This window comes from Paraburkholderia sp. CI2 (assembly GCF_014201055.1).
Lineage (GTDB): Bacteria > Pseudomonadota > Gammaproteobacteria > Burkholderiales > Burkholderiaceae > Paraburkholderia > Paraburkholderia tuberum.
Map to the genome: position 1 here is coordinate 1 of NZ_JACHDL010000008.1, position 57,671 is coordinate 57,671.

Genomic DNA, 57,671 nt, shown 5'->3' on the forward strand with positions numbered 1-57,671 from the left:
GGAACCTGTTCCCACAACGACCCCGGATAGATTTGCGCAAGCCCAATTTACGTCAACACCACCTCGCTTGCAAAAGTCAGGCTGACCATAGATTTGCTTTTGGCCCATCACCAAGCCATCAGCTCGGGCCGGTCGAGCGTGGGCTTTCGTCGCTGTCCCGGTTGTTGAACTCCCGCCCATGAAACAGGCGCTATTCGGTAGGAACGGGAACCCGGATGCACGCAACCCGCCGTGCATCACCTTGCCGGGAAACCGCTTGCGGTTGCGCATCGCCGCATGCGTCGATCGCGGCGGGGCAGCGCGTGCGGAACGCGCATCCCGACGGCGGTTGCAAGGGCGACGGAATCTCGCCTTGAAGCAGCAGATGCCGTCGCGCGCGCTCGACGGTCGGGTCGGGAACCGGTACGGCCGACAGCAATGCACGGGTATAGGGATGCGCAGGTGCCGCGTACAGCGCGCGTTTTTCGCCGAACTCTATCACGCGCCCCATATACATCACCATCACGCGATGGCTGATTGCTTTCACCACGGCCAGATCGTGCGCGACGAACAGCAGCGACAACGACAGTTCGCGTTGCAAGTCGCGCAATAGATTAACGATTTGCGCTTGAATCGACACGTCGAGCGCGGACACCGGTTCATCGCAGATCACGAGTTGCGGCTCGCTGATCAATGCCCGTGCAATTCCGACGCGCTGACATTGCCCGCCCGAAAACTCATGCGGATAGCGCCGCAGATGCTGCGCATTCAGGCCGACGCGTTCGAGGATGGTCAGCACCCGAGCGCGCACATCGGCGCGCGCGACATCGGGCCGATGCGTGATCAACGGCTCCGCGACGATCTGCTCGATCGTCATGCGCGGATCGAGCGACGCCAGCGGGTCCTGAAAGATCATCTGCACGTCGCGCCGCAAGATGCCGAGATCGCGCTTCGCGCCTTGCACGGTTTCGACGCCATGAAGCTTGACGCTGCCGCCCGACGCAGGCGCAAGACCGACGATCGCGCGCGCGAGCGTGGACTTGCCGCAACCGGATTCACCCACCAGCCCGACGGTTTCGCCGCGCCGTACATCGAACGACACGCCGTCGACAGCGCGCAGCGTGGCCTTGCCAGACCACGGTAATTTGCCGCGCGGCACGCTGAAATGCACCTTCAGTTCGTTCACCGACAGCAGCGGTTCGGTACTGTTGCAAGCGGAATGCTGGTTCATCGAACGGCCCCCAGAATGGCTGGAACCGGACGGTGGCACGCGCGCAATGCACCCGCCAGATCACTACGCGCGTCGAGCGACGGCACTGTGGTGCGGCAAGTATCGTCTGCAAACGAACAACGCGGTGCGAACGCGCAACCCGCGCCAATTTGCCCCGGCAAAGGCGGATTGCCCGGAATGGTTTGCAACGGGCGGTCGTCGTCGTCGGTGATGCGCGGCAGCGCGTTCAACAGGCCGATCGTGTACGGATGGGTCGGCGCGGCGAACAGCGCACGCGCGTCTGCCTGCTCGACCGTGCGCCCTGCGTACATCACCATCACGGTATCGCACAAACCGGCGACCACGCCCATGTCGTGCGTGATGAGGACGATTGCCGTGCCGCGCTCGCGATTCAGTTCGCGCAGCAATTCGATGATTTGTGCCTGAACGGTGACGTCGAGCGCGGTAGTCGGTTCGTCGGCAATCAAAATTTCCGGTTCGGACAGCAACGCCATCGCAATCATCACGCGCTGCCGCATACCACCGGAAAACTCATGCGGATACATGCCGATGCGGCGTGCGGCATCGGGAATCCGCACCGTGTCGAGCACCTCGATGGCACGCCGACGCGCTTCGCGACGCGACAGCTTCTTGTGCAATTGCAGCGATTCCGTCATCTGCCGTTCAATGGTCAAAAACGGATTGAGCGCCGTCATCGGGTCCTGAAACACCATGCCGATCCGGTTGCCGCGAATCCTGTTCAGCGCTGCGTTGTTCATCGTCAGCAGATCGCCGCCGTCTTCGCCACGATACAGTGCGGTGCCCGACACGCTGCCGTTCGACGACAGCAAACCGAGCAGCGCCATCACGGTCTGACTCTTGCCCGACCCGGATTCGCCGACGATGCCCAGCGTGCTGCCCGCGTCGAGCGAAAACGACACGCGTTGGACCGCATCGACCAGCGGTCCTTCGCGGCGCGTGAAGCGCACACTCAGGTCCTTCACTTCGAGTAGCGCCATGTCAATGATCCTTGGGGTCGAGAGCGTCGCGCAGACCGTCGCCGACGAAGTTCACGCAATAAAGCGTCACGCACAGCATGACGGCTGGGCAGAGCAGCAGCCACGGCATCGATTCGAGTTTTTGGGCACCGTCTTCGATCAGCACGCCCCAACTCGTCATCGGCTCCTGGACGCCGAGTCCGAGAAACGACAGCACCGATTCCGTCAGCACGATCGACGGCACTGTGACCGTGGCATACACGACCACCACGCCGATCAGGTTCGGCACGATATGCCGCGCGATGATGGCGCGGGTGCTGACGCCAGTCGCACGCGCCGCGTCGACGAATTCGCGCGAACGCAGCGACAGCGTCTGACCGCGCACCACGCGCGCCATATCGAGCCACGAAAACGCGCTGATGGTCAGCACGACCAGATAGAATGCGCGGCCGAACAGCGTCATCATCATGATCGCGATCAGCATGTACGGAATCGCGTACATCACGTCGACGACGCGCATCATAACGGCATCGACGCGTCCGCCCATGAAGCCGGCTGTCGCGCCCCACGCGACGCCGATCAGTCCGGACACCAGCGTGCCGAGCAACCCGACTTCGAGCGATACGCGCCCGCCCACCAGCGTGCGCGCGAGCAGGTCGCGACCGAGTTCGTCGGTACCGAACAGATGCATGCCGAGCCACGACGGCGGCAGACTGATCGATCCCCAGTCGCTGTCGACCGGATTGTTGGGCAGAAACAGCGGCCCCGCAAAGCATGCGACGACGATCAGCAGCAGGATCACGAGACTTGCAAATGCCGCGCGATTACGCAAAAAGCGCATGCCGGCAATCGCGAACGGTCCGCGCGAAGCCTTCGTGACGATGCCGCCGGACAGACAGCCGCCTGCGGACGCCGCATCGGCCGGCGGCGCGACGAACGCACGCGCGGCCAGGTTGAATCGACGAATCTTCATGTCAGTACCGGATGCGCGGATCGAGCCATGCGTAAGCAAGATCGACCAGCAGATTGAACAGGACCGCGAATGCCGTGATCAATGCGACCAGACCGAGCACCAGCGTGTAGTCGCGATTGATCGCGCCGTTCACGACCAGTTGCCCGAGACCGGGCAGCGCGAATACGGATTCGGTGACGACCGCGGCGGTGATCGACGAAATGCACAGCGAGCCGAGTAGCGATACGACCGGCATCAGCGCCGGTTTCAGCGCATGACGCAAGACGATGGTGCGGCCGGCCAGACCTTTCGCGCGCGCGGTCCGGATGAAATTGCCGGACAGCACTTCGATCATGCTGCCGCGCATCACGCGCGCAATCGTCGATACGTTGATGATCACGAGCAGTACGATCGGCAATACGCGGTAGTGCCAGTCGCCGTCACCCCAACCGCCAGCGGGCAGCAGACCATGCTCGCCGCGCTTGATCAGGATCGCGAAGACCCACACCAGCACGGGGCCGAGGATGAATGGCGGCACCACACTGCCGAGATTGCCGAGCAACATCACGCCGTAGTCGATCACGCCATTGCGGCGCACCGCCGCAACCGTGCCGAGCGCCACACCGATCACCAGCGCGATCGGCACCGAAATGCCGCCGACGCCGAGGCTGACCGGTAGGGCTTTCCACACCAGTTCGCTGACCGACCAGTCCGTGTAACGGAACGACGCGCCGAGATCGCCGTGCAGCAGCGAGTCGATGTAGAGCAAATACTGCTTCCACAGCGGCTGATCGATGTGGTATTTCGCGTCGAGATTGGCAAGCACGGCCGCCGACAGATGCTTCTCCGAATCGAACGGGCCGCCGGGCGTCAGGTGCAGCAGCAGATAGCACGCGGTGATCACGGCGAGAATCGTCGGGATCGCCCATAACGCGCGGCGCAATGTATAAGCCAGCATGGCAAGGCTCCTTGCGCTCAGTGCTTGATGATGTACATGTCCTGCGACTGCCGCTGATCGACGTAGTTGGTCGGCGAATAGCCGCCCACATACGATTTCACGAGCCGCACCGCCGAGTACTGGAACATCGGAATCAGCGGATAGTCGTTCATCGCGATGTCGTGCGCCTGCGTTAGCATCGCGGTGCGCTTCGCTTCGTCCATCTGCTGGTTCGCCTGATCGATCAACGCATCGACCTTCGGATTGCAGTAGTGCTGGTCGTTCTGCACGCTGTTGCAGCGGATCAGGTCGAAGAACGACATCGCGTCGTTGTAGTCGACGAACCAGCCGTCGCGCGACGCCTGCACCTTGCCGTCGTGGCGCATTTTCAGCAGCACGCGGTTCTCGACGTTTTCGAGCTTCACGTTGACGCCGAGCTTGGTGCGCCATTCCGACGTCGTGAATAGCGCGACCTTCTTGTGCAGGTCGTTGGTGTTGTATGTCAGCGTGAACGTCAACGGCTTTGCAGCGGAATAGCCCGCCTGTTTCAGCAGGTCTCGCGCGGTTTCGATGCGCTTCGCCATCGGCCACGCGGCCCAGTCGGGCTGGAATTGCGCCGCGCCTTGCGTGCCTTTTGCAATCAGGCCGTACAGCGGCAACTCGCCGCTTGCGGTCAGTTTGGACGTCAGCAGGTTGCGGTCGATCACCATGGACAGCGCCTCGCGCACGCGCTTGTCCCTGAAGGCCGGGTCGGCGTTGTTCAGCGAGTAGTAGTAGGTGGCGATAAACATCCCGGTCTTCAGTTCGGAGCCGAACTGCTTGCTGACCTGGTTATAGATGCCGGACGGAATCGAATACGTGTAATCAAACTGGCCGGCCTGATACATCCGCATTGCCGTTTCGTCGCTTTCGATCGGTAGATAGGTGACTTTCGTGATCGCGACCTTGCTCGCATCCCAGTACTTGTCGTTCTTCACCATCACGAGACGGTTGCCCGGTTGCCAGTCGCTCAACGCATACGCACCGTCGCTGACCATGTGGCCGGGACGGGTCCATTCGTCGCCGTACTTCGCGACCGTCGCGCGGTTCACCGGCGCCATCGTCGACATTGCGGTCAGTTGCGGAAAGAACGCAGTCGGGTCTTCGGTCTTGACCTCCACCGTGTACGGATCGACCGCGCGCACGCCGAGACTCGCGAGCGGCGCCTTGCCCGCCAGAATCGCCTTCGCGTTCTTCACGAACTCGACCAGGATCGTGTATTTCGAGCCGGTCTTCGGATCGACCACGCGTTGCCATGAATAGACGAAATCGGCGGCCGTGACCGGCTCGCCGTTACTCCAGCGCGCGTTGTGGCGCAGCTTGAAGATCCATGTATCGGGCGCGCTGCGGCTCCACGATTGCGCGACGCCCGGCACGACCGCACCGTCGGCGGCGATTCGCGTCAAACCTTCGAACAGGTCGAGGCCGATGGTATTAGCGGCCCAGGATTCGATATGCGCGGGGTCGATCGATTCTGCCTCGACGGGTGTTTGCCGCGTGAGTTCCTGGGTGGCTGCGAGCGTGACGCCGGGCGGGATCGTCACGGCGTGGGCGGGAGAGAGAAGGGCGAGCGCCAACGCGGCCAACGCCGCCCGAGTGGCGTGAATCGGTTTCATTGCGTATTTCAAGTGGCATCCGAATAGCAAAAAAGCTGGCGGTGCGCGAGGCACCGCCGCCAATCCTCTTCAACAACGAAGAAGAGGCAAGAGGAGACCTACGGTCCTGCGATAAAGCCCGCTGCGACGATCAGAAGCGGTAGGTCGCACCGATCTGGAAGAAGCGGCCCAGATTCGTGTACAGCGACTGGTCGTAGCCGGTGATGTCCGGCGTTGATTGCCACTCCACGTCGAACGGCGGCGTCCTGTCGAAGATGTTCTGGATGCCACCATAGATCGTCCAGTTCTTGAAGCCGCGATACGTCATCATCAGGTTGAACTGGCTATACGACGCCACCGAACCCGTGCCACCGTCGCCGAACTCGGCTGCCACTGCGTTGGTGTACGGACCCGTGTACTGCCAGCTCAGCGTCGTGGTCATCTTGCGGTAATCCCAAGTCAGGCTCGTGTTGCCCTTCCAGCGGGGATTCGACGCACCGAACGGTTGCAGCAGCGCGAGGTTGTTACCCGCGAAGTCCTGCGTTGCAGCGCCCGGGCTGTTCAGCTTGAAGTGCCACACGTACGCCCAGTCGCCCGACAGCGTGAACGTGCCGTACTTCGTGCCGACCGACTTGCGGAAGTTCATGTCGAAGCCGTCGGTATCCAGCGAGCCGAGGTTGATGAACTGTTGCGAGATGTAGCGGATCGTGCCGTCGGGATTGCGCACGACCCTCGACGGGTCGTTGGCATCCAGCACGGCATTCGGATCGTCGGTACCGATCACGCCGTCGATATGAATCTTGTAGAACGCTGCACCGATATCGGTCGACGCATCCGGCGACAGTTGGAAGCCGATGTTGTAGTTCTTCGTGTGCTCCGGTTGGAGGTTCGGATTGCCATTGATCTGTTCCGTCGTGAAGTGCTTGGTCGGCACGCCGCTCGGGTCGTTCGGATCGACGAGGTTCTGGTGAGCCAGGTAGGTTGCCTGCGAGTTTTCGACCAGCGTCGGCGCGCGGAAACCACGGCTGTACGACGCGTACGTCGTCAGCATCTGGACCGGTTGGAAGCGCAGTGCGAAGTTCGGCGAGAACGCGCCGCCGAAGTCGCTATAGTGGTCATAGCGGCCCGCTTGCGTGAACGTCAGGTTGTGGATGATCGGAATATCGATCTGGTAATACACAGCCGCGATGTTGCGTTCGCCGTCGACGGACTGAACGTTCGCCGGCACGACGATCCCTTGCGACGAGTATGTGCGCGGGTTGATCAGCGAGCTTTCGTGACGGAATTCCGTACCGAAACCGATGCCGACCGGACCAGCCGGCAGGTTGAACAGATTGCCGGTCGAGGTCTTCGCCGTCAAGCTGTCGAGCTTCGAGATCGCCTGCTGGTAGTCGTTCTGGAACAGGCCGTTCAGACCGTTCGGTGTCGATGCCGGGTTCGCGAAGTTGTAGCCGCCGTTCGGGCCGAGGATGTTTTCAAGCGCGGCCGTGTTGATCATGTTCGAGTACGTCGTGTCGACCGTGCTCTGCGAATGACCGTAGTCCACCGACCAGTCCCAGTCGCCGACCTTCGGCGTGGTGAACGAACCCTTCACGCCCGTCGAGGCCTTCCAGAACGTCGATGCCGTGTCTGCGCGCTGCGCAATGCCCGGGAAGGTCAGGTTGATCGGCGTATCGACACCGTACGGGTTGTACGGATTCAGCGCCGACACCGTGCGGTCGAGCTGCGACACCGAGCCGGTCAGCGGATTGAACACGTTCGACGTGCTGCTGATCGACGGGCTGCCGAAGTACTGGACCGTCTCGTTGCGGCTCGCCCACAAGTCGGCGTAAGCCTGTATGTCGTCGTTGATCTTGAAGGTGCCACGCACCTTCGCGTTCAGACGCGTCGTCTGCGGAATCAGCGAGTACGTGTTCGCGTTCTTGTACACGCACGTTGCGCCCGCCGCGTTAGTGCTGCCCGGGGGGCATGGGCTCAACGCGGCGGTCGAGCCGTCCGGCAGTTGCCAGAATGACTGCTGGTTCGGACCAAGAGGACCCGCCGACCCACCTGGGTACTGGCTGAAGTCTTGGTTTTTGGTCATGTCGCGCTGGTCGAGCGTCGAACCGGAATCGCGATAGTAGCTGGCGGCTGCCGTCACGTTGAAACGATCCGAGTTCAGGTCGCCGAAGCCGCCGAGCACGCTGAAGTTGCCCTGAGCGTTACCCGGATGCTGTGCCTTGCCGAGCTGCCCGTCGACCTGAAGACCCTGGAAGTTCTTTTTCGTGATGATGTTGACCACGCCGGCAATCGCGTCGGAACCGTATGCGGACACGGCGCCCGTCTTCACGATTTCGATGTGATCGACGATGTTCAGCGGGATCGTGTTGACGTCGAAGAACGTGTCGGTGAAGTTCACCGCCTGTGCGTAGTTCGCGACGCGTTGGCCGTCGACCAGCACCAGCGTGTACTTCTCGGACAGACCGCGCAATGCGATCCCCGAGCCGCCCGGCGCCGTGCCGTTCATCGTGGTGGAACCCCAACTGGACGCGGAGTTGGCAGACATGCCGCGCAGGAAGTCGGCCACGGTCGTGTAGCCGCTTTGCTGGATTTCCCTTGCTGTAACGGTCTGGACTTCGACGTTGCCGGTCTTGTCCGATGTGCGGATCAGCGAACCGGTGACTTCTACTTTTTCGAGCTTGCTGACGGCGGGGGGAGTCGCCGCTGGCGTGCTTGCGGCCGTCGGAACGGCCGCTGTATCAGGTTGGCTTTGTGCGTGTGCCAGCGGGACGAACGCCGCTGTCAACACCAGCTCGGCACCAATGATTCTTTTGATGGCTGAGGCCAATCGCTTTTGTTTCACTTGCGCTCCTTCTTGTTGTTAAGGCCACTTCCGTTGAACGATCACGCAAACGCAGGCGCGAGTTGCGCGTGCGATGCAGTGCGTTGACGTCAGCGAGTTCTTCGCTGTCCGGCGCATCCCCGCGCCGTCCCGCACATCCCGTCCAGGGTGCGTCGCCGATCGTGTCGGACGCGCGCGCCTTGGTCTTGAAGCGAGCGCAGCAAGAGCACGAGATATGCCATGTGTGAGGTCGCGGACCGTCGGAAAGGCCTTGAGCGGCCTCCGCAAATGCATCGAAGCGATTGATTTGCTTAGGAATTCAGAGTTACGAAAAATTGTGTCGCGCGGGTAGTGCCTGGAAATAAAGCATTCCTCGCGCGTAACAGAACGCAGGAAAGTTTCCATTAGAAAAAAATAAAGTTAGACGGCTTATTTTAATTGCCATTTGGTGCAGCTTACGCACCGTAAGAATGCTTAATTACAGAATTGGTGCATTAAATAAAAAATGATCCATGGCAATTAAATTCCCTAATTCGGGGCGATTAATGTGCCGTTGAAATTAACGGTAATAAGTGTAAGAAAGCGATTCTGTAAGGTTGCTTCGCGTTACGCGTAGGCATTTGTGGCTGGTAGCTGGTCTTCAATTGGTGCCTATTGCCATACTAAATCGAAAGTAATATGAAAGGTATATGTAATGAAATTGTCTATAGGTATTCTGAGATTGCACCAAAACGCTTCAAGTGCGACTTTTCGCACCATTTCTGCAATAGAGAATTAAAGGCTTTTGGAGAAACAGTCTTGGAAAACGGACTTACTCTAATTACAAAAATCAATTTGTTTTGCTATATGCGTGCGCGAGCGCCACGCAAGCCGCGGGCATGCGAGATCTTTGTCGCGCTCGGCAAGTCCATGAAATAAAAGGCAAAGCGTCCCGTGTAAAGGACTGGCGACGTTCGTTACGGAGAAACCAGTCGCCTGACCTGGTACGGGCTTTGCATAAGTGGCGGGCCTTTAGCCGGCGACTCACAAGGCAGCCGGCATCTCGAAACCTACCGTTATTCAACGGCCGCTTGAGCCTGTACTAACCGGAGTCCGCAGTGCTGAATACCCTCATTAACTACTCGATCCAGTCGATGGGTCTGATCCCTCTCCTCGCGTTCATCTTCCTGCTCGGCATCGCGATCATCATCGAACGATTCATGTTCTTCTCGCGTGCCGTGCGTGCCGGCAGGACCCTCGAACATGACCTGAAACTCGTCGATGCAGCCAATCTCGACGATGCCGCCAAAGTGGCCGAGCACTACAAGCAGACCGTGCAAGGCGAACTCGTGAAGTCGGCGATGAAAGTGAAGGGCAAGAGCGAAGCCGTGGTCGAACGCGAGATCGAGGAAACGATCATGTTCCAGTTGCCGCGTCTCGACCGTAACCTGTGGATTCTCGATACGGCCGTGACGCTCGGCCCGTTGCTGGGTCTACTTGGCACGATCATCGGCATGGTCGAATCGTTCAACGTGCTCGGCACCAGCGGCACCGCGAACCCGAACGGTGTGACGGGCGGCATCGGTCACGCGCTGACGGCCACTGCGTGCGGCCTGACCATCGCGATCATCTGCGTGATCTTCCTGAACTACTTCAACAAGCGTATCCGGATGACGGTCAACCAGTTCGACCTCATCAAGTCGCTGCTCGTATCGCGCTTCGCAGTCTGACGCCGGCACTCAAGGAGACGGACCATGCGAAACCATCGCAGCCATTACCTCGGCGGTGAAGAGAAAGCGCGCATCGAGATCATCCCGATGATCGACATCATGATGTTCCTGCTGGTGTTCTTCATGCTCGCGACGCTGAAGATGATCCAGGGCGCAGGCATCAAGCTCGACCTGCCGCAATCGAGCACCGCCGAGCAGTTGCAGCAGACCATCAAGGTATCGATCGGCGTGACGAAGACGGATGAAATCTATCTGGATTCGAAGCCCGTGACGCCCGACGAACTGACCGCGCGTCTGCAAGGTCTGGTTCACGACTCGAAGAAAGTAGATGTCGCGATTGCCGGCGACGAAGGCACGAGCTACAAGAATATCGTCAAGGTGATGGACCTGGTGCGCGCGGCGGGCATCAGTTCGGTTGCATTGGCCACGAACCCGACGACATGAGTTCACCGGCCATCGACATGAAAGATCCGCAAAACCGCCTGGACGGCGCTCTCTGGGCATCGACGACGCCGGCGCATCACGGTCGCATGCCCATGAAGCTGGCGCTCGGCGTTGCGGTGCTGGTCGAGGCGCTGGTGATTCTGGGCGTGTCGCACATGAAGTTCCAGCCGCCGCCGCCTCCGCCGCCGAAGGAGATGCGCGTGCAGATTGCGCCGCCGCCTCCGCCACCGCCGCCGCCCGAGGTGAAGAAGCTGGAGCCGCCGCCGGCGCCGCCCAAAGCGCAGCCGAAGCACGAAATACCGAAGCCGACCCCGACGCCGCCGCCGCCGCGACCGACGCCGCAGCCGGTGATCCAGCCCACGGCGAATCCGGCTCCGAACGCTCCGGCGATCGCCTCGCCGACGCCTGCGCCGGCACCCGCTCCGGCACCGGCCGCGCCGCCGGCGCCGCCCGCGCTGCACGGCGTGGTGGACGGCCGCGGTCATTGCCAGTCGGTGCAGCCGGTGATTCCGCGCAAGGCATTGACGGACGGTATTTCGGCGGACGTGATCGCGCATCTGACGATCGGTACGGACGGCAAGGTCAGCGACGTGAAGATCATGCGCGTCACGCCGCCGACGTCGGTGTTCAACGAAGCCGTGATTGCCGCAGGCAAGGCGTACAAGTGCGAGAAGAATGCCGAGCCGTATGTCGGCGAAGTTCAGTTCTCGTTCAAGACCACACCGTCCGACGACGAGTAACCACGACGAGTAACGACGACGAATAAGCTCAGCTTCGACGCGAACTTCCGGCCTTCGCAATTTACCCATCCGGCCTTCAACCCGGACCCGCGCGAGCGGTGGCTACCCGCCGCCGCCCGCGCGGTTTCGAAGCATCGCGCATCGGCTACGAGCCGATTGCGTCCAGACACGCATGATGACAACCGACAGGTTTCGAGGCCCGCGCGCGCGCGTCGTTAAGATGCTCGCGGCGCGGGTTGCGGTGACGCTCGTCGCGGGGCTGCTGGTCGTGCCGTTGACGACGGCGCCCGCGTTCGCGAGGGCGTCGATCGCGCAATACGACGCGCCGAAGTATCCGTCCGGGTTCACGCATTTCGATTACGCGGACCCGAATGCGCCGACCGACGGCACGCTGGTTTTCCAGAACTACGACGAAGCGCAAAGCTACGATTCGCTGAATCCGTTCCTGACGCGTGGTGCGCCGGCGCCGGACATCCTGCATCTGATGTTCGATACGCTGATGCAGCGCAGCTGGGACGAACTCGCGTCGGAATACGCATTGATCGCCGACGACGTCGAGGTGGCGCCGGATGGCAAATCAGCGGTGTTTCATATCGACCCGCGAGCGCGCTTTTCGAACGGCGATCCGATCACCGCCGACGACGTCAAGTATTCGTTCGATACGCTGACCAGCCCGCAGGCATCGCCGCTGTTCAACTCGCAGTTCGCGGTGATCAGCCGCGCCACGGTGCTCGACCCGTCGCGGGTGCGCTTCGACTTCAGGCACGTGGAACGCGACGCGCCGTTGATCGCAGGCGACCTGCCGGTTTTCTCGCGCAAGTGGGCAATGCAAGCCAACGGCACGCGCATCGCGTTCGATCAGTTGACCAACGTGCCGCCGGTGTCGAGCGGCCCGTATCTGATCGAGCAGCGCAAGAACGACACGCAGATCGTCTACCGTCGCAATCCGGCTTACTGGGCCGCCGATTTGCCGTCGCGGCGCGGCATGTACCGTTTCGCGCGCGTCGCGTTCAAGCTCTATCACGATCATTACACGCAGCTCGAATCGCTGAAAGCGCTCGATACCGACGTGATGGTCGAATACAGTTCGATGCAATGGGCGCGCCGTTATATCGGCAAGAACTTCGAGAACGGCGTGTTGCAGCGCAGACTCTTTCCGGATCACGGCGCGCAGATGCAGGGGCTGATGTTCAACACGCGCAGGCCGATGTTTTCGGATGTGCGGGTGCGGCATGCCCTTGCACTCGCGTTCGACTACGACTGGCTGAACCGGATGACCTTCTACGGCCAGTACCGGCGCACCAACAGCTACTTCGACGATAGCCCGTTCGCCGCGCAAGGCGTGCCGACCGCTGCCGAACTCACGCTGCTCGACCCGTATCGCGCGAGTTTGCCGGCGGCCGTGTTCGGTCCAATGGTCAGGCAGGCCGACACGATTGCGCCGCACACGTTGCGCGAGAACCTGCGCGAAGCGCGCGGCCTGCTCGCCGAAGCGGGTTGGACAGTGCGCGACGGCCAGTTGCGCGACGCGCACGGCAACCCGATGTCGATCGAAATCATCGACGATCAGCCGGGCATGGATCGCGTACTGCTGGCGTATATGCGCAACCTGCAACTGCTCGGCATCGATGCGCATATGCGCGAGATAGATAGTGCGTTGTATCAGAAGCGGATCGACAACTTCGAGTTCGATATGACGACGTTCGTCTATCTGCGCGTGACGATTCCCGGTTCCGAACTGGAGCGTCGTTTCAGCAGCGCATCGGCATCGCAGGTCGGCTCGGAGAACTATCCGGGCGTGAGGTCGCCGGCGGTCGATGCGCTGGTGCACGCGGTGATGCGCGCGAGCACGCTGAACGAACTCGAAACCGCGACCCATGCGCTCGACCGCGTGCTGATCAACGGCTATTACCTGGTGCCCGAATATTTCGCGCCGGATACGCGGATCGCGTACAAAAGCGCGCTCGGCTACCCGTCGGTGACGCCGGTCAGTTTTCAGGGCGAGGACTGGATCATCAGCTACTGGTATCGCAAGACGCCGTCCGCTGCGGCCAACACCGCCGCTGCGAAGTGAGGGGCTTATGTTTATCTACATCGTCAAACGTCTGCTGCTGATGATCCCGACGCTGATCGGCGTCGTTACGCTGACTTTCTTCGTGACGCAGTTCGTGCCGGGCGGCCCGGTCGAACAGATGATGACGCAGTTGCGTCACGGCCAGCAGCGCGGCGGCGAAGGCGGAGGCGGCGGCAGCGCGTATCACGGCAGCCAGGGCGTCGATCCGCAGCAGATCGAGCAGATCAAGAAGCAGTTCGGCTTCGACAAACCGCCGCTGACGCGCTATCTGAAGATGCTGAGGGACTACGCGCGTTTCGATCTCGGCCAGTCCTACTATCACCATCAGAGCGTGTGGGCGGTGATCCGCTCGAAACTGCCCGTGTCGATCACGCTCGGGTTATGGACGGTCGTGCTGACCTACATCGTGTCGGTGCCGCTCGGGATTGCGAAAGCGGTGCGCAATGGCTCGCGCTTCGATACCGCTACCAGCGTGATGGTGCTGACCGGCTACGCGATTCCGGGCTTCGTGTTCGGCGTGCTGCTGCTGATGCTGTTTGGCGGCGGCACGTTCTGGCAGGTCTTCCCGATGCGCGGCCTCACGTCCGATAACTTCGACGAACTCAGCGCGTTCGGCAAGGTGCTCGATTATCTATGGCACATCGTGTTGCCGGTGACGGCGTCGGTGGTTGGCAACTTCGCGATCGTCACGATCCTGACCAAGAATACGTTTCTCGAAGAGATTGGTCGTCAATACGTGCTGACCGCGCGGGCGAAAGGCGCGCCCAAGCGTGACGTGCTGTGGAAGCACGTATTGCGCAACGCCGCGATTCCGCTGCTGACCGGGCTGCCCGCCGCGTTTATCGGCGCCTTCCTGAACGGCAACCTGCTGATCGAAACGCTGTTTTCGCTCGACGGCATGGGCCAACTGTCTTATGACTCGGTGATCCGCCGCGACTATCCGGTCGTGCTGGGTTCGCTGTTCCTGTTCACGCTGATTGGTCTCGTGACCAAACTCATTGCTGACGTCTGCTATGTCCTCGTCGACCCCCGCATCCAGTTCAACAGCCTGGACCGATAAGCTGCCGCCCGGCGCGTTGCCGGTGTCCGTGTCGCCTGGGCGACGCGTCTGGCAGCGTTTCCGCCGGCAGAAGCTCGGTTACTGGAGCCTGATCGTGTTCGCGACGCTGTTCGTGCTGAGCCTGCTCGGCGAAGTGCTCGCGAATGACCGGCCGCTGATGGTCCGTTACGACGGCCATGACTATTTTCCGATCGTGAAGGACTATCCGGAAACGATGTTCGGCGGCGATTTTCCGACCCGCGCGAACTATCTCGATCCGTTTATCCGCAAGCAGTTGACGGAGAAAGGCAACTTCGCGATCTACCCGCCGAATCACTACCACTACGACACGATCGATTACTTCGCGACGCGGCCGTTTCCGGCGTCGCCGTCCGCGACCAACTGGCTCGGCACCGATCAATACGGCCGCGACGTGCTGTCGCGATTGCTGTACGGCTTCAGGCTGTCGGTGTTGATGGCGCTTGCGCTGACGGTGTCGGGTATCGTGCTGGGCGTGCTGGCGGGTGCGTTGCAAGGCTTTTACGGCGGCCGCACCGACCTGATCGGGCAGCGCCTGATCGAAGTATGGAGTTCGATGCCGGACCTGTATCTGCTGATCATCTTCGCGTCGATCTTCGAGCCGAGTTTGTGGCTGCTGTTTATCCTGCTGTCGATGTTCGGCTGGCTGGTGTTGTCCGACTATGTGCGCGCCGAATTCCTGCGCAACCGTTCGCTCGATTACGTTCGCGCCGCGCGCACGATGGGTTTGAGCAACTGGCAGATCATCTGGCGTCATCTGCTGCCGAACAGCATGACGCCGGTGATCACCTTCCTGCCGTTCCGGATGAGCGCCGCGATTCTGTCGCTGACGAGTCTGGACTTTCTGGGGCTGGGTGTCGCACCGCCCACGCCGAGCCTGGGCGAACTGCTTCAGGAAGGCAAGAACAACCTCGACGCATGGTGGATTTCGGTATCTGCGTTTGCCGCGCTGGTGATCACGTTGTTGCTGCTGACGTTCATGGGCGACGCGTTGCGCAATGCGCTCGACACGCGTTCGCGCGGGTCGGCGTTCGGCGGGAGGAAGTGATGGGCGACGCAACGTTGCACAAGCCTTTGCTGGAAATCGACACGTTCTCGATCCGTTTCGGCGACAAGGTCGCGGTTCGCGAACTGAATCTGACGATCGGGCGCGGCGAGCGGGTTGCGCTGGTCGGCGAATCCGGTTCGGGCAAGAGCGTCACGGCGCTGTCGATCCTGCGCCTCGTCGAACATGCGCAGACCAGCGGCCAGATCCGTCTCGACGGCGTCGATCTATTACAGAAAACCGAGCAGCAGATGCGCGGGATTCGCGGCGCCGACGTCGCGATGGTGTTTCAGGAGCCGATGACCGCGCTCAATCCGCTGTTCACGATCGGTCAGCAGATCGCCGAAAGCCTGCGTTTGCACGAGGGTTTGTGGTCGAACGCGGCGCGCGCCCGCGGCATCGAACTGCTGCGCCGTACCGGCCTTCCCGAGCCGGAACGGCGGATCGACAGCTACCCGCATCAACTATCCGGCGGACAACGCCAGCGCGCGATGATCGCGATGGCGCTCGCGTGCCGTCCGCGCCTGCTGCTCGCCGACGAACCCACTACCGCGCTCGACGTCACCGTGCGTCAGCAGATCGTCGATCTGCTGATCGAGTTGCAGGAACAGGAAGCCGCCGATCGCGGCATGGCGGTGCTGCTGATCACGCACGACCTGAATCTCGTGCGCCGCTTCGCCCAACGCGTGGCGGTAATGGAAAAGGGTGTGCTGGTCGAAACCAATACGACCCAAGCGCTGTTCGCAGCGCCGCAGCATCCTTACACGCAGCGATTGCTCGACAGCGAACCGCATCGCGAGATCGAGCCGATCGAACCGCACGCGCGTCGGGTGCTCGAGGTGCAAGGCCTCGCGGTCGATTACCGGACGGCCGCGAAAGGCTGGCGCTCGTTGTTCAGCGGTTCGACGTTTCGCGCAGTGCACGAGGTCGATCTGACGCTGCGTCGCGGTGAGACGCTCGGCGTGGTCGGCGAATCGGGCTCCGGAAAATCGACGCTGGCGGCGACGCTGCTCGGTCTGCAACGGCCCGCCGCCGGTCATATCCATATCGACGGCGCGCCGTTGTCGGCTTTGCGTGGCGCGAACTCGCGCCGCGCGTTGTACTCGCGGATGCAGGTGGTGTTTCAGGACCCGTTCGGGTCGCTATCGCCGCGTATGACGGTCGAGCAGATCGTCGGGGAATGGATCGAGGTGCACCGGCCGGAAATCGACGCGCGCACGCGCCGCGCGCGGGTGGGGACGATGCTCGAAGAAGTGGGCATGCCGCAAGAATCGATGCTGCGCTATCCGCACGAGTTTTCCGGCGGGCAGCGGCAGCGCATAGCGATCGCGCGTGCGTTGGCGGTCGAACCGGAAGTGCTGATTCTCGACGAACCGACCAGCGCGCTCGATGTGTCGATCCAGCAACAGGTGCTTAAGTTGTTGGCGGGCTTGCAGAAGAAGTACCGGTTAAGCTATCTATTGATCACCCATGATCTGGCGGTGATGCGTGCGATGGCGCATCGCGTGATCGTGATGAAGAACGGCCGCGTGGTCGAGGCGGGAGACACGCTCGATGTGCTGCATGCGCCGTCACATCCTTATACGCAGTCGTTGCTCGCCGCGTCGATGATTGCGCCGGAGCACGACGAACCCGAGGTATTGCAATGAGCGAATCGCGCTGGGCGCAGGCCACCCGTGCGTTGAAGAGCAATGCGGCGTTCTGGTCCTTACGGATTGTCGATGAGCAGATCGACGACCACGAAGTGCGCAACGACGTCGCGCAGCCGCTGCGCACGCAGCGCGAACGCGGCGCCATGCTGACCGCGTGGGCCGGCGCGGGCGCAGGCTATGCGGCGAGCACGGATCTGTCCATCGGGGGCTTGCAGGCTGCGCTCGATATCGCGACGCAACGTGCGCTGGCGAGCGCCGGCGCATCGCTGATCGACCATCGCGCGGTGTCGCGCGAAGCGCGCAGCGGCGCGTATGTCTCGCCCAATGCCGACCAGCCGCTGCCGACGCGCGGCGAATGGCTCGCGCGTCTCGCGCACGAATGCGCCGCCGCGAAAATCGACGACCGGATCGTCGAGCGCACGGCATCCGTGCAGATCACGCGCACCGAACAGGTTTATCTGACCAGCGACGGCGCGCGAATCGACCAGCGCTTTTGCCTCGTGATGCCGGAAATGAGCGTCGCGGCGCACGCGAACGGCGACACGCAGGTGCGCACGCTCGGCGGCAATTACGGCACGCTCGCGCAAGGCGGCGTCGAAGTGCTGGACCGCTACGCGTTCGACGGCGCAGGCGTGCGGCTCGCCACCGACGCGCTGACCTTGCTGGCCGCGCCGAACTGTCCGGCTGGTCCGCGCGACCTGCTGCTGATGCCCGATCAGATGATGTTGCAGATTCACGAATCGATCGGGCATCCGCTCGAACTCGACCGGATTCTCGGCGACGAACGCAACTTCGCCGGATGGAGTTTCGTGAAGCCGGAGATGTTCGGCACTTACCGTTACGGCTCGGAACTGCTCAACGTGACATTCGATCCGTCGTTGCGCGAAGAAGCCGCGTCGTACGCATTCGACGACGACGGCACTGAAGCGCGCAAACAGTATCTGATTCGCGATGGCGTGCTCGAACGTCCGCTCGGTGGCGCGCTGTCGCAACAGCGCGCAAAGATGGCGGGCGTCGCGAATTCGCGTGCGTCGAGCTGGAATCGCGCGCCGATCGACCGGATGGCGAACCTGAATATCGAACCGGGAGCCAGCACGTTGGGCGAAATGATTTCCGGCATCGAACACGGCATCCTGATGCGCACCAATACGTCGTGGTCGATCGACGATCACCGCAACAAGTTTCAATTCGGCTGCGAGTTCGGCCAGTTGATCGAAAACGGCAAGCTCACGCAAATCGTCAAGCAACCGAATTATCGCGGCATATCCGCGAATTTCTGGCGCAGCCTGAGCGCGGTCGGCAATGCCGGCACGCGCGAAGTGTTCGGCACGTCGATGTGCGGCAAAGGCGAACCGGTGCAACTGGTGCGCGTCGGCCATGCGTCGCCGCCGTGCGTGTTCACGCATGTCGATGTATTCGGAGGCGCGCGATGACTACAACCCATGCAGTCAATGCATCGAGCGGCTTCGATTTCGCCTCGAACGCGCAGTCGCCGGATTGGCACGCGCATTTCGCGCTGCTCGCCGATGCGATCGACACGTTGCTCAGCGGCGACGAAGTGGCGTTGACGCGGCTGTCGGCGGAGCAATCCGACTTTATCCGCTTCAACGGTGGCAAGGTTCGGCAGATCGGCCAGGTGTCGCAAGGCAAACTGACCGTCCGCCTGATCGACGGCGCCAGGCAGGCGTATTCGAGCTTCACGGTATGCGGCGATCCGGCGACGGACCTGCGCGATATCGCCGATGCGCTGAATACGTTGCGCGACGGCTTGCGCGATGCGCCCGACGACCCGCATCTGTTGTACGACGCCACCCAATGGACCCAATCGACGCGCCGCAGCGGCAAGCTGCCCGCGCCCGACGCACTGTTGCGGATCGCCACCGAAAGCGCGCGCGGACTCGATTTCGTCGGCTTCCATGCAGGTGGCTTGATGGTGCGCGGCTTCGCGTCGTCGCGCGGCAGTCGCGGCTGGTACGAAGTCAGCAACTTCAGCTTTAGCTGGTCGTTGTACGACCCGAGCGGCCGTGCGATCAAAAGCACGTACACCGGCGACCACTGGGACGACAGCGTGTTCGCCGCGAAGGTAGAACAGGCCGCCGCACGTTTGCCGGTGCTTGGACACACGCCGCGCGCGTTGTCGCCGGGGCGGTATCGCACGTATCTGGCGCCGGCGGCGATGCTGGAACTGGTCGGCACGGCGTCGTGGGGCGGGTTTTCCGCGCGCGCGAACGCCACCGCGCGCAGCCCGTTTTACCGGCTGCACAGCGGCGAAGTCGCGCTCGATCCGCGCGTGTCGATGACCGAAGACCTGAGCCTGAATATCACGCCGCGCTTCAACGAAGACGGTTATCAGCGCGACAGCGTGCCGTTGATTCACGACGGCCGCAACGCCGGGCAACTGACCAACGCCCGTAGCGCGCGCGAATACGGATTGACGCCGAACGGCGCGCTCGCCAGCGAAACGCCCGAGTCGCTGGCGATGGCTGGCGGCGATCTCGACGCCGCCGATATCCTTGCCGCACTCGATACCGGGCTGTATGTCGGCAATCTCTGGTACGTGAATTTTTCTGACCGGATGAATTGCCGGTTGACCGGCATGACGCGTTTCGCGACGTTCTGGGTCGAACGCGGCCGGATCGTCGCGCCGGTCGACGCGATGCGTTTCGACGACAGCCTGTACCGTTTGCTGTCGAGCGAACTCGAACGTCTCGACGCCCAGCCGGAACTGCTGCTGAACGATGGAACGGAGGGCGAGCGGCAGACCGGCGGCTGGAAACTACCCGGCTTGCTGGCACGCTCGTTCGAACTGACGCTGTGAGTGAGTTTCCGATGACAGACCGAACGCCATAACAATGACAGAACCAACGACAATATTTGAGAGCACGACACGGTTCGGGGCCGAACCGGTCGAGATGAGCATCAGGCCGCTGCATCCGGACGACGCCGCGCAACTCCACGCGCTGCGTTCATGCCCCGGTGTGATGCGCCAGAACCCGATGCGTCCGTATCCGACCTTGCAGCAGACTCAAGGCTGGCTCGCGAAGCTCGCGGCGCCGTCGATGGCGATTGCAGCGCTGGTGGGCGATACGCTGGTCGGCGCGGCCGATCTGCATCCGGGCGCGCTGCGTCGCGCGCATAGCGGCTGGCTGGGTATCAGCGTGCACGACGACTGGCAGGGCAAGGGCGTCGGCACGCGGCTGATGGCCGAACTGATCGATGCCGCCGACAACTGGTACGGGCTGCGCCGTCTCGAGCTGAACGTGTTCGCCGACAACCATCGCGCGATTGCGCTGTATCACAAGTTCGGTTTTTCGCACGAAGCGACCCTTCGCGGCGCCGTGCTGCGCGACGGCATGCTGATCGACTCGGTGTTCATGGGTCGCTTACGCGCGCCGATGGGTCATCTGCAAGCGGAAATCGAGGCGGCCGTATGAACGTCTCGTTGAAACCCGACACGGCGCATGTGATTATCCGCGCCCGCGAATTGTCCGACCTCGACGCGATCACTTCGTTGATGAACTGCCCCGGCGCGCGGCATGGCACGTTGCAGACGCCGTATCGCTCGAACGCGACGGTCGGGAGCTGGCTCGAAAAAATGCCCGCGAACACGCTCGGACTGTGCGCGGAGGCGGGCGGTCGCGTGGTCGGGATGATCGACGTGTTGCCGCGCATGCACCGGATGGCGCATTGCGCGGGAATCGGTCTCTGCGTGCATGACGATTACGTCGGGCGCGGCATCGGCACGGCGCTGCTCGCGGCGGCCGTCGAGTGCGCGGATACGCTGCTCGGCCTGCGTCGGCTGGAGTTGACCGTGTTCGTCGACAACCACCGCGCGATCGCCCTGTACCAGCGCTTCGGTTTCGTCGAGGAAGGACGCTCGCCGGCGTTCGCGATGCGCGACGGCAAGCTGGTCGATGCATTCCATATGGCCCGTTTCGCCGATGCGCCGGTGTTCGCTTCGCCGGTCGCGCTCGCACCGAACCCACACGCGTGAGCATGCCTTGGCCGCCTTTTTTATCGACCGACCGGTCTTTGCGTGGATTCTGGCGCTTGCGGTAATCATCGCGGGCGCGCTCGCGTTGACGCAACTGCCGGTCGCGCAATATCCACGACTCGCGCCGCCGCGTATCGTGATCGACGCTGTCTATCCGGGCGCATCGACAGAAGCCGTGGATGCGAACGTTGGCAGCATCATCGAAGAAAGTCTCGACGGTGCCGACGGGATGCTTTACTACGAAACCGCCAGCGACGGCCTCGGCAACCTTGAAATCGCGGCGACCTTCGCGCCCGGCACCAACCCCGATATCGCGATGATGGACGTGCAGAACCGGCTCAAGCAGGTCGAGCCGCGTTTGCCGCAACAGGTGGTGCAGCAGGGTATCAGCGTTTTCAAGGCCGCCAACACGTTCCTGATGCTGGTCGCGCTGACATCCACCGATGGCACGCGCGATTCCGCGCAACTGAGCGACATCCTCAGCCGCGACATCATGCGCGAACTGAAGCGCGCGCCGGGCGTCGGTTCCGCGCAACTGTGGGACGCCGACGAAGCGTTGCGCGTCTGGCTCGATCCGATGAAGCTGCGCGAATTCGGCCTCGCCGCGTCCGACGTCAACGCCGCGATTGCCGCGCAAAACGCGAGCGTCGCGGCAGGCACACTCGGCGACGCGCCGCTGGTGGACGGCCAGCAGCTGAGCGCGTCGGTGAACGTCAAAGGGCAGTTGCTGTCGCCGGAGGAATTCGGCCAGATCGTGCTGAAAGCGCACCCCGACGGCTCGGCCGTGCGGCTTGCCGACGTCGCGCGGGTCGAGATCGGCCGCGACAACTATACGTTCTGGTCGCGCCTGAACGGCAAGCCGTCGGCGACGGTCGGGATTCAACTCGGGCCGCGCGGCAACGCGCTCGAAACATCGGACGCGATTCGGGCGCGGCTCGCGGAACTGGCGAGCCGTTTGCCGCCGGGCGTCGCGGTTCAGGTGCCGTTCGATAGCGCGCGCTTCGTCAACGTTGCGATTCGCGAAGTGCTGATCACGCTGGCCGAGGCGATCTTGCTGGTGTTTCTCGTGATGTGGCTGTTCCTGCGCGATCTGCGCTACGCGCTGGTGCCGACAGTGGTGATTCCGGTCACGCTGATGGGTGCCTTTGTCACGATGTACGCATTCGGCTTGTCGATCAACGTGTTCACGATGTTCGGCCTCGTGCTGGCGATCGGCATTCTGGTCGACGACGCGATCGTGGTGGTCGAGAGCGTGCATCGCGTGATGGACGAGGAGGGCATGGCGCCGCGCGACGCGACATTGAAAGCGATGAAACAGATCGGCGGTGCGATCGTCGGCGTGACGGCGGTGCTGACCGCCGTGTTCGTGCCGATGGCGTTCTTTCCTGGCGGCGTCGGTGGGATTTACCGGCAATTCGCGGTCGCGATGATTGCGTCGATGCTGGTGTCGTCTTCCATGGCGCTTTCGTTGACGCCCGCGTTGTGCGCGAACCTGCTGAGCGCGCCTGCGCAATCGGTCCGTCAGCGTGACGCGCGACGCGGTTTGCGTGGCGTTGCCGCCCGCCTCTCGACGCGTTTCGAACAGGGCTTTGATCGCGCGTCGCGCGCCTACCGGGCCATGACGGCCGCCGCGATGCGCAGGGTCGGGCCGCTGCTCGCGGTGTATGCCGTCTTGCTGCTGCTGTGCGGCGCGTTGTACTGGCGGATGCCGGGCGGCTTCCTGCCCGTCGAAGACCAGGGCCAGCTGCAGGTGATGATCCAGTTGCCGGCCGGCGCGACGCAGGCGCGCACGCTCGCCGTCGTCGAAAAGACCGAGTCGATTTTGCGCATGCAAACGGCGGTGGCGAACGTGACAAGCGTGATCGGCTGGAGTTTCGAGGGCAACGGACAGAACGTAGCGATGTCATTCGTCACGCTGAAAGACTGGGGCCAGCGCGGCGTTGATGCGATGACGCTGCGCGACACGTTGAACCGGTCGTTCAGCCGGATTCTCGACGGCAACGTGCAGGCGCAATTGCCGCCGTCGGTGCCGGGCGTCGGGCATTCGGACGGCTTCACGTTCCGGCTCGAAGATCGCGGCGGTTTGGGCCGCGACGCGTTGAAGGCCGCCCGCGACCAGCTTGCCGAGCGCGCGAAGGCCGATCCGTCGCTGGCGTCGATTCATTTCGAGGATCTGCCCGACGCGCCGCGTATCGAACTCGACGTGGACCGCGCGAAGGCGTACGCGCTCGGCCTATCGTTCGACCGGATTGCGGACGTGCTCGGCAGCACCTTTGGCTCGTACTACGTCGACGATTTTCCGGCGGGTGGCCGGATGCGCCGCGTCCTGGTGGCGGGCGATGCGTCGACGCGGATGACGGAAACCGATCTGCTGGCGTTGTCGGTGCCGAACCAGTCGGGCGCGATGGTGCCGCTGTCGTCGGTTGCGACGCGCCGCTGGACCATCGGGCCAGTCGCATTGACGCGCTACAACGGCTATCCGTCGCTCGATCTGAACGGCCGTGCGGCGAGCGGTGTCAGTTCGGGGGCGGCGATGGAGGCGATGGAGCGGCTCGCGGCGAGCTTGCCTGCGGGCATCGCGTTCGACTGGGTCGATGCGGCGCGCGAAGAACGCGCGGCGGCGCGGCTGACGCCGTTGCTGCTCGGACTGTCGCTGCTGGCGGTGTTCATGGCGCTGGCCGCGCTATACGAAAGCTGGACGATTCCGCTCGCGGTGTTGATGGTCGTACCGCTTGGCGTAGTCGGCGCCATTGCGGCGATGCTGATGCGCGGCATGCCGAACGACGTCTACTTCAAGGTTGGGATGATCACAGTGATCGGCTTGTCCGCGAAAAACGCGATTCTGATCGTGCAATTCGCGCGCGACCTGAGCCTACGCGGCGTGCCGCTGACGCGCGCGGTGATACGCGCGGCGGGCGCGCGATTTCGCCCGATCGTGATGACGTCGTCGGCGTTCCTGCTGGGCGTCGTGCCGCTGGTGCTGGCGAGCGGCGGCGGTGCGGAAAGCCGCCGGTCGATCGGTACGGGCGTGTTCGGCGGCGTCGTGACGGCGACCTTGCTCGGGCTGGTGTTTGCGCCGGTCGCGTTTCAGGCGGTGGCGGTGGTCGCGCAGCAAGGGCCGCGCGGCGCGCTGCGGCGCTTGCATGGCTATCGGCGTCAGTCGCGCGAGTTGATTCGCGATGTCAGCACATGATCGGCTCACGCGCCGTCGATCTTCAGATACGCACGCGCGAGGCCTTCGTTTTCAAAGCCGAGCCGCTCGAGGAGTCGCGCGCTGCGCAGATTGTCGGGCCGGTAATTCGCCATTACGTGACGCAGTTGCAGCGTGCTAAAGACGTGGTCGATTGCGTTGCTCAACCCTTCGCGCGCGAAGCCGCGACCTTCGAAGCGCCGCGATACCGGGAACCTGAGATGACACGCCTGGAAGGATGCAAGACCAAAGATAGAAGTGTCATGGCGGTCTCACTGATGTGGCCACTATCGGCAGGGCGGTTATAGCCGATGTTACTTCAGGCCCATAGCTTCCTCCGGGCATAGCCGGTTGCAAAGCTCGCCAATCGTTTTTATGTCTTTAAATTTGCCGTCCGCAAATCCGGTGAGCGGCGTTGACCGTGGTCGCGCAAATAAAGCAACAGCCGCCGCAGGAAGATGCGTTCGTCCGAGCAGGAAAGCCGCACACCGCGCGCAGCAAGATGAACCGTCTTGATTGAAAGAAATGGTGTATCGCGTGAACGGGTATCCCCGCTTACGCAAATAAATGATCGATTGGAAGCACGAAGGGACGACTCATGGCGCAATACGCATGAGCATGAGCGACCGTGCTCTCGGCAGAAAAATTTAAATGCCGTGTTGATTCTTCATGCATGGGTGCCGATGCCTGCGCAACTTGAGCAAAGAGGTTTTCACGGGCAGCGCAGCAAGAATTGCATCGGGTGGATACGTCATATCAAGTTCCGCTCAACGATGAAGATAGCTTCTTGCGTTGTTGCGTTCGCGCGGGCGAGGCACGATGAATGAAGTCCCGGCCAGTTGCTCCGATTCGCGGTAGTCCCGCATCTTATCGCGTGCGCGAGCGGGGAGTGTGCAACTTGCCGTTGCGATGTTTCGTAGCGCGTGCGACGCATCGCGCCGCGTGAATGTGCCGCTTGCTCGATCGCACTCGATATGTATTTCGCGCCAACATTTGACGTTGTGTCAGCGATCCGATATACTCTTTTTTCTCTGACGCGGGGTGGAGCAGTCTGGCAGCTCGTCGGGCTCATAACCCGAAGGTCGTAGGTTCAAATCCTACCCCCGCAACCAATGAAATCAAAGGGTTACAGCGCGCTGGCGTGTAACCCTTTTTTGCATTTCTGGCGTCGTGTAACCTAGGTGTAACCGGTTCAAGGCCGGTGTATTCCGGCCACTCACCAGGTACCCCAAACATTCTCACCGTCGAACAAGCCGAATTGACCGTCGGCGTGCCGTTTTTCAAAGCGCTTCTTACGTCCCTGTGGCGTCTCGCGAATCTCACCACTTCCTTCAATTTTGTCGAGCACCGTGGTGACGCGGTGGCCCGTTACCTTAGCGTTGCCAAACTCGTCGAGTTTGCGCTCGCTTTCAAGCACACACCGGATCGAATCCCCGTGCTGAAAACTGACACGGTTATGCAAGACCTCTTCCTTGTACGCCTTGTCGTCCATGGTGAATGAAATGGCTTGGTCATTCCAACGCCCTTTCCACTGGATATCGCCGTGAGTTATGACCGGTGCCACAATCTCTATGATCGCCTCGTTGACCTCAGGCGCCAGCTTGTCGCTTTGCAGCACAAAGTTCGAAAAATCCGCCCGCTGAACAACCTGCTCTTCTGGCGCCGGTTCGTCCTGAGGTAACCACCGGAAGCCAACAGCAGTAACGGAGTTGTAGGAAAGGAGTTGCCTATAGAAATTGGAACGTCGGCGGTTGAGCTTCGCGTCCATTTGCAGGCTCAGACGGCTGAGCTTGTCCGCTCCGAATGTACTCGGCGACAGCAACTGTTCGGGCTGAGCCAGTTTAATGTAGATTGACGACGATTTGGATTTCTTGGCTGTTGCGTCGGGCGGCAACGGACGACTGGTTGTTGGAGTGCCCGTATTCAACTCACGCTGGAGCTTCTGAACCTCCAGTTCGGATCGCCGGTTTTCCGTTTTCAAGTGCTCGATGTTCAGGCGATTGATCTCCAACTGCTGCCTCTCCAATTCCTCGTTCGGCTTTGCCGGGGCAAGCCAAATCTGCACGGCTAGAGAGAGAAGTGTGCCCAGAATGGGTACCGTGAGAGTCCTATTGTCCTTGCGGACCACGACCCTCCATATGTCACGAAACCCGCCCTCCGTAGGGACGCTTGCCTCAAATCTAAGCTCTGCTCCCAAACATTGGGCAATGTAGGACACGGCGGCCAAAAACTCCGCTTCGCAGCGATTTCGGACGAACGCGTCCATGCAATGCGAGTTATGCTTTAAGTAGTAGTGCGTTTCAATGCGCGCGACATTCTCCACCTTCGTTTCTCCTTATTCTTGGCTGGGCAATAGTTTAGCAAGCTGAAGGAACGTGCATTTTCACTTGAACACCGGATAAATCCTCGTCGCACATCGTGCTCGCACCTATACATTTATGACTAGAACTGGCCCGATCACCTGAAAGCCGAGCGTCACGCCCGGCACGGGGAAACCGGCCGGTGCATAGACCGGGGTACCGGCGAGTACGTCATAGCTGTACGCACCGAAGCGGGACGGCACCGAGCCCTTCAGGCCGATAGCTGCGCCCGCGAGCTGAGTGCCAAACTATTCCCATTCGGCGACACCACCGTGCCGCGAGCAGGTACCCGAACGATGCTGGCTGAAGCTGTAGCTTCCGTCACCGCAATGGGCCGTAGCGCCCGGAGGAACAGCGCCATCTTTCGTTCTTGAGGGAGCGTGCACATTATGGCCATCGTGGTTCATGTAGTGACCGTGGCGCGTCAGGTCGGCCTCGTCTGGCTGGGTCCAGTCGTCTGCCGTCGAGTTGCGAGCATAAACCGGCGTCACCGCCAATGCGGCTATCGCAAGAGCGAGTGCTGTAGCCAATTTTGCTTTGGATATCTGAAAAGTGATTTTCATGAAAATTGGAAACGTGATCGGAAACATCAACTGAATCGGTGTCAAACGCATTATTTTGATTCGTGTTCCCGCTCTAGCCGCAATAATCCCTCGCCCGAAGTTGTGAAACGGTTCGCTTACCGTGATGCGGATTCAAGCTCACTCTCCTCGTCGCCCTCCAAGCCTGCCTCGTAAGCATTCTGTTGACTGAACCACCTGTCTCGCCGCTCCGGGTCTGCCTCAATCTGGCGCGCAATCGAAAGACTTTCGCGATACTCCGTAGCAGCGGCGGTCATTGTCCACGACACATTCAGTCCCATGTCTTCTACCGTCGCACGCAAATCCGCAAGCCCGACGCGGAAAAATTCCTTGCGCGGATTCACCTTGTTGACCTGCGCCTCGAAGAACTTGCGATGCAGCGTCCGTTCGAGGTCAGGAGCATTCTCGGACCAGATCATGGCGTGCACATCGAACGAGAATGGCACGCTCGCGTCACCAAGCTCCCGGACGCGATCCATAGGTTCAAGACGGCGGGTCAGGCCAACCTTGTAAACGTGATCGCCAAACGAGCCGATGTTTGAAATGATGTAGACGTGCCCAGCCTTCGTCTGCTGCGCCATCGAAAGCGCACGCTGATTCTTTTCCTCCGCCTGGCGCAGCTTTTCTTCAAGCTCTGCAAGCTGAGCTTCGAACTGCGCCTTTTGCTCTTCCGTTGCGCGCGCAATCTGGCCGTGCGCCTTTTCCATCGCGCGTCGAATCAGGTCCTCCTCCCTCGCAGCCTCACGCATCGCGCGTTCGTACTCCCTACGAGCTTTCTCCTCCTCACGCATCTGCTCGCGAATCTGCCGTTGCTCTTCCTTTTCTCGCTCGCGAAGTTCGTGTGTGCGCACCGCCCAGACCAGTTCCTCGATGCGCGCGCCAATGTACTCCTTCAGAATTCGCGCGCTCCGGAACGCCGCCCCATTGTGGTTCACCAGTGCGGCGGCATCCTTGATTTCCTGTTGCAACGTGCCGAAGTTGTCTACCTTGGCACGAGAAAGGATGGAGTCCACCTTACCGTTGAAAGCGTCGACAACAAACCTGATAGCAGTGTCACGGCGGATTTTTTCGACGTAGTTGCACTCAGCCGCGCGGTTCTGCGTTGCCATCAATTTCGAATAGTCGCGTGCGACCTTGAGCTGTTTTCCTGCTTCCGTATGCGAGTAGGTCTCCGCGAGGTCGTCCAGCAAACTGTGGCTGGGGATCATGTAGGAGTCCCCATAGCCATCGATAACGTTTTTCATTGCGGCAACAGTCGCCGTCAGGCTGTCGGCGTCCTGTAGCGCGCGCAGGGCATCGCCGCCAATTTCCTCCGCTCTTTTGCTGGCATCCTCGATAACCTTTGCTGCTTGCATGCTGGCGCGAGAAATCATCTGCTCCGCCTCGCCACGCTTCTGTCTGGCCGCAGCGTTCGCCTCTGCCATCAGTCGCGTGACCTCTTCCTCTGTGGCCGCGAGCGATGCGGTTGATTTGCTCTTGGCGAAGTTCAGGATTTGTGCCGCTTCGGCTCTGATGCGATCGGCCTCGACCGAGGTGTCGCGTATGCTGACAAACTGGGAAAGGGAGTCCCTGTCGGCCGTTGTTGCTGCCAGTTGCTCCCTCAAGGCAGCTATTGCATGCGCATTAGTAGCGTCGTTTTCCTCTTTCACCGTTCGCAACACTTCGAAGCGCGCGCTTAGGTCAGTGGACTCCTTCCTGCTTGCCGACAACGCCTTGGAGGCAACAGAGTACCGCCACAGCAGCACCGCGACGAGGATGACGAGAATAGTTATAGTCAAGACCACGGGTCCTCTCAAAGTCCTATGAACAATGCCCAGATTGCGTTAGTCACTCTTACTACTTGCTCGCGTTCCGAGCCGCCCCTACGTCTGCTCGCCGCAGGCGACAAGGCTCCACGTCGCATTGGTACGGTGCACGCGCATGCCGAGCAATGCGTCGAGGAACGGAATGGGTCGGGGATCGTTCATGACAAGCTGCGGCATGGCTTCGCCCTTCCTGACGTGTCGTGTTTGCGAGACGCAGAGGCACGCTCTCGCCACCCTTGGGCCAGGTGCCGAAGTCGGCATCAAGCCGAACCACGTAGTAGCCCGCCGCGTTCAGGTAGCCATAGGTGTATTTGTCCGGGCTGCAAATTCGGGCAGAGAGCGCGCCGGAAATGCGAGCCCACTTTTCCGGCTCGAACTGGAGCCGGAAACGCCGGTCAGCGGGAATCGCCTTGAAGCTGTTCGAATAGGACGCATCGCGTGCGCCGCTGTGCGTGAGCTCGACAATGACCTGGCCTTTGGGCGCGTCGGGCAGCACGATATCGGTCTCCAGCACGCTCGCGCACTGCAACGCCAGCACGTTACTCTCGCTTTCGTACACGACCTGCCGCGCAATCGCCGCTTCGTGGCGGAGCTGCACCTCCCACTTCGCACCCGCTTGGTCAAGGTGATTCGTGCCGTAGAGATAAGGCTGGCCGTAGGTGGTCGGGTCCTGAGGCGCGACATTCGCCGTGTCGCGGAAACGTTCCCAGGCGCTCTCAGGGTTATAGTCCGCGACCGTGAACGACTGCGGCACCGTCACGGTATGGGTCCTGATAGTCGTGACGGCTTCCACACCGTCCGCTTCGAGTCCCGCCGCCTCGCGGTACGGCACGATCCGTTGCGGCTCGTCGTAAAGGTAGTGATCCAAGTCATCGGCAAAGACGGTCATGTCGCCATGTTCCGTTTCCACGATGTAGCTGTAGATGCCCGCCTTCTGCATCAGCATCTGGACATAGGCCAGATCGTTCGTCTGGTACTGGAAGCGCCACAGGTGAACCGGATACTGGCGGCGCAGGCGCAACGCCACCAGGTGATCCGGGATACCGTGCCGGCGCAGGATGGCCTGGATGATCTGCGGTGTCGTGAGGTGCTGGTAAGGCTGCGTGGTCGTGACGGCCTCAAGCCGTCCGAAGTACGACTTCAGGAGAACTTCGTACTTCGTGAAATCCTTCGTGGTCTGGACCGTCGAGAAGCGCGCGATGAACCCGGAAAACTTGCGCATGGCCCCATCGTCGGCCACGATGGAAAACGCCGCGTCGCGGTTCAGGTAGTCCGCGCGCGCAAGCTGCTGAGGGTGGGTCAGCGTAATGCGCACCTCGGTCGGCGCACCCATCCTTTCGGTGGCCTCGAACGACACGACCGACAGGGCCGGCGCGCTGTCCGTGCCGGGTACGTCGAGGTGATACGCCTGCCGCCCTGGTATGGCGTGCAGTGCGGCTTGCAGGTCCGCCATCGGCTGGCCTCCTTGCTGGTTGTCGGGGAGACGCGGCCCAGTACATCGGGACTGCAATAGTGGTGAAAGGCCGCGATGCGGGACTCATTTCGCCCCTGAACGCTTTTACCCTGCGAGCCGTCCCGATTCAATCCGGCAAACTCTGAAAAACTGTCATTTATTGTCAAGGCGCAATGCTTCTTCCACCGGCTCAGGAAAGTAGTGGGAGCGTACGACTGAGCGCCCCGCAACTGTCGGCCGTACTGGCTCGCCAGTCGATTAGCCCCACCGAAATGCTTTCCAACCGTCTGTGGGGCGGTTTGCAGGTTGTCGGCGGGGTGCTTGAAATGGCCGGAGCGGCAGCGCTGTGCGTGTTGCCCGAACCGACGATGGCAAGCAAGGCCGGGTGTGTAGTGTTCGGGGCGCATGGTTCGGACACGGCCGCGGCGGGCCTGCGTCAGGTCTGGATAGGGCGCGATACCGCCAGCCTGACTCAGCATGGCACGACAAAGCTGGCAGAGGCGATGCGGGTCAGCCCTGACCTGGCAGGCCAGATCGGCCTGTCTATCGAGATGGCCGTGCCGTTCGGCTTTGCTGGCTCGATCAAGGCAGCACGTGCGGCCAGCGTTACGATGGGCCGGATCCATCTGCAAATGCACGAGGCGAAAGCGCTCAATCCAAGGCTCGGAGGGCACACGCTCCAGAAGCATGTTGGTAAGAACGAAGCATGGCTCAGGGAGCGGCTGAAACGCGAGTCCGGGCGAGTCATCGTGTCGTCATTCACAAATCTCGAGCAGGCCGAACGTGCCATTTCTGAAGCAGTGGATGCCAATGCTGGAAGAATCAGGACGTGGGCGCAGTCTTCGACTCGAAGCGCGACGATCATGGTAACCAAAGTCGTCTCAGGCGACATTGGATATGGAGTGACGCGGGAAACAGGCACACTCACGCGCATAAACCAGGTGTTCGTCGTCCTGAAATACGAAACCTATAACGGCATGCCATATTACGTCCTTACCGCCTACCCTGAATGAGAAATCAATGAGTTACTCCGAGCGCTATCCAGCAATGGAGCATATTTTTAATGTGTATTTCGGCCAGGACTTCGACCTGTTCGGGGAGAACGTGCAAGAAATTGTCGCGTGTTACAAGAAAGACAGCCCTTACGATTATGAAAATTTGATTCGCGAAATTGACTCGTTCAGGAGCGAACATCCGAGTGACCTGGACGCCACTTTCAAACAGGTGTTCAGGAGGGGGTTTCGTCCCGAAGGCTGGGGCTACACAACCGCCTCTTTTCTCGACGAGATCCAGCGCGTTCTGAGCGAATAATCGGCTTGTTGCCAGTTGCGGACAGTTCGGTGCGGTCCGACGTCTATGCACGGGACGTTCTCAGTGTCGATCTATCGCTTTCGACTCGCGCCTTCTCTCACCGCCAAAGGGAGGCGAATCTGTTTTCCTTCCGGCGCAAAACCAGAGCCCCGCGCCCATTTTCACTCCGCCCCGATCGCCCACTCCACCGCCGCCTGCGCATGCAACGCAGTGGTATCGAACACCGGCAGCACCGAATCTTCGGGCTTGATCAGCAGCGTGATCTCGGTGCAGCCGAGTATCACCGCCTGCGCGCCACGCGCGGCCAGATGCTCGATCACGCGTTGATAAACCTTGCGCGACGCGTCGGCCACGTTACCGTGGCATAGCTCGTCGTAAATGATGCGGTGCACGTCCGCGCGTTCGTCCTCATCAGGCACGAGCGTGTCGAGTCCATAGCGCTCGCGCAGCCGGCCCATATAGAACGTCTGCTCCATCGTGTAGCGCGTGCCGAGCAGGCCCACCCGCTCGACGCCCGCCGCGCGCAGCGCCGCGCCGGTCGGATCGGCGATGTGCAGGAACGGCACCGTGATCGCCTGCTCGATCGATTCGCACACGCGATGCATCGTGTTCGTCGCAAGAATCACGAGATCGGCGCCGCCGCGTTCGAGCTGGCGCGCGGCGTCGGCCATCTGTTCGCCGAGCGCGTGCCAGTCGCCGGCGCGCTGGTTCGCCTCGATCGACGCGAAATCGACGGTCAGCAGAAGACTGCGCGCGTTGTGATGGCCGCCGAGCCGCGCCTTCGCGTGGCGGTTCAGCAGCCGGTAATATTCGGTGGACGACTCCCAGCTCATTCCGCCGATCACGCCGATCGTTTTCATCTGTACGCTCCGTCAATGCATGGCCGAAACGGCGAGTATAGGCGCGTCGCATCGCGCGCAGCCGGTACGGATTTCGGCCTGCGCGCCGGTACGCATCGGTGCCCGCATTTTTCTGGCGCCGATAGAATCGTAGCGAGTCCGAACGCGATCAACCGGAGCGAACATGGATCTGATCATCCGCCACGCGACGCTGCCGCGCAGTGCCGCGCAGCTGTCCCCGCATCACCAGTCCCCAATCGACATCGGCATCGATGCGGGCCGTATCGTCGCCGTCGAGCCGAACCTGGCCGCGAGCGCGCGCGACGAAATCGACGCGGCCGGTTCGCTCGTCACGCCGCCGTTCGTCGACCCGCATTTCCATATGGACGCGACGCTGTCGTACGGTTTGCCGCGCGTGAACGCGTCGGGCACGCTGCTCGAAGGCATCGCGCTATGGGGCGAGCTGAAGCCCGAGCTCACGCAGCAAGCGTTGATCGAACGCGCGATGCAGTATTGCGATTGGGCGGTCGCGCGCGGCCTGCTCGCGATCCGCAGCCACGTCGACGTGTGCGATCCGCGTCTGCTCGCGGTCGAGGCATTGCTCGAAGTGAAGCGCCGCGTCGCGCCGTATCTCGATCTGCAGTTGGTTGCCTTCCCGCAAGACGGTCTGCTGCGCAGCGCCGGCGCGTTCGATAATCTGAAGCGCGCGATCGACATGGGCGTCGACGTGGTCGGCGGCATTCCGCATTTCGAGCGGACGATGGCCGACGGCGCGCAGTCGGTGCGCATGCTGTGCGAGTACGCGGCCGAAAAGGGCTTGCGCGTCGATATGCATTGCGACGAATCGGACGATCCGCTATCGCGCCACATCGAAACGCTCGCGGCCGAAACGCACCGGCTCGGCCTGCACGGACGTGTCGCCGGTTCGCACCTGACGTCGATGCATTCGATGGACAACTACTACGTGAGCAAGCTGTTGCCGTTGATTCGCGAGTCGGGCGTCGCGGCGATCGCGAATCCGCTGATCAACATTACGCTGCAAGGCCGCAGCGACACATACCCGAAACGGCGCGGCATGACGCGGGTACCGGAGATGCTGGCCGCGGGCATCACGGTCGCGTTCGGCCACGACTGCGTGATGGACCCGTGGTACAGCCTCGGTTCGGCCGACATGCTCGAAGTCGCGCAGATGGGCCTGCATGTTGCGCAGATGACCAGCGTCGACGGCATGCACGCCTGTTTCGACGCGGTGACCGTGAACGCGGCGCGCATTCTCGGTCTGGAAGACTATGGCATCGCGCCCGGATGCGCGGCCAATCTCGTCGTGCTCGATGCGCGCGACGAGATCGAGGCGATCCGTCTGCGCGCCGCGCGGCTCGTGGTGGTGAGCCGGGGCAGGGTGGTCGGCCGCGCGCCGGCCGCGAGCGTGTCGTTATCGCTCGAAGGGCGGCCTGAGCAGGTCGATTTCAAGCTGCATCGCGCGTAGCGACATATCTCGCGCATCAATGACAAACCGGCGGCCTGCGCGAGCAGACCGCCGGTTTTTCTATCGGCATCGTTCATTCAGCGCCATCGCATCCAGGCCGAACGAACGATCATCGCGACGTTTCAATCGCTCAGTGCGCGGCACCCGGCGCCATGCCGTTATGCCGTAGCAGCGCATCGATATTCGGCTCGCGGCCACGGAACGCCTTGAACGATTCCATCGCCGGACGGCTGCCGCCCACTTCGAGAATCTCGCGACGATAACGCATGCCGGTCGACTGATCGAGCACGCTGCCCGCGGCTTGCGCGGCTTCCTCGAACGCCGCGTACGCGTCGGCCGACAGCACTTCGGCCCACTTGTAGCTGTAGTAGCCGGCCGCGTAACCGCCCGCGAAAATATGGCTGAACGTATTCGGCCAGCGCGAGAACGGCGCTTGCGGCACGACGTGGAAGCGTTCGTTGATTTCGCGCGCGAGTTCGTTGGCGCTCTTCGCGCCGTTCGCGTCGAAGCCGGTATGCAGTTGCATGTCGAACATCGAGAACACGATCTGCCGCAGCGTGCCGAGGCCGCTCTGGAAGTTCTTCGCGGCGAGCATCTTGTCGAACAGCTCGCGCGGCAGCGGCTTCGCGGTATCGACGTGCGAGGTCATGTCGGACAGCACGTCCCACTCCCAGCAGAAGTTCTCCATGAACTGCGAAGGCAGCTCGACCGCATCCCATTCGACGCCGTTGATGCCTGACACGCCGAGCTCATCGACGCGCGTGAGCATGTGATGCAAGCCGTGGCCGAACTCATGGAACAGCGTGATCACTTCGTCGTGCGTGAAGCAGGCGGGCTTGCCGCCGACCGGCGCCGAGAAATTACAGGTCAGATACGCGACCGGCGTTTGCACCGCGCCATGCGCGAGCTTGTGACGACCGCGTGCGTCGTCCATCCAGGCGCCGCCGCGCTTGCCTTCGCGTGCATACAGGTCGAGATAGAACTGCGCGACGAGGCCGCCGTCCTGATTCTCGACGCGGAAGAAGCGCACGTCCGGATGCCAGACGGCCGCTTCGTCGCGGCGGATGCGCACGCCAAACAGCGTCTCGGTGACCTTGAACAGGCCCTTGAACACCGCGTCTTCCGGGAAGTACTGCTTCACTTCGTTTTCCGAGAACGAATAGCGCTTCTGGCGCAGGCGCTCGGCGGCGAACGTCATGTCCCACGGCTGCAGATCGGTCATGCCGAGTTCGCTCGCGGCAAATTCGCGCAGCTCTTTCCAGTCCTGCTCGGCATGCGGACGCGCGCGCGTCGCGAGGTCTTCGAGGAAGGCCATTACCTGCGCCGGCGATTCGGCCATCTTCGGCGCGAGCGACACTTCGGCGAAGTTGCCGTAGCCGAGCATCTGCGCTTCTTCGGTGCGCAGCTTCAGTTCGTCGGCGAGCACCTGGGTGTTGTCCCACTCGGTCTTGCCGTTGCCGTATTGCGCGCCGAGCTCGGACGCGCGCGTCACATAGGCGCGATACATCGCTTCGCGCATCGGACGGTTTTCCGAGTACTGCATGACCGGGAAATAAGACGGGAAGTGCAGCGTGAACTTGTAGCCAGTCTTGCCGTCTCGCTCGGCGGCTTCCTTCGCGGCTTCGATCACGTCTTCGGGCAGTCCCGCCAGTTGCGTTTCGTTGCCCGCATCGACGATGTACGCATACGCGTTGGTCGCATCGAGCACGTGATCCGAAAACGCCTTCGACAGCGCCGCCTGGCGCTCCTGCAATTCGGCGAAACGCGGCTTCTGGTCTTCCGGCAACTCGGCGCCCGACAGACGGAAATCACGCAGCGCGTTGCTGAGGATCTTCTTGCGTTCGCCGTTCAGCGATGCGAATTCGTCGCTGGCGTTCAGTGCCTTGTACTTCTCGTAGAGCGCGAGATTCTGGCCGACGCTCGACCAGAACTCGGTCACGCGCGGCAGGTTCTCGCCGTACACGGCGCGTAGCTCGGGCGTATCGGCGACGGCATTGAGATGACCGATCACGCTCCACGCGCGCGACAGCGGCTCGGTGGCGCGCTCGACCGGTTCGACGACGTCGGCCCACGACGCGGGCGTGGCCGGCAGCGCGGCACGCTCGACGGCGGCCGCCGCGTCGGCGAGCAGCACGTCGAGGGCGGGCGTCACGTGTTCGGGTCGGATGGAGCCAAAGCGCGGCAGATCGGAAAAATCGAGGAGCGGGTTGTCTTGATGCGTGGCGGTAGTGGACATAAGGCTTCCTGTCTGACGCGGGTGAAGGGGGCAGTGCGGCGCTCGCGCGTGCCGTCTCGTGCTGGGGTCGCTCGACGCCCGGCGCACGGCGCATGGCGGCACCGGCTACGGACATTATTGGGGCGCGGGGCGCCGATTCCAATCCATCGGCTGACAAATTAACAGATGTTGCGGCGCGTTGGGCGCGCGTTGGGGCAGGGCGTGGGCCGTGGGATCCGGCGACGCGGTAAGGAGGCGGTGGTTCCGCGAGAGAGAAGGGCGGGTGATGACCCGGTGGACGAGACGGATGAGTCGCCTCACTCCGCCTCGCGCTCACCGCCCGGCGGTTACGCCTTGGCCGCGTCCGCCTCGCGCTCGGCCGCTTCGATCGTGTTGACGAGCAGCATCGTGATCGTCATCGGGCCGACGCCGCCCGGCACCGGCGTGATATGGCCGGCCACTTCCTTGACACCCGCGAAGTCGACGTCGCCGCACAGCTTGCCGGCGTCGTCGCGATTCATGCCGACGTCGATCACGGTCGCGCCCGGCTTCACCATGTCCGCGGTCAGGATGTTGCGCAGACCGGTCGCGGCGACCACGACGTCGGCGTTGCGCGTGTGCGCGGCCAGATCGCGCGTCTTGCTGTGGCAGATCGTGACGGTCGCGCCCGCTTCGAGCAGCAGCAGCGCCATCGGCTTGCCGACGATGTTCGAGCGGCCGATCACGACCGCGTTCGCGCCCTTCAGATCGATGCCGTAGGCCGCGAACATCTTCATCACGCCGTACGGCGTGCACGGACGGAACAGCGGCTGACCCGTCATCAGCGCGCCCGCATTGGCGACGTGGAAACCGTCGACGTCCTTCTCGGGCGCGATCGCCTCGATCACCTTGTGGCTGTCGATGTGCTTCGGCAGCGGCAGCTGCACGAGAATGCCGTGGATGGCCGGATCGCGATTCAGCTCGTCGATGCGCGCGAGCAGGTCGGCTTCGGGCAGATCGGCCGGATAGCGGTCGAACGACGAACCGAGGCCGTTGTCGTGGCAGGCCTTCACCTTGTTGCGCACATACACTTCGCTGGCCGGATTGTCGCCGACCAGAATCACGGCGAGGCCCGGCTGATGGCCGCGGGCGGTCAGGGCGGCGGCGCGCGCCGCGACGTCGGCGCGCAGGGTCTTGGAGAGGGCGAGGCCGTCGATCAGTTTGGCAGTCATGGTCGGTCGAACGTTGGGTCGAGATTGGGATCGGGAATCAGGTCGGGACAGACGGTTTGGCAGGCGGGGCGAAGCGCTCGCGCGGAGGGGCGCGCGACGGCGTGCTTCGGCTGGCTGACGGAGCCCCGTCGCCCTGCGACAGGCGCGCTGCCGGTTCGGGCAAGGCGCCGCCGCGAAGTCCGACATTATACCGGCGCGGGGGCGCGCTTTCGCAGTGGATTCGGGGCGCGCGGCGCGCGTGGGAGCGTCCGGGAGGTGAGGCGGCGGTCCTGTGGCGGCCAGGAAGCGCACTGCGAGCGGCGGGGCAGGCCGCTCGCACGCCACCCGCACGCCGGACTCGGCGTCGGTCAGGCCGTCGCGAACCGGCGACGCAACCGCCACGGATGGCGGCCACGTACCAACGGCCCCTCCGGACGAAAGGCCGCCCGTGCCTCTGTTACTGCGCCGTTTGCGGCTTGTTCGACAGCGCGAGTCGCAGCAGATCGGCGACCGTGTTGACGTTCAGCTTTTCCATGATGTTCGCGCGATGCGCTTCGACCGTCTTGATGCTGATGCCGAGGTCGTCGGCGATCTGCTTGTTCAGGCGGCCCGCGATGATCCGCTCGAGCACCTGATGCTCGCGCGCGGTCAACTTGCCGAGGCGCTCGGCCGCGGCGCGCTGCTGCTGGACGCTGGTGCTTTCGCTGCGTGCCTTGTCGAGCATGCGCTCGACGAGCTTGCGCAGTTCGGCTTCGTCGAACGGCTTTTCGATGAAGTCCATCGCGCCTTTTTTCATCGTCGACACCGCCATCGGCACGTCGCCGTGGCCCGTCACGAAAATGATCGGCAGCGACGCGTTGTCGGCGATCAGGCGTTCCTGCAACTCGAGCCCGCTCATGCCGGACATCCGCACGTCGAGGATCAGACACGCGATCTGGCCCGGATGCTGATGCGGCTGCCATGCGTCGATGAACTGCTCGGCGCTCGAGAAGCACTGAACGCGGTAGCCGTTCGCCTCCAGCAGCCAGCGCAGCGAATCTCGCACGGCCTCGTCGTCGTCGACGACAAAGACGGTTTCCTGTGTGGTGACTGGGCTGTTCATAGCTCTCCCGTAACGGTTTGTGGTATCGGCGCCTCGGACCCGCCGTTGCTCGGGCCGTCAGGCTCCCCAATGGGCAGACTGCAATGGAACGTGGCGCCCGTGATGTGGCCGTCGGATTCGACGTTGTTGACCACCCACAGACGACCGCGGTGCGATTCGATAATCGAACGGCAAATGTTCAGCCCCATGCCCATGCCATCGGACTTGGTGCTGTAAAACGGTTCGAACAGACGCTCGGCGGTCGCTTCGTCGACGCCGGGCCCCTGGTCGACGACGCTGATGCAGACGAAGCCGCTCTCCAGTCGCACGACCACGCGGATGACTGGGTCGACCGCGTTCGGGCGCGCTTCGGCCATCGCTTCGACGCCGTTCTTCAGCAGGTTCACGAGCACCTGCTCGATCAGCACCGGATCGACGTAGATCACCGGCAGCCGCGAGCGCAGATCGGTAACGATGCGAATGCGTCGCTTCCTTGCCTCGATTTCGGCGAGACCCACTGCGTCTGCGACGATATCCGCGACCCGCGTGGCCTGCCGCTTCGGCTCGCTGCGCTTCACGAACTCGCGGATGCGCTTGATGATCATGCCGGCGCGCACCGCCTGCTGCGCGGTCTTTTCGAGCACCGGCAGCAGATTGTCGGGCGTCGTTCGACCGGATTTAACCAGTGCGACGGTTCCGGAGCAATAGTTATTGATCGCGGCGAGCGGCTGGTTCAGTTCGTGCGCGAGCGACGAGGCCATTTCACCCATCGTCATCAGGCGGCTCGTGAACTGCAGCTTTTCGTCCTGCTGGCGCGCGAGTTCCTGCGCGCGCTTGCGGGTCGTGATGTCGGTCGCGATCTGCATCTGCGCGAGATGGCCGTCGACCCACTGGATGTACTGGCGTCGCACCTCGAACCACTTCTGGATGCCGGGGATGTAGATTTCCTGCGCGTCGGCGGCGCTTTCGGTCAGCGCGGCGGCGGGCAGGCCGACGAAGGTGTCGACCATGTCGATCGAATCGGACGACGTCTGCGAGGCGTCGAAGCCGCCGCCCGCGAGTTCGAGGTGGCCGTCCGGGCGGATGCCGAACAGATGCCGGTAATAGCGGTTCGCGAACAGCAGCTCGGCTTCGTCGGCGGCGAGCACGGACACCGCCGCATCGAGGCTTTCGAGCACGGTCGTGAAACGTTCGTGGGCGGCGGCGAGCTCTTCGCGCGCGCGCTTCGGCTCGGTGATGTCGGTCATCGACGACATCCAGCCGGTCTGGCGGCCCGAGCTGTCGATCAGCGGCGACACGTAGAGCCGCGCGTGGAACGTCGAGCTATCCTTGCGCCGCACGCGCAGCTCGAAGCCGGACGAGGGCGCCTTGCCGCGCAGCGTCATGTCGAGCTGACGCTGCATCTCGGGGTACGCGTCGCGCGGCCAGTAGGCGAACGGCGCGCTCTTGCCGACGAGGTCGCTTTCGTCCCAGCCGGTCATGCGGCAGAACGCCGGGTTCACGTGCGTGATGCGGCCGTGCATGTCGAGCACGCGCATGCCGATCAGCACCGAGTTTTCCATCGCGCGGCGGAAAAACGCTTCCGCGTAGAGCGCCTGCTGCGCCTCGAAGCGCTGGCGCGTGTGTTTCCACAGACTCCACAGGCTCCACAGTACGAAGCAGGAGAGGCCGGCCACCAGCCACACCAGCGTGTTGTTCGTGAAGTTGGTGATCTGCGGGAACGCGTACACGCGCACCGAAATGCCCTGGCCCGGCGGGTCGAGCGGCAGGTCGTAGAACATGTCGCGCGGCAGGCGCGGGCGGGTCGACGTGGTGGTCAACTCGCGGTTGTTCGCGTCGATGATCGAGATCTTGTATTTGGCCGACAGCTCGGGCGGGATGTCGCGCTTCAGAATGCCTTCCACCGAGAACACCGCGGCGATGGTGCCGAGGAAATCGCGGTCGCGGAAGATCGGCGTTTGCAGCGTGATGAAGCCGTTGCCGAGGTCGTCGTAGATGAGCGGCGAGTACACCTGGCGGCGCGTGTTGCGCGCCTCGGCGAAGCCGGCCTTGACAGCTTCGTCCATCTGCGCGTCGTTCGGACGCGCGAGCCGCTGGCCGAGCACCGGCGGCGCGGCGTTGGGCCAGCGCGGCTGCTGCTGGCCCGTGTACCAGTTCATGTAGAGGATCTCAGGATGCCCCTGCATGATGTCCGTGGTGCTCACCTGGAACGAATGCTCGTCGGCATGGCCGGCGGCGAGGTCGCGCGCGAGTGCCTGGATCTGCTCTTGCGCGCCCGTCATCGACAGGCGGATCTGCTGCTGCGCCCACGCGACGTTGCGGTACAGCGTGTCTTCCTGCTGTTGCTGCTCGCGCCGGTTCAGACTCCACAGAATCAGGCTCATGACGACCAGGAACACCAGGATCGACAGGAGCGGCGTCAGCAAATAGGAATTGGACCACCAGGGTCCGTGGTGCCAGCGCGAGGACGGCGACGAATCCGCCGGCGAACCCGCGGTGCGCGCCGAGCGAGAGAAGAGCCGTTCGGTCAACATGCGTGGCATTGTAGCTCAGCACGTCCCCGACAAATGGCGCAAAAAAGCACGGAAAGTGCAGTTAATCGGTGCAAACTAGCCGGCGGATCAGTCGATCGGCAGTCAAACCAGGTTGCGTTGCAGCAATTTTCCGCATTATGAGAATTGATCTCGTAATTTGAAAATTTGGTTGCGCTGACGTCGGGACCCTTATTACAATCGGCCGGAGCTGCCGCGGCCGTTCCTGCGTCCGCGTCGTCTGTTCAAAGTGCGTTCCCCATACCCAGGAGACGAGCATGTCCGCTGTACCCGACGAAGTCATGAAATATGTCGCCGCCGATAAAGACGACGATCCCCAGGAAACCGGCGAATGGCTGGAAGCGCTGGATGGCGTGATTTCTGCAGTAGGCCCTGACCGTGCCCACTACCTGATCGAAAAACAGATCGAATTCGCACGCGTGCACGGCGAACATCTGCCGTTCTCCGCTAACACTCCTTACATCAACACGATTCCGGTCGCGCGCCAGGCCAAGAACCCCGGCGACCAGGACATCGAACACCGTATTCGCTCGTACACCCGCTGGAACGCGATGGCGATGGTGCTGCGCGCCGGCAAGGAAACCAACGTCGGCGGCCACATCGCGTCGTTCGCATCGGCCGCCACGCTGTACGACGTCGGCTACAACCACTTCTGGCACGCACCGTCGGCCGAGCACGGCGGTGACCTCGTGTTCGTGCAGGGCCACTCGTCGCCGGGTGTCTACTCGCGTGCGTTCCTGCTCGGTCGCCTGACCGACAAGCAGCTCGACAACTTCCGCCAGGAAGTCGGCGGCGAGGGTATCTCGTCGTATCCGCATCCGTGGCTGATGCCGGACTTCTGGCAATTCCCGACCGTGTCGATGGGCCTGGGCCCGATCATGGCGATCTACCAGGCGCGCTTCATGAAGTACCTGCAGGCGCGCGGCATCGCGAAGACCGACGGCCGCAAGGTCTGGGCCTTCCTCGGCGACGGCGAAACGGACGAGCCGGAATCGCTCGGCGCGATCGGCATGGCCGGTCGCGAGCGTCTGGACAACCTCGTGTTCGTGATCAACTGCAACCTGCAGCGTCTCGACGGTCCGGTGCGTGGCAACGGCAAGATCATCCAGGAACTCGAAAGCGAATTCCGCGGCGCCGGCTGGAACGTGATCAAGGTCATCTGGGGCAGCCGCTGGGACGCGCTGTTCGCGCGCGACAAGTCGGGCGCGCTGATGCGCCGCATGATGGAAGTCGTCGACGGCGAGTACCAGACGTACAAGTCGGAGTCGGGCGCGTTCGTGCGCGAACACTTCTTCAACACGCCGGAACTGAAGGCGCTGGTCGCCGACTGGTCCGACGACGACATCTGGAATCTGAACCGCGGCGGCCATGATCCGCACAAGATCTACGCGGCGTTCACGGAAGCGACGAATTCGAAGGGCCAGCCGACCGTCATCCTCGCGAAGACGATCAAGGGCTACGGTATGGGCGAAGCCGGCCAGGCGATGAACATCACCCACCAGCAGAAGAAGATGCAGGTGGAGCAGTTGAAGAAATTCCGCGACCAGTTCCGTCTGCCGATCACGGACGAGCAGATCGTCGATGTGCCGTACCTGACGTTCGAGGAAGGCTCGAAGGAACTCGAGTACATGCGCCAGAAGCGCATGGATCTCGGCGGCTATCTCCCGGCGCGTCGTCAGAAGGCCGAGTCGCTGCCGGTGCCGGAACTGTCGGCATTCGAGCCGCTGTTGAAGGGCACGGGCGAAGGCCGCGAGATCTCCACGACGATGGCGTTCGTGCGGATCCTGAACATCCTCCTGAAGGACAAGACGCTCGGCAAGCGCGTCGTGCCGATCGTGCCGGATGAATCGCGTACGTTCGGCATGGAAGGTCTGTTCCGTCAGATCGGTATCTGGAATCAGGACGGCCAGAAGTACGTGCCGGAAGATTCCGACCAGTTGATGTTCTACCGTGAGTCGGAGACCGGTCAGATCCTGCAGGAGGGCATCAACGAAGCCGGCGGCATGGCCGACTGGATCGCGGCCGCGACGTCGTACTCGACGCACGGCGAGATCATGATCCCGTTCTACATCTTCTACTCGATGTTCGGCTTCCAGCGCATCGGCGACCTCGCATGGGCCGCTGGCGACATGCGCTCGCGCGGCTTCCTGCTGGGCGGCACGGCGGGCCGCACGACGCTGAACGGCGAAGGCCTGCAACACGAAGACGGCCACTCGCTGATGTGGGCGGCTTCGGTGCCGAACTGCATCAGCTACGACCCGACGTTCGGCTACGAACTCGCGGTCATCGTGCAGGACGGTCTGCGCCGCATGGTCGCCGACCAGGAAGACGTCTACTACTACGTCACCGTGATGAACGAGAACTACGAGCACCCGGCGATCCCGCAGGGCGAGACCGTGGCGGCCGACATCATCAAGGGCATGTACTCGTTCAGCAAGACCGCAGCCGATAAAAAGGCGCCGCACGTGCAGCTGATGGGCGCGGGCACGATCTTCAACGAAGTGATCGCCGCGGCCGACCTGCTGAAAAACGACTGGGGCGTCAACGCCGACCTGTGGAGCGTGCCGAGCTTCACCGAGCTCGCGCGCGAAGGTCACGAAGTGCAGCGCTGGAACCTGTTGCACCCGACCGAAGAGAAGAAGCTGTCGCACGTCGAGAAGCTGTTGAAGGATGCGCCGGGTCCGGTCATCGCATCGACCGACTACGTGCGCGCGCTGACCGAGCAGATCCGCGCGTTCGTGCCGCAGAAGTTCGTCGTGCTGGGCACCGACGGCTACGGCCGTTCGGACACGCGCGAGAAGCTGCGTCACTTCTTCGAAGTCGATCGCTACTGGGTCACGGTCGCCGCGCTGAACGCGCTGGCGGACGAAGGCACGATCGAACGCAAGGTGGTCGCCGAGGCGCTCAAGAAGTACAACCTTGATCCCGCCAAACCCAACCCGATGACCGTCTAAGGCATCACCCGTGTGCCACGATGCACGCGCTTGCTCCTCATCGCGAGGGGCCGGCGGCGTGCGCGGCCCAGGAGACACTAACAATGAGTCAAGCGATCGAAGTCAAGGTGCCGGACATCGGCGATTACAAGGACGTCCCTGTGATCGAGGTGCTGGTGAAGGCGGGTGACACCGTCGAAAGAGAGCAATCGCTCGTTACGCTGGAATCCGACAAGGCGACGATGGACGTGCCGAGCTCGGCCGACGGCGTCGTCAAGGAAGTGAAGGTCAAGGTCGGCGATGCGGTGTCCGAAGGCACGCTGATCATCGTGCTGGAAGGCGCCAACGCCGCTGCCGCGGCGCCCGCGCCGGCGGCGGCTGCCGCACCGGCTCCTGCTCCTGCGCCGGCGGCAGCTCCCGCTGCGGCGCCCGCACCCGCGGCGGCAGGCGGTGTGCAGGAAATCAAGGTGCCGGATATCGGCGACTACAAAGACGTCCCCGTGATCGAGATCGCGGTGAAGGTCGGCGATCGTGTCGAGAAGGAACAGTCGCTCGTCACGCTCGAATCCGACAAGGCGACGATGGATGTGCCCAGCTCGGCCGCCGGTGTCGTCAAGGAAGTGAAGGTCAAGGTTGGCGATACCGTGTCGGAAGGCTCGGTCATCGTCGTGATCGAAGCGGAAGGCGGCGCTGCCTCGGCACCCGCGCCGGCACCCGCGCCGGCACCGGCACCGGCCGCGAAGGCGCCGACGGAAAAGCCGTTCGACGCGCCGGCCACGCCGAGCCCGGCACCGGCCGCGCCGTCCGCGCTCGCGCAGGCGCCGCTGATCCCGGCTGGAGAAGGCGGCTCGCGTCATCCGAGCCATGCGTCGCCGTCGGTGCGCAAGTTCGCGCGCGAACTCGGGGCGGACGTCGGCCAGGTGAAGGGCACCGGTCCCAAGGGCCGCATTACGCAGGCCGACGTGACCGCGTTCGTGAAGGGCGTGATGACGGGCCAGCGCGCGGCGCCGGCTGGTGCGGCCGCGCCGGCCGCCGGCGGCGGCGAGCTGAATCTGCTGCCGTGGCCGAAGGTCGACTTCACGAAGTTCGGTCCGATCGATCCGAAGCCGTTGTCGCGCATCAAGAAGATCTCGGGCGCGAACCTGCATCGCAACTGGGTCATGATTCCGCACGTCACGAACAACGACGAAGCGGACATCACCGAGCTCGAAGCGCTGCGCGTCAAGCTGAACAAGGAACACGAGAAGGCGGGCGTCAAGTTCACGATGCTCGCGTTCGTGATCAAGGCCTGCGTGGCGGCCCTGAAGAAATTCCCGACCTTCAACGCGAGCCTCGACGGCGACAACCTGGTGTTCAAGCAGTACTACCACATCGGTTTTGCCGCTGACACGCCGAACGGCCTCATGGTGCCGGTGATTCGCGACGCGGACAAGAAGGGCCTCGTCGACATCGCGAAGGAAATGGCCGACCTGTCGAAGGCCGCGCGCGAGGGCAAGCTGAAGCCGGACCAGATGCAGGGCGGCTGCTTCTCGATCTCGTCGCTGGGCGGTATCGGCGGCACGCACTTCACGCCGATCATCAATGCGCCTGAAGTCGCGATTCTCGGCCTGTCGCGCAGCGCGATGAAGCCGGTGTGGGACGGCAAGCAGTTCGAGCCGCGCCTGACCATGCCGCTGTCGCTGTCGTACGACCATCGCGTGATCGACGGAGCGGAAGCCGCGCGCTTCAACGCATACCTCGGTTCGATTCTTGCCGATTTCCGGCGTGTGATTCTTTGACCGGCTGGTGAGGTCCGCCGGCGCGGGCGCGGATGGTTTCGACCGATCCGCGTCGCGCCGTCCGCGCGTTCGCGCTCACGTGCGCTGTGCGCGAAGGCGCGCTCATCATCGATCAATAAGAGAAGGGGACACCATGAGTCTCGTCGAAGTAAAAGTGCCGGACATCGGTGACTTCAAGGACGTCGACGTCATCGAAGTCAACATCAAGCCGGGCGACACCATCGAAAAAGAGCAGTCGCTGCTGACGCTCGAATCCGACAAGGCGTCGATGGAAGTGCCGAGCGATACCGCCGGCACCGTCAAGGAAGTGCGTATCAAGCCGGGCGACAAGGTCTCGCAGGGCACGGTCATCGCGCTCGTCGAGGCAACGGCGGGCGGCGCGGCTGCGGCCGCTGCGGAGCCGAAAGCGCCCGAGAAGGCGGCTCCCGCGCCGGTGCCTGCCGCTGCGGCGCCGAAGGCCGCCGCAGCGGCTGCGCAAGCCGGCAGCTATTCGGGCAGCGCCGACATCGAGTGCGACATGCTCGTGCTCGGTTCGGGCCCCGGCGGTTATTCGGCCGCGTTCCGCTCCGCCGACCTCGGCATGAAGACCGTGCTGGTCGAGCGTTATCCGACGCTCGGCGGCGTGTGTCTGAACGTCGGCTGCATCCCGTCGAAGGCGCTGCTGCACACCGCGCTCGTCATCGACGAAGCGGCTGATCTTGCCGCGCACGGCATCACGTTCGGCAAGCCGCAGATCGATCTCGACAAGCTGCGCGATTTCAAGTCCGGCGTGGTCAGGAAGCTGACCGGCGGTCTCGCCGGCATGGCGAAGGCGCGCAAGGTCGAAGTGGTGGTCGGTACGGGTGCGTTCGTCGATCCGAACCACATGGAAGTGCAGACCGAGGGCGGCAAGAAGGTCGTCAGGTTCAACCAGGCGATCATCGCAGCGGGCTCGGAAGCGGTGAAGCTGCCGTTCATTCCGGAAGATCCGCGGGTCGTCGATTCGACCGGCGCGCTCGAACTGCGCCAGATTCCGCAGCGCATGCTCGTGATCGGCGGCGGCATCATCGGTCTCGAAATGGCAACCGTGTACTCGACGCTCGGCGCGAACATCGACGTGGTCGAAATGCTCGACGTCCTGATGGCCGGCGCGGACCGCGATCTGGTCAAGGTCTGGGAGAAGTACAACAGCAAGCGTTTCGCGAACGTGATGCTGAAGACCAAGACCATCGCCGCCGAAGCGAAGGACGACGGTATCTACGTGTCGTTCGAGGGCGAGCAGGCGCCGGCCGAGCCGCAACGCTACGACCTCGTGCTGGTGGCCGTCGGCCGCTCGCCGAACGGCAAGCGGATCGGCGCGGAAAAGGCCGGTGTCGCGGTGACGGATCGCGGCTTCATCGAAGTCGACAGGCAACAGCGCACGAATGTGCCGCACATCTTCGCGATCGGCGACATCGTCGGTCAGCCGATGCTCGCGCACAAGGCCGTGCACGAAGGCCACGTGGCGGCGGAAGCCGCGCATGGCGAGAAGGCGTACTTCGACGCGCTGCAGATTCCGTCGGTGGCCTACACCGATCCGGAAGTGGCTTGGGCCGGCAAGACGGAAGACCAGCTGAGAGCCGAAGGCGTCAAGTTCGGCAAGGCGGTGTTTCCGTGGGCCGCATCGGGTCGCGCGATCGCCAACGGTCGCGACGAGGGCTTCACGAAGCTGCTGTTCGATGAGGAAACGCATCGCGTGATCGGCGGCGGTATCGTCGGTCTGAACGCGGGCGACCTGATCAGCGAAGTCTGTCTCGCGATCGAGATGGGCGCGGACGCAACGGATATCGGCAAGACGATCCATCCGCATCCGACGCTCGGCGAATCGATCGGCATGGCGGCCGAGTTGTATGAAGGCGTCTGTACCGATCTGCCGCCCGTCAAGAAGAAGTAACGCGGTGCACCGCGCCTGCGTGACGACATGCGGGCGCGACAAAGCCGGTCGAGCCGTACGGCAAAGAAAAACGGCGCGCTCCATGTCGGAGCGCGCCGTTTCTGCGCCGTTTCTGTTTTCGTGGCGGCCAGTGGCGGGCAAAAAAATCCCGGCTTGGCGGCCGGGCAAACGATACGCCATTGCAACGTATCGGAGCGTTCGGCTCTTCAAACCGTATAAGCGGCAACGGCACGACGCTGTTGCTTGCGATAACGCCGGCGCAGCGCATAGGCTGGGCCGGCGTGAAAGACGACGCGAGGCATAAAGCCTTGCGTGTTGACGCGCGAAGCTTAGACGGCCTTCTTGGCGGCGGCGCGCGATGCTTGCGCAGCGGCTTGCGAAGCTGCCTTCGAAGCGGCCGTTGCAGCTGCGTTGAAGTTGCTTTCGGCGATTTCGACAGCCTGGCGGGTTGCCTTGTGGACCGTTTCGTACGTGGTGTTGGCGGCGGTGATAGCCGACTTCATCACGGCGACAGCGGTTTCCGAACCGGCCGGTGCGTTCTTGGCGACGTTTTCGACGAGCGCCTGAACCTTGCGGTTTTGCTCTTCGAATTGCGCTTCCGCGACGCGGGTGAATTCACCCTGCGTTGCCGAAACGATTTCGTACACATGGCGGCCATACGACAGCGCCTTTTCAGCCACCGGCTGGGCGAGGCTTGCTTGCAGTGCCAGCAGTTCCTGCGCATCCTTCACGGACAGCGCGCGTTGGGCATTTTCCTGGCTTTCGGCGAGCGTCGACTTCACAACTTGCAGGTTCAGCTCGACCAGCTTTTCGACACCTTCAAATGCTTTGGTCGTCAGGCCGAACAGGGTTTCGAAGTTGGCTTTCTGGGCTGCGGCGAATTGCTCAGGGGTCAGCAGAGTCATGGTTTACGCTCCTGGATTGCGGCCGGTCTGTGCGGACCGCATTGGGTGGGTGGCGAGACGCAGGTTCATCGTCTCACCGGACCGCGATGTATTGTGCATCGCAGCAATGGTTCCCATTTTAGGATGCCTACAAGGAATGTCAAGCGTTTTTTGTGCATCGCACAATGTTGAGAAAATGCCGACAAAACAATAGGTTATACAGTAGGCATGTCATTAATATGACGCGGAACGATTGCTCGTTGCACCGTGCTGGTGCGACATAAACCAACCGTTCAGCAGGCCGTCGGGAGATTATTTTTCCGTGTGGCAGCAATTCTCCCCTGAAAAACCGATCATCATCAATTCGATGTAAACCACAAGATGACAAGGAACGTTAAAGAACGATGGCAGTCGAACGCGCGTCAGCGACTTTCGTCGGACACTTAAAAAAGTCCGTCGCACGCTCGCAACGCCTTCATGGCGCGGCGCAGTAGTTTCCGCCTGTGCTCTGACAGTATTTCCCCGGATCAAGGTTGTCTCAAAATTGCCGTTATCCTGCAATGATCTGCTCGATTGGGCCGGGCGGCGATGGCGAGGCTTGCTGGCGACGATCGTTTTTTTCGATCGAGGCGCGGCACTTATTCGTGTTTTCGCGATCGGAGCTGACAAGCCGGTTTAAGGAGCGCGTATAAGTGCTTCAAATTGCTAATTTTTCGTTGCTTTACTACACTTGCGGAAACCTCTCGCCGCTCCCTATCGAACACCCATGAAAACCGACATGTTTTCGTCGCTAAAAGTGCTCCACGGCGCGGCGCGCAGCACCGCTCTATCGGTGGCCGTCTCGCTGGCCGTCGCAGCGGCGTTCGCTACGCCTGTCAGCACTTTTGCAGCTACGTCTGCTGCATCCGCAAAAACTTCCAAACACGCTAACACTGCCAGGAAGCCTGCGCAGGCGGCCGCCACCGCAAAGGTGTCGAGCCATGCGGCGAAAGCCGGCAAGGGTGAGGCCGTGAAAGTCGCTGCGGCGGATGAAGATGCCCCGCACGCCGGCGTCAAACGCAAGCGCGTCACGTTCACGGCGAACGGCCGACACCGTTCGGTGATGCGACGCGTCGCGTACGAGCCGCGCCAGCCGAGCGTCGGCCAGGCGTTTGGTCTGCACGAGACGCCGGACGCGCTGATGCTGCGCTCGAGCGTCGCCTATGTGATCGACCAGAACAGCGGCGAGACGCTGTTCGACAAGAACTCGCGCGCGGTGGTACCGATCGCATCGATCAGCAAGCTGATGACGGCGATGGTGGTGCTCGATTCGAAAGAGCCGATGACCGATCAGATCGAAGTCACCGACGAAGACCGCGACTACGAGAAGAACACCGGTTCGCGTCTGTCGGTGGGCTCGGTGCTGTCGCGCGAGGACATGCTGCACATCGCGCTGATGGCGTCGGAAAACCGCGCGGCGGCGGCGCTGTCGCGCTACTACCCGGGCGGCCGTCCGGCGTTCCTCGCGGCGATGAACGCGAAGGCGAGGCAGCTCGGCATGAACGACACGCACTTCGAGAACCCGACCGGTCTGACGAGCATGAACGTGTCGAGCGCGCGCGATCTCGTGAAGATGGTCAACGCGGCGTATCAGTACCCGTTGATCCGCAAGTTCTCGACCGATCACAGCTATGAGGTGTACACCGGCAAGCGCACGCTCGCGTACAACAGCACGAACGCGCTGGTGCGCAACCCGACGTGGGACATCGGTCTGCAGAAGACCGGCTTCATCAACGAAGCGGGCGAGTGTCTCGTGATGCAGGCGACCATCCACGGCCGGCCGATGATCCTGGTGCTGCTCGATTCGTCGGGCAAGTACTCGCGTTTCGCGGACGCGACGCGTCTGCGTACGTGGCTCGACAACGGCGGCGACCAGCCGCGTATCACGAGCGCCGATGCCGGCGGTCCGGGTACCTGAAGCCGCAACGCATACTCAGCCGGTGGTAGTCAGTCCGGCTGCAGCTGACGTGCAAAGAAAAAGCCTCGCGGATGCGAGGCTTTTTTCATGGCGCCGGCGGGAGGGCAAAGGGTGCAACGGCGGTTGGGCGGCCGCCCCCTTCACTAATGCTGGCCGTGCGAGCCATGTGAGCCGTGCCCGCCGTGCGCATGGTCCTGCTGCGGCTGCGGCCGGTAGCCGAGCGATTCCGAAATCATCAACGCGGTCTGGCTCAACTGCCCGAGCCATGAATCCTGCAAACGATCGGCCGGCGCCGACAGCGACAGTCCCGCGACCAGCTTGCCGGTATCGTCGTAGATGCCGGCGGCGATGCAGCGCACGCCCAACTCCAGTTCCTCGTTGTCGCGCGCGCAGGCCTGCTGGCGCACATGCGACAGCTCGCGCTCGAGTTTCGCGAGATCGGTGATGCTGTTCTGCGTGTGGCCCGACAGACCGGTGCGTGTTGCGTAGGCACGCACGCGGGTGGCTTCGTCGGCCGCGAGGAACAGCTTGCCGACCGAGGTCAGATGAAGCGGGGCGCGCCCGCCGATCGCCCGCACCACCTGCATGCCCGAGCGCTCCGAATACGCGCGTTCGATATAGACGATTTCGTCGCCCTGACGCACCGACAGGTTCACGGTCTGCCCGGTCTCGCGGTGCAGCTCGCGCATCGGCGTGAGCGCAGCGTCGCGCACCGACAGACGCGCCTTGACGAGATTGCCCAGTTCGAGCAGGCGCATGCCAAGACGGTAGGTGCCGGGGTCTGAACGGTCGACCAGCCGGCACATCACCATATCGTTCAGGATGCGGTGCGCGGTGGATGGATGCAGCTCCGTGCGGATGGCCAGTTCTTTCAGGCTGACCGGGTCGCTATGCGCCGCCAGTGCGTCGAGCAGGCGCATCATGCGTTCGATCACCTGGATCGAAGTTTTGGGATCCGGGTTCGTATCGCTCATATGAGAATCGGTGGATGCGTCAAACAGCGAAAACTGATTGTATCTCGTATTGTGAAAAAAGCGAACGCTTCGAGGCGCGCTTCCAATCCGGCGCGGCGTGCTTCCTATGCCTTCCGGCCGTTGGTATTGCACCGGCAAACAGCGGATAATCAGGGACGTTTCCCCGCAAGGAGGGCTCATGCGAGTCGGATTGTTCGTCACTTGCCTGATTGACCTGATGCGTCCCGAGATCGGTTTCTCCGTCATCAAGCTGATCGAAGGCGCCGGTTTCGAGGTCGTAGTGCCGCCCGCGCAAACCTGTTGCGGGCAACCTGCGTATAACTCGGGAGACCGCCGCCTCGCGCGCGACCTTGCCGAGAAAACGCTGCGCGAGTTCGAACAGTTCGACTATGTGGTGGTGCCGTCGGGCTCGTGCGGCGGCATGATCCGCGCGCACTACGGCGACCTGTTCCGCGACGATCCCGAGCTGATGAACCGTTTCGGCCGCCTGCGCGGCAAGGTGTTCGAGCTGACGGATTTCCTCGTCAACGTCGCGAAGGTGCAGTTGCAGCCGGGCGAGTTCGCGGGACAGGTGACTTATCACGACTCGTGTTCGGGCTTGCGCGAACTGGGCGTCAAGGAACAGCCGCGCGAACTGCTCGCGCAGGTCGGCGTCGCGGTCACCGAGATGAAAGGCTGCGAGCATTGCTGCGGCTTCGGCGGCACTTTCGCGGTCAAATACGGCGATATCTCGACCGCGATCGTCGACGAAAAGTGCACGAACATCGCCGCGAGCGGCGCCGGTGCGGTGGTGCTCGGCGACCTCGGCTGCATGTTGAATATCGAAGGGCGGCTGCGCCGCAACGGCGACTCGACGACGCGCGTGCTGCATATCGCACAGGTGCTGGCCGGCGACGTGTAATCCCCGCGTGGCGAACACCGCTATTGTTCGCGTCACGTTTATCTTGTCTGTCACGCATTGCGTCGGGCGCGAATGCGCCGCGCGTTTCAATCCGATCTCATCAGGGGCGCCATGCAAGTCCAATCGATGCAGTTCAAGGCTCGCGCCGGTCAGAAACTCGCCGACCAGCGCCTGCAGCAGAACCTGACCAAGCTGTCCACGAAGTTCGTGTCGGCGCGCGCGAGCGCGATGACCGCGATCGATTTCCCCGCGACGCGGGCCGCGCTCAAGGAGCGCCGTGATCGCGCGCTCGAGAATCTCGACGTGTGGCTCGAAACCTTCGAGCGCGAGGCGACCCGGCGCGGCGTGACTGTGCTGTTCGCGGAGACCACGCAGGAGGCCGCGCGGCTCGTCGGCGACATTGCGCGCAAGCACGAGGTGAAGAAGGTGATCAAGACCAAGTCGATGGTCACCGAGGAAATGCGCCTGAACGAAGTGCTCGGGCAGATGGGCGTGCAGTCGATCGAAACCGACCTTGGCGAATACATCCTGCAGATCAACGACAACGAGCCGCCAAGCCATATCATCGCGCCGGTCGTTCACAAGGATAAGGACGAGATCGCCGACCTGTTCGCGAAGACGCACGGCCGGCCGCGGCTCACCGAGATTCCCGACATGACGCGTGAGGCGCGCGAGATGCTGCGGCCGCATTTTCTGAGCGCGGACATGGGCGTGACGGGCGGCAATTTCATCATCGCGGAAACGGGCTCGGTCGCGGTCGTGACCAACGAGGGCAACGAAGGTATGTGCACGGTGATGCCGCGCGTGCATGTCGCTGTCACCGGCATCGAGAAGGTGCTGCCGACGCTCGAGGATCTCGCGACGGCTATGCGCCTGCTGCCGCGTTCGGCAACCGGCCAGGCCACCTCGAACTATTTTTCGATGCTGACCGGGCCGCGTGGCGCGGGCGATCAGGATGGGCCCGAGCATATGTACGTGGTGCTCGTCGACGGTGGCCGCACAGGGCTGATCGGCGGCGACTTCCAGGAGATGCTTCGCTGCATCCGCTGCGGCGCGTGCATGAACCATTGCCCGGTGTATCAGAAGGTCGGCGGGCACGCATATGGCTGGGTCTATCCGGGGCCGATGGGGTCGGTGCTGACGCCGAGCTATGTCGGCATCGACAAGGCGCTCGACCTGCCGCAAGCGGCGACGTTATGCGGCGAATGCAATAGCGTGTGCCCGGTCGATATCCCGCTGTCCGATCTGTTGCGCAAGCTGCGCGAAAAGCAGATGGAGCGACACCTGCGGCCGTGGAAGGAGCGCGCCGGGTTGGCGCTGTGGGGCTGGCTCGCGCTGCATCCCGATGCCTATGCGCTCTTTACCAAACTCGCCGTGCGCGTGCTGGAGCGCATGGGTGGGCGCAATCGGTCGATCGCCAAACTGCCGCTCGGCGGCGCGGGCTGGACCGATACGCGCGACATGCCGGCGCCGGTGGGTCGTACGTTCCGCGAGTTGTATGCCGCGCAGCGCAGCCATATTGGCTGAGCGGGCGGCATTGGGATTGGTTTGACGGCTGCGCGCTCGCGCAGCCGTCGAAACGGGCGAAGAAGCCGGCGGGATACTTCAGCGCCGCTCCGTCTTCAATGTTCGGTCATCTGCCCCGGCTGACGCGCGGGCGCATTTCTCCCCAAATCGTTGCCTCGTCCGCCGCCGTTGCCGGCTTGCGGCTGGCGGCCCGCGCCGGGGTGCGGGCCGCCATTGGCGCCACCAGGGCCGTGCGGACCGCCCGCTGCGCCCTGCGGCGGCGGGCCGCCGTGCGGTTGTCCAGGACCGCCGCCATTGTTGCCATGACCGTTGCCGTGATCGCCGTGGTGCCAGTCGTTGTCGTTCGGATGACCGCGATCCGGATAGCCGCGATAGCCGGAGCCCGGCGCCGGGCCGTAGTAGCGTCCCGGACCGTAATCGCCGTAGCCCAGGTACACATTGGTTTGCGGCACGACCACGGCACCCGGCGCGAATGCGGAAACGTCATAACCGTTGTAGCCGCTATAGGCGCCGTAGCCGTTGCCGTACATCGGCGTGCCGTCCGGATAGACCGCGCAGCCGCCGAGCAGCGCGGCGGCCATCAGGCCGACGGGAGGTGCAATGCGTTTCATTTTGTGGTGCAAAGAAATGTAAGGGTAAGAATAAGACCGTCATTGTCGCCGTCCGTCGCGGCGGCTTTGTATGCGTTTGTAAGCTTTACTTTTGTGTGCCAGCGATGCGCCAATCGTTCCCGAAAGAGGTCTCAATTGACTGTTTCGTATCAAGCAACGATCTATCTCGCGCGGGCGGGTTTTCCCCGATTGTGAATTCCTATAGCATTTCGTTAGGGCATAGTGCGTCATAAGCTGATGCGCCCCTAATTGAAGAACACATCATGAAAAAGACAATATCGGTGTACTGGCCCCTAGCCATCGTTGTACCGCTCGCGGTGCTCGCCTTTCTGCACGTCAACGGCCAAACCGCTTCGCGCGCTTCGCAGATGCCGCTCGACGCCAACCATCTGACCGCCGAACTCGCACGCGCGGTGTCGTACGGCATGATCGACACGGCGTCGGCATTGCCGGCCAAGCCGATGCGTGCCGCCACGGCGACGCCGCTCGCCGAGGCATCGTAAGCCGGCGCGGCGGACCGCGACGGTCCGAAGCCGCTGATCTTGCTGGCTGCGCCCCGCTCGGCGCGAATCTGTCGAGATTTGTATAATCGCGGCGCAGTCCGCTGACTGTCTGACGACCTCACGCGCGGCGCCTCGGGCGTCGAAAATCCCTGATGAAAACTGTATCCATCTGTTTCGTTTGCCTCGGGAATATCTGCCGTTCACCGACGGCGGAGGGCGTGATGCGTCATCTGGTCGACGAGGCGAAGCTTGCGGACTGCATCCTGATCGATTCGGCCGGCACCGGCGATTGGCACATCGGCGCGGCGCCCGACGAACGCGCGCAACACGCGGCCCGCCAGCGCGGCTATGCGCTCGACGCGCTGCGCGGCCGCCAGATCACGGTCGCGGACTTCGAGCGCTTCGATCTGCTGATTGCCATGGACGACCGAAACGTCGCCGCGTTGCGTCAACTGTGCCCGCCCGCACAGCGCGACAAGATCCGTCTGCTGATGGAGTTCGTGCCTGAGTCGGATGGCCGCTGGAGCGGCGCGCGAGAGGTTGTCGATCCGTATTTCGGCGGCGCGGAAGGCTTCGAGTTGGTGCTCGATCAGTGCGAAGCAGCCTGCCGCGGGCTGATCACCGCGCTGCGCCCGCAGTTGCTCGCGTAGGCATCGGGCGAAGAACGCAGACGCACCACACGGGTTGGGGCGCGGCGTCGACGTATGGCGATCAATTAAGCGAATGACACAAAATTTACCGCCCATACTTGACTAAATCGCTCATGTATTTATACTTGACCAAACTTGTCGAGAATTGCGGTTCCCACATCATATGAGACTCACCACGAAAGGCCGTTTCGCCGTCACGGCGATGATCGACCTGGCGCTGCGCCAGGAGCAGGGCCCGGTGACGCTTGCGGGTATCAGCCAGCGCCAACACATCTCCCTGTCGTATCTCGAGCAGCTGTTTGGCAAGCTGCGCCGTCATGAAATCGTCGAATCCGTGCGCGGACCGGGCGGTGGCTACAATCTCGCGCGCCGTGCCGAAGAGGTGACGGTGGCCGACATCATCATCGCGGTCGACGAACCGCTCGACGCCACCCAGTGCGGCGGTAAGGGCACATGCGAAGGCACCAAGCAGCACGACGGCCACTGCATGACGCATGAGCTGTGGTCGACGCTGAACCAGAAAATGGTCGAATACCTCGATTCGGTTTCACTGAAGGATCTGGTGGATCAGCAGCGTTCGCGCGAAGGCACGCCGGCCGTGCTGCGCGACAGGCGCAACGACGCGCCGGCGGCCGAACCCGTGCGCGTGGCGCCCAAGGGTCCCAATTCCGTTTTCAACATGGCCGGTTCGTGAAGCGCGGCACGCAATAGAAAACCCTCGCCGCAGGCCCATATCGAACCCAGAAGCCAGAGCACATGACGTCCCCGGAGCAATTGATGAATAACGACTCTCTCCATCTGCCTATCTACATGGACTACAGCGCCACGACGCCGATCGATCCGCGTGTGGTGGACAAGATGATCCCGTATCTGCGCGAGCAGTTCGGCAATCCCGCGTCGCGTAGTCACGCTTATGGCTGGACCGCCGAGCGTGCAGTCGAGGAAGCGCGCGAGCAGGTGGCCGCGCTCGTGAACGCCGATCCACGCGAAATCATCTGGACCTCGGGTGCGACGGAGTCGGACAACCTCGCTCTGAAAGGTGCCGCGCACTTTTACAAGAGCAAAGGCAAGCACATCATCACGGTGAAGACCGAGCACAAGGCGGTGCTGGACACCACCCGCGAGCTCGAGCGCGAAGGTTTCGAAGTCACCTATCTGGATGTCAAGGACGACGGTCTGATCGACCTCGACGCGTTCAAGGCGGCACTGCGCCCGGACACGATTCTGGTGTCGGTGATGTCGGTCAACAACGAGATCGGCGTCATCCAGGACATCGAGGCGATTGGCGAGATCACGCGCGAGAAGGGCATCATTTTTCACGTCGACGCGGCGCAGGCCAGCGGCAAGATCCAGATCGATCTGCAGAAGCTGAAGGTCGACCTGATGTCGTTCTCGGCGCACAAGACCTACGGCCCGAAGGGCATCGGCGCGCTTTACGTGCGTCGCAAGCCGCGTATCCGTATCGAGGCGCAGATGCACGGCGGCGGTCACGAGCGCGGCATGCGTTCGGGCACGCTCGCCACGCACCAGATCGTCGGCATGGGTGAAGCGTTCCGTATCGCGCGTGAAGAGATGGCGACCGAAAACGAGCGCATCCGCATGCTGCGCGGCCGGCTGCTGAAAGGCCTGTCGCAAATCGAGGAAGTGTATGTGAACGGCGACATGGAAAAGCGTGTGCCGCACAACCTGAACATCAGCTTCAATTTCGTCG

At 62.7% G+C, this 57,671-nt stretch carries 44 protein-coding genes, 1 tRNA gene and 1 pseudogene (1 of these 46 running past the window's edge); 26 read left to right on the forward strand and 20 right to left on the reverse strand.

Annotated features, from left to right (window positions below; all coding sequences use genetic code 11):
- Positions 1-190: 190 nt before the first annotated feature.
- The 6 genes from HDG32_RS13295 to HDG32_RS13320 form a co-directional block, all read right to left on the reverse strand.
- The gene (locus tag HDG32_RS13295) at positions 191-1,210 is read right to left on the reverse strand and encodes an ABC transporter ATP-binding protein (protein WP_184067462.1); all 1,020 of its coding nucleotides are present in this window, start codon (positions 1,208-1,210) and stop codon (positions 191-193) included.
- Positions 1,207-2,208: an ABC transporter ATP-binding protein gene (locus HDG32_RS13300; RefSeq protein ID WP_184067465.1), complete on the reverse strand. Its 1,002-nt coding sequence runs from the start codon at positions 2,206-2,208 to the stop codon at positions 1,207-1,209. Before HDG32_RS13300 ends, HDG32_RS13295 begins: the two co-directional genes overlap by 4 nt.
- Position 2,209: 1 nt before the next feature.
- A complete protein-coding gene (locus HDG32_RS13305; RefSeq protein WP_409340029.1) occupies positions 2,210-3,160 on the reverse strand; it encodes an ABC transporter permease in 951 nt (316 codons plus the stop codon).
- A gap of 1 nt (position 3,161) precedes the next feature.
- Positions 3,162-4,097, reverse strand: coding sequence for an ABC transporter permease subunit (locus HDG32_RS13310; RefSeq protein ID WP_018417493.1), 936 nt, complete (start codon positions 4,095-4,097; stop codon positions 3,162-3,164).
- Between the two features lie 17 nt (positions 4,098-4,114).
- The gene (locus tag HDG32_RS13315) at positions 4,115-5,731 is read right to left on the reverse strand and encodes a peptide ABC transporter substrate-binding protein (RefSeq protein ID WP_184067468.1); all 1,617 of its coding nucleotides are present in this window, start codon (positions 5,729-5,731) and stop codon (positions 4,115-4,117) included.
- 130 nt (positions 5,732-5,861) lie between these two features.
- Complete coding sequence (locus tag HDG32_RS13320; RefSeq protein WP_184067471.1) at positions 5,862-8,552, reverse strand: TonB-dependent siderophore receptor; 2,691 nt, start codon at positions 8,550-8,552, stop codon at positions 5,862-5,864.
- Between the two features lie 1,076 nt (positions 8,553-9,628).
- On the opposite strand from HDG32_RS13320, the gene HDG32_RS13325 reads away from it, so the two are divergent.
- The 12 genes from HDG32_RS13325 to HDG32_RS13380 all read left to right on the forward strand — a co-directional run bounded on the left by HDG32_RS13325 (position 9,629) and on the right by HDG32_RS13380 (position 24,460).
- On the forward strand, positions 9,629-10,240 hold the full coding sequence (locus HDG32_RS13325; protein ID WP_184067474.1) for a MotA/TolQ/ExbB proton channel family protein: 612 nt from the start codon (positions 9,629-9,631) through the stop codon (positions 10,238-10,240).
- A gap of 24 nt (positions 10,241-10,264) precedes the next feature.
- On the forward strand, positions 10,265-10,684 hold the full coding sequence (locus tag HDG32_RS13330; RefSeq protein ID WP_121320625.1) for a biopolymer transporter ExbD: 420 nt from the start codon (positions 10,265-10,267) through the stop codon (positions 10,682-10,684).
- Positions 10,681-11,424: an energy transducer TonB gene (locus HDG32_RS13335; protein WP_184067477.1), complete on the forward strand. Its 744-nt coding sequence runs from the start codon at positions 10,681-10,683 to the stop codon at positions 11,422-11,424. Before HDG32_RS13330 ends, HDG32_RS13335 begins: the two co-directional genes overlap by 4 nt.
- 175 nt (positions 11,425-11,599) lie before the next feature.
- Entirely contained in the window at positions 11,600-13,498 is a 1,899-nt protein-coding gene (locus HDG32_RS13340; protein WP_184068036.1) for an extracellular solute-binding protein, read from the forward strand.
- A 7-nt stretch (positions 13,499-13,505) separates the two neighbouring features.
- A complete protein-coding gene (locus HDG32_RS13345; protein WP_184067479.1) occupies positions 13,506-14,558 on the forward strand; it encodes a microcin C ABC transporter permease YejB in 1,053 nt (350 codons plus the stop codon).
- Positions 14,512-15,624: an ABC transporter permease gene (locus HDG32_RS13350; protein ID WP_184067482.1), complete on the forward strand. Its 1,113-nt coding sequence runs from the start codon at positions 14,512-14,514 to the stop codon at positions 15,622-15,624. The genes HDG32_RS13345 and HDG32_RS13350 overlap by 47 nt, the downstream gene beginning before the upstream one ends.
- Positions 15,624-17,270 (forward strand): ABC transporter ATP-binding protein, encoded by a 1,647-nt coding sequence (locus tag HDG32_RS13355; protein WP_184067485.1) that lies wholly within the window; start codon positions 15,624-15,626, stop codon positions 17,268-17,270. Before HDG32_RS13350 ends, HDG32_RS13355 begins: the two co-directional genes overlap by 1 nt.
- Positions 17,267-18,706 (forward strand): TldD/PmbA family protein, encoded by a 1,440-nt coding sequence (locus tag HDG32_RS13360; RefSeq protein ID WP_184067488.1) that lies wholly within the window; start codon positions 17,267-17,269, stop codon positions 18,704-18,706. The genes HDG32_RS13355 and HDG32_RS13360 overlap by 4 nt, the downstream gene beginning before the upstream one ends.
- A complete protein-coding gene (locus tag HDG32_RS13365; protein ID WP_260336444.1) occupies positions 18,703-20,091 on the forward strand; it encodes a TldD/PmbA family protein in 1,389 nt (462 codons plus the stop codon). Before HDG32_RS13360 ends, HDG32_RS13365 begins: the two co-directional genes overlap by 4 nt.
- Positions 20,092-20,185: 94 nt before the next feature.
- Positions 20,186-20,707 carry a GNAT family N-acetyltransferase gene (locus HDG32_RS13370; RefSeq protein ID WP_260336445.1) on the forward strand — a complete coding sequence of 174 codons (522 nt, stop codon included), beginning with the start codon at positions 20,186-20,188 and terminating at the stop codon, positions 20,705-20,707.
- The gene (locus HDG32_RS13375) at positions 20,704-21,267 is read left to right on the forward strand and encodes a GNAT family N-acetyltransferase (RefSeq protein ID WP_184067493.1); all 564 of its coding nucleotides are present in this window, start codon (positions 20,704-20,706) and stop codon (positions 21,265-21,267) included. The genes HDG32_RS13370 and HDG32_RS13375 overlap by 4 nt, the downstream gene beginning before the upstream one ends.
- Before the next feature lie 7 nt (positions 21,268-21,274).
- Positions 21,275-24,460 carry a multidrug efflux RND transporter permease subunit gene (locus HDG32_RS13380; RefSeq protein WP_184067496.1) on the forward strand — a complete coding sequence of 1,062 codons (3,186 nt, stop codon included), beginning with the start codon at positions 21,275-21,277 and terminating at the stop codon, positions 24,458-24,460.
- Between the two features lie 5 nt (positions 24,461-24,465).
- Here the strand turns inward: HDG32_RS13380 and HDG32_RS13385 are convergent, their stop codons facing one another.
- Positions 24,466-24,711 carry a GNAT family N-acetyltransferase gene (locus tag HDG32_RS13385; RefSeq protein ID WP_184068041.1) on the reverse strand — a complete coding sequence of 82 codons (246 nt, stop codon included), beginning with the start codon at positions 24,709-24,711 and terminating at the stop codon, positions 24,466-24,468.
- Between the two features lie 781 nt (positions 24,712-25,492).
- On the opposite strand from HDG32_RS13385, the gene HDG32_RS13390 reads away from it, so the two are divergent.
- Positions 25,493-25,569 (forward strand) — tRNA-Met (locus HDG32_RS13390).
- A 104-nt stretch (positions 25,570-25,673) separates the two neighbouring features.
- On the opposite strand, the gene HDG32_RS13395 is transcribed toward HDG32_RS13390, so the two are convergent.
- The 5 genes and pseudogenes from HDG32_RS13395 to HDG32_RS13415 all read right to left on the reverse strand — a co-directional run.
- Positions 25,674-26,585, reverse strand: coding sequence for a hypothetical protein (locus HDG32_RS13395; protein ID WP_184067499.1), 912 nt, complete (start codon positions 26,583-26,585; stop codon positions 25,674-25,676).
- A 300-nt stretch (positions 26,586-26,885) separates the two neighbouring features.
- The gene (locus HDG32_RS13400; RefSeq protein WP_260336446.1) at positions 26,886-27,020 is read right to left on the reverse strand and encodes a hypothetical protein; all 135 of its coding nucleotides are present in this window, start codon (positions 27,018-27,020) and stop codon (positions 26,886-26,888) included.
- 45 nt (positions 27,021-27,065) lie between these two features.
- Positions 27,066-27,380: a DUF3761 domain-containing protein gene (locus HDG32_RS13405; RefSeq protein ID WP_184068046.1), complete on the reverse strand. Its 315-nt coding sequence runs from the start codon at positions 27,378-27,380 to the stop codon at positions 27,066-27,068.
- 116 nt (positions 27,381-27,496) lie between these two features.
- Complete coding sequence (locus HDG32_RS13410; protein ID WP_311539830.1) at positions 27,497-29,182, reverse strand: DUF4041 domain-containing protein; 1,686 nt, start codon at positions 29,180-29,182, stop codon at positions 27,497-27,499.
- 226 nt (positions 29,183-29,408) lie between these two features.
- Positions 29,409-30,656: pseudogene (locus HDG32_RS13415) on the reverse strand (type VI secretion system Vgr family protein); the annotation flags it as partial.
- 173 nt (positions 30,657-30,829) lie between these two features.
- Here HDG32_RS13415 and HDG32_RS13420 point away from each other — a divergent pair.
- Together HDG32_RS13420 and HDG32_RS13425 are read left to right on the forward strand one after the other, a co-directional pair.
- Positions 30,830-31,669 carry an RNase A-like domain-containing protein gene (locus tag HDG32_RS13420; protein ID WP_184067502.1) on the forward strand — a complete coding sequence of 280 codons (840 nt, stop codon included), beginning with the start codon at positions 30,830-30,832 and terminating at the stop codon, positions 31,667-31,669.
- A gap of 7 nt (positions 31,670-31,676) precedes the next feature.
- The gene (locus HDG32_RS13425; protein WP_184067505.1) at positions 31,677-31,967 is read left to right on the forward strand and encodes a contact-dependent growth inhibition system immunity protein; all 291 of its coding nucleotides are present in this window, start codon (positions 31,677-31,679) and stop codon (positions 31,965-31,967) included.
- 161 nt (positions 31,968-32,128) lie between these two features.
- On the opposite strand, the gene HDG32_RS13430 is transcribed toward HDG32_RS13425, so the two are convergent.
- On the reverse strand, positions 32,129-32,827 hold the full coding sequence (locus tag HDG32_RS13430) for an aspartate/glutamate racemase family protein (protein WP_184057359.1): 699 nt from the start codon (positions 32,825-32,827) through the stop codon (positions 32,129-32,131).
- A gap of 163 nt (positions 32,828-32,990) precedes the next feature.
- On the opposite strand from HDG32_RS13430, the gene HDG32_RS13435 reads away from it, so the two are divergent.
- Positions 32,991-34,292 carry an amidohydrolase family protein gene (locus HDG32_RS13435; RefSeq protein ID WP_184067508.1) on the forward strand — a complete coding sequence of 434 codons (1,302 nt, stop codon included), beginning with the start codon at positions 32,991-32,993 and terminating at the stop codon, positions 34,290-34,292.
- A gap of 130 nt (positions 34,293-34,422) precedes the next feature.
- Here HDG32_RS13435 and HDG32_RS13440 read toward each other — a convergent pair whose 3' ends face one another.
- The 4 genes from HDG32_RS13440 to fixL form a co-directional block, all read right to left on the reverse strand.
- A complete protein-coding gene (locus HDG32_RS13440; protein ID WP_184067511.1) occupies positions 34,423-36,528 on the reverse strand; it encodes a M3 family metallopeptidase in 2,106 nt (701 codons plus the stop codon).
- A gap of 326 nt (positions 36,529-36,854) precedes the next feature.
- On the reverse strand, positions 36,855-37,718 hold the full coding sequence (gene folD, locus HDG32_RS13445) for a bifunctional methylenetetrahydrofolate dehydrogenase/methenyltetrahydrofolate cyclohydrolase FolD (protein ID WP_090800818.1): 864 nt from the start codon (positions 37,716-37,718) through the stop codon (positions 36,855-36,857).
- Between the two features lie 436 nt (positions 37,719-38,154).
- Positions 38,155-38,799, reverse strand: a complete 645-nt coding sequence (fixJ, locus tag HDG32_RS13450; protein ID WP_062129599.1) for an oxygen response regulator transcription factor FixJ — start codon at positions 38,797-38,799, stop codon at positions 38,155-38,157.
- A complete protein-coding gene (fixL, locus tag HDG32_RS13455) occupies positions 38,796-41,312 on the reverse strand; it encodes an oxygen sensor histidine kinase FixL (protein WP_221307737.1) in 2,517 nt (838 codons plus the stop codon). Before fixL ends, fixJ begins: the two co-directional genes overlap by 4 nt.
- Positions 41,313-41,587: 275 nt before the next feature.
- Between fixL and aceE the strand changes: the two genes are divergently transcribed.
- The 3 genes from aceE (at position 41,588) to lpdA (ending at position 47,953) form a co-directional block, all read left to right on the forward strand.
- Entirely contained in the window at positions 41,588-44,284 is a 2,697-nt protein-coding gene (aceE, locus tag HDG32_RS13460; protein ID WP_184056410.1) for a pyruvate dehydrogenase (acetyl-transferring), homodimeric type, read from the forward strand.
- An 83-nt stretch (positions 44,285-44,367) separates the two neighbouring features.
- Complete coding sequence (aceF, locus tag HDG32_RS13465) at positions 44,368-46,041, forward strand: dihydrolipoyllysine-residue acetyltransferase (RefSeq protein WP_184067516.1); 1,674 nt, start codon at positions 44,368-44,370, stop codon at positions 46,039-46,041.
- A gap of 133 nt (positions 46,042-46,174) precedes the next feature.
- Positions 46,175-47,953, forward strand: coding sequence for a dihydrolipoyl dehydrogenase (lpdA, locus tag HDG32_RS13470; protein WP_184067519.1), 1,779 nt, complete (start codon positions 46,175-46,177; stop codon positions 47,951-47,953).
- A gap of 329 nt (positions 47,954-48,282) precedes the next feature.
- Here the strand turns inward: lpdA and HDG32_RS13475 are convergent, their stop codons facing one another.
- A complete protein-coding gene (locus tag HDG32_RS13475) occupies positions 48,283-48,858 on the reverse strand; it encodes a phasin family protein (protein WP_013089827.1) in 576 nt (191 codons plus the stop codon).
- 745 nt (positions 48,859-49,603) lie between these two features.
- Between HDG32_RS13475 and pbpG the strand changes: the two genes are divergently transcribed.
- Positions 49,604-50,794 carry a D-alanyl-D-alanine endopeptidase gene (gene pbpG / locus HDG32_RS13480; protein WP_184067522.1) on the forward strand — a complete coding sequence of 397 codons (1,191 nt, stop codon included), beginning with the start codon at positions 49,604-49,606 and terminating at the stop codon, positions 50,792-50,794.
- A gap of 143 nt (positions 50,795-50,937) precedes the next feature.
- On the opposite strand, the gene HDG32_RS13485 is transcribed toward pbpG, so the two are convergent.
- Complete coding sequence (locus tag HDG32_RS13485; RefSeq protein ID WP_090800805.1) at positions 50,938-51,768, reverse strand: IclR family transcriptional regulator; 831 nt, start codon at positions 51,766-51,768, stop codon at positions 50,938-50,940.
- A 178-nt stretch (positions 51,769-51,946) separates the two neighbouring features.
- On the opposite strand from HDG32_RS13485, the gene HDG32_RS13490 reads away from it, so the two are divergent.
- Complete coding sequence (locus HDG32_RS13490; RefSeq protein ID WP_184067525.1) at positions 51,947-52,669, forward strand: (Fe-S)-binding protein; 723 nt, start codon at positions 51,947-51,949, stop codon at positions 52,667-52,669.
- A 111-nt stretch (positions 52,670-52,780) separates the two neighbouring features.
- Positions 52,781-54,196 carry a lactate utilization protein B gene (locus HDG32_RS13495; RefSeq protein WP_184067528.1) on the forward strand — a complete coding sequence of 472 codons (1,416 nt, stop codon included), beginning with the start codon at positions 52,781-52,783 and terminating at the stop codon, positions 54,194-54,196.
- A gap of 95 nt (positions 54,197-54,291) precedes the next feature.
- Here HDG32_RS13495 and HDG32_RS13500 read toward each other — a convergent pair whose 3' ends face one another.
- Entirely contained in the window at positions 54,292-54,807 is a 516-nt protein-coding gene (locus HDG32_RS13500; protein ID WP_184067530.1) for a hypothetical protein, read from the reverse strand.
- Between the two features lie 263 nt (positions 54,808-55,070).
- Between HDG32_RS13500 and HDG32_RS13505 the strand changes: the two genes are divergently transcribed.
- From HDG32_RS13505 to HDG32_RS13520, 4 genes are all read left to right on the forward strand, one after another.
- Positions 55,071-55,310, forward strand: a complete 240-nt coding sequence (locus HDG32_RS13505) for a hypothetical protein (RefSeq protein WP_184067533.1) — start codon at positions 55,071-55,073, stop codon at positions 55,308-55,310.
- 152 nt (positions 55,311-55,462) lie between these two features.
- Positions 55,463-55,960 carry a low molecular weight protein-tyrosine-phosphatase gene (locus HDG32_RS13510; protein WP_184067536.1) on the forward strand — a complete coding sequence of 166 codons (498 nt, stop codon included), beginning with the start codon at positions 55,463-55,465 and terminating at the stop codon, positions 55,958-55,960.
- A 163-nt stretch (positions 55,961-56,123) separates the two neighbouring features.
- The gene (iscR, locus tag HDG32_RS13515) at positions 56,124-56,654 is read left to right on the forward strand and encodes a Fe-S cluster assembly transcriptional regulator IscR (protein WP_184067539.1); all 531 of its coding nucleotides are present in this window, start codon (positions 56,124-56,126) and stop codon (positions 56,652-56,654) included.
- Between the two features lie 83 nt (positions 56,655-56,737).
- Positions 56,738-57,671, forward strand: the 5' portion of a protein-coding gene (locus HDG32_RS13520; protein WP_184067542.1) for an IscS subfamily cysteine desulfurase. The gene runs 290 nt beyond the window's last position; only the first 934 of its 1,224 coding nucleotides appear in the window; its start codon is at positions 56,738-56,740; the stop codon falls past the right edge of the window.

Bases quoted from the DNA above. Each gene is read 5' to 3' on its own strand.
- HDG32_RS13295 (WP_184067462.1), bottom strand. From the start codon at position 1,210: ATGAACCAGCATTCCGCTTGCAACAGTACCGAACCGCTGCTGTCGGTG.
- HDG32_RS13300 (WP_184067465.1), bottom strand. From the start codon at position 2,208: ATGGCGCTACTCGAAGTGAAGGACCTGAGTGTGCGCTTCACGCGCCGC.
- HDG32_RS13305 (WP_409340029.1), bottom strand. From the start codon at position 3,160: ATGAAGATTCGTCGATTCAACCTGGCCGCGCGTGCGTTCGTCGCGCCG.
- HDG32_RS13310 (WP_018417493.1), bottom strand. From the start codon at position 4,097: ATGCTGGCTTATACATTGCGCCGCGCGTTATGGGCGATCCCGACGATT.
- HDG32_RS13315 (WP_184067468.1), bottom strand. From the start codon at position 5,731: ATGAAACCGATTCACGCCACTCGGGCGGCGTTGGCCGCGTTGGCGCTC.
- HDG32_RS13330 (WP_121320625.1), top strand. From the start codon at position 10,265: ATGCGAAACCATCGCAGCCATTACCTCGGCGGTGAAGAGAAAGCGCGC.
- HDG32_RS13335 (WP_184067477.1), top strand. From the start codon at position 10,681: ATGAGTTCACCGGCCATCGACATGAAAGATCCGCAAAACCGCCTGGAC.
- HDG32_RS13340 (WP_184068036.1), top strand. From the start codon at position 11,600: ATGACAACCGACAGGTTTCGAGGCCCGCGCGCGCGCGTCGTTAAGATG.
- HDG32_RS13345 (WP_184067479.1), top strand. From the start codon at position 13,506: ATGTTTATCTACATCGTCAAACGTCTGCTGCTGATGATCCCGACGCTG.
- HDG32_RS13350 (WP_184067482.1), top strand. From the start codon at position 14,512: ATGTCCTCGTCGACCCCCGCATCCAGTTCAACAGCCTGGACCGATAAG.
- HDG32_RS13355 (WP_184067485.1), top strand. From the start codon at position 15,624: ATGGGCGACGCAACGTTGCACAAGCCTTTGCTGGAAATCGACACGTTC.
- HDG32_RS13360 (WP_184067488.1), top strand. From the start codon at position 17,267: ATGAGCGAATCGCGCTGGGCGCAGGCCACCCGTGCGTTGAAGAGCAAT.
- HDG32_RS13365 (WP_260336444.1), top strand. From the start codon at position 18,703: ATGACTACAACCCATGCAGTCAATGCATCGAGCGGCTTCGATTTCGCC.
- HDG32_RS13370 (WP_260336445.1), top strand. From the start codon at position 20,186: ATGAGCATCAGGCCGCTGCATCCGGACGACGCCGCGCAACTCCACGCG.
- HDG32_RS13375 (WP_184067493.1), top strand. From the start codon at position 20,704: ATGAACGTCTCGTTGAAACCCGACACGGCGCATGTGATTATCCGCGCC.
- HDG32_RS13405 (WP_184068046.1), bottom strand. From the start codon at position 27,380: ATGAAAATCACTTTTCAGATATCCAAAGCAAAATTGGCTACAGCACTC.
- HDG32_RS13420 (WP_184067502.1), top strand. From the start codon at position 30,830: ATGCTTCTTCCACCGGCTCAGGAAAGTAGTGGGAGCGTACGACTGAGC.
- HDG32_RS13425 (WP_184067505.1), top strand. From the start codon at position 31,677: ATGAGTTACTCCGAGCGCTATCCAGCAATGGAGCATATTTTTAATGTG.
- HDG32_RS13430 (WP_184057359.1), bottom strand. From the start codon at position 32,827: ATGAAAACGATCGGCGTGATCGGCGGAATGAGCTGGGAGTCGTCCACC.
- HDG32_RS13435 (WP_184067508.1), top strand. From the start codon at position 32,991: ATGGATCTGATCATCCGCCACGCGACGCTGCCGCGCAGTGCCGCGCAG.
- HDG32_RS13440 (WP_184067511.1), bottom strand. From the start codon at position 36,528: ATGTCCACTACCGCCACGCATCAAGACAACCCGCTCCTCGATTTTTCC.
- folD (WP_090800818.1), bottom strand. From the start codon at position 37,718: ATGACTGCCAAACTGATCGACGGCCTCGCCCTCTCCAAGACCCTGCGC.
- fixJ (WP_062129599.1), bottom strand. From the start codon at position 38,799: ATGAACAGCCCAGTCACCACACAGGAAACCGTCTTTGTCGTCGACGAC.
- fixL (WP_221307737.1), bottom strand. From the start codon at position 41,312: ATGTTGACCGAACGGCTCTTCTCTCGCTCGGCGCGCACCGCGGGTTCG.
- aceE (WP_184056410.1), top strand. From the start codon at position 41,588: ATGTCCGCTGTACCCGACGAAGTCATGAAATATGTCGCCGCCGATAAA.
- aceF (WP_184067516.1), top strand. From the start codon at position 44,368: ATGAGTCAAGCGATCGAAGTCAAGGTGCCGGACATCGGCGATTACAAG.
- lpdA (WP_184067519.1), top strand. From the start codon at position 46,175: ATGAGTCTCGTCGAAGTAAAAGTGCCGGACATCGGTGACTTCAAGGAC.
- HDG32_RS13475 (WP_013089827.1), bottom strand. From the start codon at position 48,858: ATGACTCTGCTGACCCCTGAGCAATTCGCCGCAGCCCAGAAAGCCAAC.
- pbpG (WP_184067522.1), top strand. From the start codon at position 49,604: ATGAAAACCGACATGTTTTCGTCGCTAAAAGTGCTCCACGGCGCGGCG.
- HDG32_RS13485 (WP_090800805.1), bottom strand. From the start codon at position 51,768: ATGAGCGATACGAACCCGGATCCCAAAACTTCGATCCAGGTGATCGAA.
- HDG32_RS13490 (WP_184067525.1), top strand. From the start codon at position 51,947: ATGCGAGTCGGATTGTTCGTCACTTGCCTGATTGACCTGATGCGTCCC.
- HDG32_RS13495 (WP_184067528.1), top strand. From the start codon at position 52,781: ATGCAAGTCCAATCGATGCAGTTCAAGGCTCGCGCCGGTCAGAAACTC.
- HDG32_RS13500 (WP_184067530.1), bottom strand. From the start codon at position 54,807: ATGAAACGCATTGCACCTCCCGTCGGCCTGATGGCCGCCGCGCTGCTC.
- HDG32_RS13505 (WP_184067533.1), top strand. From the start codon at position 55,071: ATGAAAAAGACAATATCGGTGTACTGGCCCCTAGCCATCGTTGTACCG.
- HDG32_RS13510 (WP_184067536.1), top strand. From the start codon at position 55,463: ATGAAAACTGTATCCATCTGTTTCGTTTGCCTCGGGAATATCTGCCGT.
- iscR (WP_184067539.1), top strand. From the start codon at position 56,124: ATGAGACTCACCACGAAAGGCCGTTTCGCCGTCACGGCGATGATCGAC.